General features: G+C 41.3%; 40 protein-coding genes (1 of these 40 running past the window's edge). 27 read left to right on the forward strand and 13 right to left on the reverse strand.

The window, feature by feature from the left end; translation table 11 throughout:
- The 3 genes from BUA16_RS00010 to BUA16_RS00020 all read right to left on the reverse strand — a co-directional run.
- A partial coding sequence (locus tag BUA16_RS00010; RefSeq protein WP_394333063.1) for a beta strand repeat-containing protein occupies nt 1-8,352 on the reverse strand: 8,352 nt, incomplete at its 3' end.
- Nucleotides 8,353-8,991: 639 nt separating this feature from the next.
- Nucleotides 8,992-11,073 carry a PorP/SprF family type IX secretion system membrane protein gene (locus BUA16_RS00015; protein WP_072762595.1) on the reverse strand — a complete coding sequence of 694 codons (2,082 nt, stop codon included), beginning with the start codon at nt 11,071-11,073 and terminating at the stop codon, nt 8,992-8,994.
- A 6-nt stretch (nt 11,074-11,079) separates the two neighbouring features.
- Nucleotides 11,080-13,335 (reverse strand): T9SS type B sorting domain-containing protein, encoded by a 2,256-nt coding sequence (locus BUA16_RS00020; protein WP_072762596.1) that lies wholly within the window; start codon nt 13,333-13,335, stop codon nt 11,080-11,082.
- A 279-nt stretch (nt 13,336-13,614) separates the two neighbouring features.
- Here BUA16_RS00020 and BUA16_RS00025 point away from each other — a divergent pair, with 279 nt between their 5' ends.
- The 4 genes from BUA16_RS00025 (at nt 13,615) to BUA16_RS00040 (ending at nt 16,617) form a co-directional block, all read left to right on the forward strand.
- Complete coding sequence (locus BUA16_RS00025; RefSeq protein ID WP_072762597.1) at nt 13,615-15,300, forward strand: glutamine--tRNA ligase/YqeY domain fusion protein; 1,686 nt, start codon at nt 13,615-13,617, stop codon at nt 15,298-15,300.
- 406 nt (nt 15,301-15,706) lie between these two features.
- Nucleotides 15,707-16,036 (forward strand): YtxH domain-containing protein, encoded by a 330-nt coding sequence (locus tag BUA16_RS00030; protein WP_072762598.1) that lies wholly within the window; start codon nt 15,707-15,709, stop codon nt 16,034-16,036.
- A gap of 11 nt (nt 16,037-16,047) precedes the next feature.
- On the forward strand, nt 16,048-16,395 hold the full coding sequence (locus BUA16_RS00035) for a hypothetical protein (protein ID WP_072762599.1): 348 nt from the start codon (nt 16,048-16,050) through the stop codon (nt 16,393-16,395).
- Nucleotides 16,396-16,398: 3 nt separating this feature from the next.
- Nucleotides 16,399-16,617 (forward strand): DUF6327 family protein, encoded by a 219-nt coding sequence (locus BUA16_RS00040; protein ID WP_072762600.1) that lies wholly within the window; start codon nt 16,399-16,401, stop codon nt 16,615-16,617.
- Nucleotides 16,618-17,508: 891 nt separating this feature from the next.
- Here BUA16_RS00040 and BUA16_RS00045 read toward each other — a convergent pair.
- Both BUA16_RS00045 and gltX read right to left on the reverse strand, forming a co-directional pair.
- A complete protein-coding gene (locus tag BUA16_RS00045) occupies nt 17,509-18,441 on the reverse strand; it encodes an SPFH domain-containing protein (RefSeq protein WP_072762601.1) in 933 nt (310 codons plus the stop codon).
- A 167-nt stretch (nt 18,442-18,608) separates the two neighbouring features.
- Nucleotides 18,609-20,120, reverse strand: a complete 1,512-nt coding sequence (gene gltX / locus BUA16_RS00050; protein WP_072762602.1) for a glutamate--tRNA ligase — start codon at nt 20,118-20,120, stop codon at nt 18,609-18,611.
- Nucleotides 20,121-20,378: 258 nt separating this feature from the next.
- Between gltX and BUA16_RS00055 the strand changes: the two genes are divergently transcribed.
- The 6 genes from BUA16_RS00055 to BUA16_RS00080 all read left to right on the forward strand — a co-directional run bounded on the left by BUA16_RS00055 (nt 20,379) and on the right by BUA16_RS00080 (nt 28,594).
- Complete coding sequence (locus tag BUA16_RS00055; RefSeq protein WP_072762603.1) at nt 20,379-23,801, forward strand: hypothetical protein; 3,423 nt, start codon at nt 20,379-20,381, stop codon at nt 23,799-23,801.
- A complete protein-coding gene (ybeY, locus tag BUA16_RS00060; RefSeq protein WP_072762604.1) occupies nt 23,794-24,213 on the forward strand; it encodes an rRNA maturation RNase YbeY in 420 nt (139 codons plus the stop codon). Before BUA16_RS00055 ends, ybeY begins: the two co-directional genes overlap by 8 nt.
- A gap of 5 nt (nt 24,214-24,218) precedes the next feature.
- Nucleotides 24,219-26,087, forward strand: a complete 1,869-nt coding sequence (mnmG, locus tag BUA16_RS00065) for a tRNA uridine-5-carboxymethylaminomethyl(34) synthesis enzyme MnmG (protein WP_072762605.1) — start codon at nt 24,219-24,221, stop codon at nt 26,085-26,087.
- Between the two features lie 470 nt (nt 26,088-26,557).
- A complete protein-coding gene (locus BUA16_RS00070) occupies nt 26,558-26,986 on the forward strand; it encodes a hypothetical protein (protein WP_143150417.1) in 429 nt (142 codons plus the stop codon).
- Nucleotides 26,964-27,791, forward strand: a complete 828-nt coding sequence (locus tag BUA16_RS00075; RefSeq protein WP_072762607.1) for a class I SAM-dependent methyltransferase — start codon at nt 26,964-26,966, stop codon at nt 27,789-27,791. Before BUA16_RS00070 ends, BUA16_RS00075 begins: the two co-directional genes overlap by 23 nt.
- Nucleotides 27,792-28,087: 296 nt before the next feature.
- On the forward strand, nt 28,088-28,594 hold the full coding sequence (locus tag BUA16_RS00080; RefSeq protein ID WP_072762824.1) for an OmpH/Skp family outer membrane protein: 507 nt from the start codon (nt 28,088-28,090) through the stop codon (nt 28,592-28,594).
- Between the two features lie 805 nt (nt 28,595-29,399).
- Here BUA16_RS00080 and BUA16_RS00090 read toward each other — a convergent pair.
- Nucleotides 29,400-29,798: a DoxX family protein gene (locus tag BUA16_RS00090; RefSeq protein ID WP_072762609.1), complete on the reverse strand. Its 399-nt coding sequence runs from the start codon at nt 29,796-29,798 to the stop codon at nt 29,400-29,402.
- A gap of 30 nt (nt 29,799-29,828) precedes the next feature.
- The gene (gene holB, locus BUA16_RS00095) at nt 29,829-30,980 is read right to left on the reverse strand and encodes a DNA polymerase III subunit delta' (RefSeq protein WP_072762610.1); all 1,152 of its coding nucleotides are present in this window, start codon (nt 30,978-30,980) and stop codon (nt 29,829-29,831) included.
- Between the two features lie 267 nt (nt 30,981-31,247).
- On the opposite strand from holB, the gene BUA16_RS00100 reads away from it, so the two are divergent.
- The 3 genes from BUA16_RS00100 to BUA16_RS00110 all read left to right on the forward strand — a co-directional run bounded on the left by BUA16_RS00100 (nt 31,248) and on the right by BUA16_RS00110 (nt 35,185).
- Nucleotides 31,248-32,438: a phosphoglycerate kinase gene (locus BUA16_RS00100; protein ID WP_072762611.1), complete on the forward strand. Its 1,191-nt coding sequence runs from the start codon at nt 31,248-31,250 to the stop codon at nt 32,436-32,438.
- A 125-nt stretch (nt 32,439-32,563) separates the two neighbouring features.
- Nucleotides 32,564-34,177 carry a LysM peptidoglycan-binding domain-containing protein gene (locus tag BUA16_RS00105; protein ID WP_072762825.1) on the forward strand — a complete coding sequence of 538 codons (1,614 nt, stop codon included), beginning with the start codon at nt 32,564-32,566 and terminating at the stop codon, nt 34,175-34,177.
- A 12-nt stretch (nt 34,178-34,189) separates the two neighbouring features.
- The gene (locus tag BUA16_RS00110; RefSeq protein ID WP_072762612.1) at nt 34,190-35,185 is read left to right on the forward strand and encodes a DUF4837 family protein; all 996 of its coding nucleotides are present in this window, start codon (nt 34,190-34,192) and stop codon (nt 35,183-35,185) included.
- A gap of 257 nt (nt 35,186-35,442) precedes the next feature.
- Here the strand turns inward: BUA16_RS00110 and BUA16_RS18540 are convergent, their stop codons facing one another.
- The 5 genes from BUA16_RS18540 to BUA16_RS00135 form a co-directional block, all read right to left on the reverse strand.
- On the reverse strand, nt 35,443-35,610 hold the full coding sequence (locus BUA16_RS18540; RefSeq protein WP_178338822.1) for a DUF6747 family protein: 168 nt from the start codon (nt 35,608-35,610) through the stop codon (nt 35,443-35,445).
- Between the two features lie 251 nt (nt 35,611-35,861).
- Entirely contained in the window at nt 35,862-37,457 is a 1,596-nt protein-coding gene (gene nadB / locus BUA16_RS00115) for an L-aspartate oxidase (protein WP_072762613.1), read from the reverse strand.
- Between the two features lie 4 nt (nt 37,458-37,461).
- Nucleotides 37,462-38,388: a quinolinate synthase NadA gene (gene nadA, locus BUA16_RS00120; RefSeq protein ID WP_072762614.1), complete on the reverse strand. Its 927-nt coding sequence runs from the start codon at nt 38,386-38,388 to the stop codon at nt 37,462-37,464.
- A gap of 689 nt (nt 38,389-39,077) precedes the next feature.
- On the reverse strand, nt 39,078-41,951 hold the full coding sequence (locus BUA16_RS00125) for an OmpA family protein (RefSeq protein ID WP_245795488.1): 2,874 nt from the start codon (nt 41,949-41,951) through the stop codon (nt 39,078-39,080).
- Nucleotides 41,952-42,702: 751 nt separating this feature from the next.
- Nucleotides 42,703-42,912, reverse strand: coding sequence for a helix-turn-helix domain-containing protein (locus tag BUA16_RS00135; RefSeq protein ID WP_072762615.1), 210 nt, complete (start codon nt 42,910-42,912; stop codon nt 42,703-42,705).
- A gap of 315 nt (nt 42,913-43,227) precedes the next feature.
- On the opposite strand from BUA16_RS00135, the gene BUA16_RS18545 reads away from it, so the two are divergent.
- Nucleotides 43,228-43,386, forward strand: a complete 159-nt coding sequence (locus BUA16_RS18545) for a hypothetical protein (RefSeq protein WP_178338823.1) — start codon at nt 43,228-43,230, stop codon at nt 43,384-43,386.
- A gap of 183 nt (nt 43,387-43,569) precedes the next feature.
- Here the strand turns inward: BUA16_RS18545 and tatA are convergent, their stop codons facing one another.
- The gene (gene tatA, locus BUA16_RS00150) at nt 43,570-43,767 is read right to left on the reverse strand and encodes a twin-arginine translocase TatA/TatE family subunit (protein ID WP_072762618.1); all 198 of its coding nucleotides are present in this window, start codon (nt 43,765-43,767) and stop codon (nt 43,570-43,572) included.
- A 201-nt stretch (nt 43,768-43,968) separates the two neighbouring features.
- Here tatA and BUA16_RS00155 point away from each other — a divergent pair, with 201 nt between their 5' ends.
- The 13 genes from BUA16_RS00155 to BUA16_RS00215 form a co-directional block, all read left to right on the forward strand.
- On the forward strand, nt 43,969-44,838 hold the full coding sequence (locus BUA16_RS00155) for a M23 family metallopeptidase (RefSeq protein ID WP_072762619.1): 870 nt from the start codon (nt 43,969-43,971) through the stop codon (nt 44,836-44,838).
- A gap of 6 nt (nt 44,839-44,844) precedes the next feature.
- The gene (locus BUA16_RS00160) at nt 44,845-46,350 is read left to right on the forward strand and encodes a GH3 family acyl-acid amido synthetase (protein ID WP_072762620.1); all 1,506 of its coding nucleotides are present in this window, start codon (nt 44,845-44,847) and stop codon (nt 46,348-46,350) included.
- 109 nt (nt 46,351-46,459) lie between these two features.
- Nucleotides 46,460-48,145, forward strand: a complete 1,686-nt coding sequence (locus BUA16_RS00165) for a DUF6909 family protein (protein WP_072762621.1) — start codon at nt 46,460-46,462, stop codon at nt 48,143-48,145.
- Between the two features lie 3 nt (nt 48,146-48,148).
- Nucleotides 48,149-49,204, forward strand: a complete 1,056-nt coding sequence (locus BUA16_RS00170; RefSeq protein WP_072762622.1) for a hypothetical protein — start codon at nt 48,149-48,151, stop codon at nt 49,202-49,204.
- A gap of 3 nt (nt 49,205-49,207) precedes the next feature.
- The gene (rfbB, locus tag BUA16_RS00175; RefSeq protein ID WP_072762623.1) at nt 49,208-50,251 is read left to right on the forward strand and encodes a dTDP-glucose 4,6-dehydratase; all 1,044 of its coding nucleotides are present in this window, start codon (nt 49,208-49,210) and stop codon (nt 50,249-50,251) included.
- A 10-nt stretch (nt 50,252-50,261) separates the two neighbouring features.
- Complete coding sequence (rfbA, locus tag BUA16_RS00180) at nt 50,262-51,128, forward strand: glucose-1-phosphate thymidylyltransferase RfbA (protein WP_072762624.1); 867 nt, start codon at nt 50,262-50,264, stop codon at nt 51,126-51,128.
- Nucleotides 51,128-51,673, forward strand: a complete 546-nt coding sequence (gene rfbC / locus BUA16_RS00185) for a dTDP-4-dehydrorhamnose 3,5-epimerase (RefSeq protein ID WP_072762625.1) — start codon at nt 51,128-51,130, stop codon at nt 51,671-51,673. Before rfbA ends, rfbC begins: the two co-directional genes overlap by 1 nt.
- A gap of 23 nt (nt 51,674-51,696) precedes the next feature.
- Nucleotides 51,697-52,536 (forward strand): dTDP-4-dehydrorhamnose reductase, encoded by an 840-nt coding sequence (gene rfbD / locus BUA16_RS00190; protein WP_245795489.1) that lies wholly within the window; start codon nt 51,697-51,699, stop codon nt 52,534-52,536.
- Nucleotides 52,537-52,598: 62 nt separating this feature from the next.
- Nucleotides 52,599-54,158 (forward strand): aldolase catalytic domain-containing protein, encoded by a 1,560-nt coding sequence (locus BUA16_RS00195; protein ID WP_072762627.1) that lies wholly within the window; start codon nt 52,599-52,601, stop codon nt 54,156-54,158.
- Entirely contained in the window at nt 54,158-54,898 is a 741-nt protein-coding gene (locus BUA16_RS00200; protein WP_072762628.1) for a 3-deoxy-manno-octulosonate cytidylyltransferase, read from the forward strand. Before BUA16_RS00195 ends, BUA16_RS00200 begins: the two co-directional genes overlap by 1 nt.
- Nucleotides 54,898-55,518: an HAD family hydrolase gene (locus tag BUA16_RS00205; RefSeq protein WP_072762629.1), complete on the forward strand. Its 621-nt coding sequence runs from the start codon at nt 54,898-54,900 to the stop codon at nt 55,516-55,518. Before BUA16_RS00200 ends, BUA16_RS00205 begins: the two co-directional genes overlap by 1 nt.
- A gap of 24 nt (nt 55,519-55,542) precedes the next feature.
- A complete protein-coding gene (locus BUA16_RS00210; RefSeq protein WP_178338824.1) occupies nt 55,543-56,958 on the forward strand; it encodes an oligosaccharide flippase family protein in 1,416 nt (471 codons plus the stop codon).
- On the forward strand, nt 56,955-57,671 hold the 5' portion of the coding sequence (locus tag BUA16_RS00215; protein WP_072762630.1) for a hypothetical protein. 261 nt of this gene lie beyond the right edge of the window; the window shows 717 of its 978 coding nt (coding positions 1-717); the start codon lies at nt 56,955-56,957; its stop codon lies beyond the right edge, outside the window. Before BUA16_RS00210 ends, BUA16_RS00215 begins: the two co-directional genes overlap by 4 nt.

The following is a 57,671-nucleotide window of genomic DNA, read 5'->3' on the forward strand; positions in this document are numbered from 1 at the left end:
ACCAGCGGCCAATCCGCTATAGGAAATTTGGTTGCTAAAGGCGCCTCCATTAAAAGCTACCTGGTAAGGAGAAGCTCCAAAATTGGCATCGATTAGGATATCGACCCTTCCATCGTTTCCTCCGTTACAACTTACATCGGCAACGGTTTCCGTGGCTTGCGGGTTACTGATGGGGGCAATGGTAATTTCCGCAGTTTGGGCAATACAGCCTTCGCTATCGGTAATCTGGAATTGGTAGGTGCCAGCTGCAGGGGCGGTATGGGAAAAGGTATTTACACCTGCTCCTAAAGCAGTAGCAGGACCATATCCAGCTCCGTCAATATTGACGCTATAGCTATAGTCGGCATACCCACCACTAATGGCAATGTCTATCTGGGCATCGGTAGGGGCAGAGCATGTAAGTTCTTTGCTCACTGCAGCCGTTGCGCTGAGTTGCGGGGCAATAGTGATGGTATTCGATACGGCAGTACACCCGTAAGAATCTGTTATGGTTACTTGGTGGTTTCCTGGTGTTAGGTTGTTAAATACGTTGCTGTTTTGGTTGGGACCTCCGTTTAAACTGTACACATAAGGGGCAACTCCATTGGCAGGGGTAGCAGTCAGGCTAACTCCTGTCCCCGGAACATAACAAAGGTCTGTGGTTGCAGCTAGGGAAACAGTCGGACTTTGAGGATTTGCGATCGAAAAAGTATTGGAAACTTCGCATCCGTTGGCATCCCTAACGGTAATGGTATAATCTCCGGCCGTATTGATAGGGTTAAAGACATTACTATTTTGATAGGCATACACAACTCCCAAAGAGGCTTCGGACAATTGGTATTGGTAGCCTCCCCATCCGCCAGTAGCTGTAGCAGTTGCCGAAGCATCGGTGGTACAGGTCAATGGGGTTAGGGTATGGCTTACGCTTAAGGCCGCTGGCGGATCTGAAACCGTAGCAGTATTGTTTATGATACAATTGGTAGTATTATCGGTTACCGTTATGGTATAATCTCCTGCGATAAGGCCCGTAAAATCTTGTGTAGTGCCAGATTGGGCAGTTCCGCTTTGAACCACTGTCATGGCGCTATCGGTAAGGGTATATTCATAGGTAGTAGCAAAATCATTGATGGTAAAGCGTAGCTCGCCATCATTGCCACCCATACAGCTTACCTCGCTAATGACCTGTGAACTTACGGTCATAGGAGCTACTGGTGTTATGGTAAAGTTTTCGTCGTAGAAACAGCCTTTGGCATCGGTCACTCTAAAAGTATAGGTATCCGGGGCCAGGTCGGTAAATATATTGTTGTTGCCGTTGGCCACAGCGGCTGGGGCAATAATCTCATAAGTCAAAGCGCCGTTTCCTCCAGAAACCGTTAGGGTCACATCGGAAGTTTGGGTTGGGCAGTTGGGCGCCGTTGCACTAAAACTAATATCGGTCGGCGGGGTCAGGGGGTCAATGGTGATAGGCCTGGTGGCAGTACAATCATTAGCATCCTTAACGGTAAGGGTATAATTCCCGTCCTTAAGTCCAGCAAAAGTGTTGGATGCTCCAAAATTAATACCATCAATACTATAAGTATAGGGAGCGGTTCCTCCAACAAGAGATTGAACCTCAACACTGGCATCCTGGGTACAGGTATACTCTAAGATCTGAACGGCATCAAAACCAATGGCTGCCGGTTCGTTTACGGTCACTGATTTTATAACGGTACATCCCTTGCTGTCCTGTACGGTATAGGAATAGGTCCCAGCGGCCAATCCGCTATAGCTCGTATTGTTGTTAAACCCACCTCCCTCAAAATTTACCTGATAAGGAGCCGCACCAAAACTGGCATCGATTAGGATATCGACCCTTCCATCGTTTCCGCCGTTACAACTTACATCGGCAACGGTTTCTGTGGCTTGTGGAGCACTGATCGGGGCAATGGTAATCTCCGCAGTTTGGGCAATACATCCTTCGCTATCGGTGATCTGGAATCGGTAGGTCCCAGCTGTGGTGGCGGTATGGGAAAAGGTATTTGCACCTGCTCCCAAAGCGGTAGCAGGGCCATATCCGGTACCGTCGACATTTACGCTATAGCTATAGTCGGCATACCCACCATTGATTGCAATATCAATTTGGGCACCGGTAGGGGCAGAGCATGTAAGTTCCTTGCTCACTGTGGCCGTTGCGCTTAGTTGCGGGGCAACGGTAATGGTATTCGATACGGCGGTACACCCGTACGCATCGGTAATGGTTACTTGATGATTTCCTGGGGTTAGATTGTTAAATACGTTGCCGTTTTGGTTGGGACCTCCGTTTAAACTGTACACATAAGGGGCAACACCATTGGAAGCCGTAGCGGTAAGGCTAACACCGGTTCCCGGAACATAACAAAGGTCTGTGGTTGCAGCCAAGGCAACGGTTGGACTCTGAGGATTTGCAATCGAAAAAGTATTGGAAACTTCGCATCCGTTGGCATCTCTAAGGGTAATGGTATAATCCCCAGCAGTACTGATAGGGTTAAAGACATTGCTATTTTGATAAGCATATACAACACCCAAAGAGGCTTCGGACAATTGGTATTGGTAGCCTCCCCATCCGCCAGTCGCAGTAGCAGTTGCCGAAGCATCGGTGGTACAGGTCAATGGGGTGATGGTATGGCTTACGCTTAAGGCTGCTGGCGGATCTGAAACCGTAGCAGTATTGCTTATGATACAATTGGTAGTATTATCGGTTACCGTTATGGTATAATCCCCTGCGATAAGGCCGGTAAAGTCTTGAATAGCGGTGGATTGAGCGGTACCGCTTTGTACCACGGCCATGGCGCTATCGGTAAGGGTATATTCATAGGTAGTCGCAAAATTACCGATAGAAAATCTCAGTTCCCCATCGTTACCCCCCATACAGCTTACTTCACTGATGACCTGTGAACTTACGGTCATGGGAGCTACTGGCGTTATGGTAAAGTTTTCGTCGTAGAAACACCCTTTGGCATCGGTAACCCTAAAAGTATAGGTATCCGGGGCCAGGTCGGTAAATATATTGTTGTTGCCGTTGGCCACAGCGGCTGGGGCAATAATCTCATAGGTCAAAACGCCGCTTCCTCCAGTTACCGTAAGCGTCACATCGGAAGTTTGGGTTGGGCAGTTGGGCGCCGTAGCACTAAAAGTAATATCGGTCGGAGGGGTCAGGGGGTCAATGGTGATTGGTCTAGTAGCGGTACAATCATTGGCATCCTTAACGGTAAGGGTATAGTTCCCGTCCTTAAGTCCAGTAAAGGTATTGGATGCGCCAAAAGTGGTACCGTCAATGCTATAGGTATAAGGGGCGGTACCACCAGCGACACTCTGTGCTTCAACGCTGCCATCTTGGATACAAGTGTACTCTAAAATCTGTACGGCATCAAAACCAATGGCTGCCGGTTCGTTTACGGTCACTGATTTTATAACGGTACATCCCTTGCTGTCCTGTACGGTATAGGAATAGGTACCAGCGGCCAATCCGCTATAGGAAATTTGGTTGCTAAAGGCGCCTCCATTAAAAGCTACCTGATAAGGAGAAGCTCCAAAATTGGCATCGATTATTATATCGACCCTTCCATCGTTTCCGCCATTACAGCTAGTATCGGCAACGGTTTCTGTGGCTTGTGGATTGCTGATGGGGACTATGGTAACCTCCGAAGTTTGGACAACACAGCCTTCGCTATCGGTAATCTGGAATTGGTAAGTACCAGCAGCGGTAACGGTATGGGAAAAGGTATTTACACCTGCTCCTAAAGCAGTAGCAGGACCATATCCGGCTCCGTCAATATTGACCCTATAACTATAATCGGCATAGCCACCATTGATTGCAATGTCTATTTGGGCATTGGTAGGAGCGGAGCATGTAAGTTCCTTGCTCACTGTGGCCGTTGCGCTTAGTTGAGGGGCAACGGTAATGGTATTCGATACGGCAGTACACCCGTACGCATCGGTAATAGTTACTTGGTGGTTTCCTGGGGTTAGGTTGTTAAATACGTTGTTGTTTTGGTTGGGACCTCCGTTTAAACTGTACACATAAGGGGCAACTCCATTGGCAGGGGTAGCGGTAAGGCTAACACCGGTTCCTGCCATATAGCAAAGGTCGGTAGTTGCCGCTAGGGAAACAGTTGGGGTGGTCGGTGCAGTAATGTCAAAAGTATCCGTTATCGTACAGCCACCTGCATCGGTAAGGCTGATGGTATAGGTCCCTGTTTGGGTTAGACCGGTGAATACGTTGCTGGCCTGTGGGCCTAGAATAGTTGTGTCTGGTTCTTCAATCTGATAAACGTACCCTCCCCATCCATCGGTAGGGGTAATAGTTACGGATCCGTCAGAAGAACAGCTTAATGGCCTTGTTGAAAAAGAGAATGCCAGGGGCGCTGTGGGTTCACTAACGGTTAGGGTAGTAGTATCCGTACACAAGGTAGTTTCATCGGTTACGACTATGGTATAATCCCCAGCACTAAGACCTGTAATGTTTATGGCAGAAGTCGTTTGCCCTGTTATAGCGGCTCCACCATTGATACTATATTGATAGGAATTATTAAAATTTGCAACATTAAAATCGAGGGCTCCATTATTACCGCCAAAACAACTAACATTATTTACTAAGCTACCCGAAACAGCGATATAATTGATATCGGTTATGGTGTAGGTTTCAGTATAGGTACAATTATCTATATCGGATACCTCAAAAGTATAGGTGCCCGGAGAGAGGTTGTTAAAAGTCGCGGTAACCCCATCTGAAGAATCTGGGTTTAGTATAGATGGACTTATGATTCTATATATTAAAGCGCCATTGCCCCCTGTAGTACTTACCGAAACCTTAGAGGTAGGAGTAGCACAGGTTATCTGGCTAGCAGCAAAACTCATGTTCAATGGCGGGTCAAGAGGCTCTATAATTAGTTGTGGCAGGGAAACAGGGCAACTAGGGGTGTTAATATCCCTGAAAACAGGGGTATAGTTGCCTTCAGAAAGATTAGAAAATATGGGAGAGGAAACAAAATTTACCCCATCTAAACTATATTCATAAGTGCCAGAACCTCCGGTCGCTCCATCAAATGTTATAATACCATCTTGGATACAGGAGAAATCTTGGGTTATAGATGCCGTAGCATTTAGTTCGGTAGCTGCATTAATAGTAAGATCATATTCATAATCACAACCTTTGTTTCCTTTTTTCAATCTCACAAAAAGGGTATAATCTCCAGGGGCTAGATTAGTAAAGTTGTTTTGTGGTACATACGTAATTCCGTCTAAACTATATAACAAGGTATACCCATTAGAACTGATAACATTAACTCTAATTGTTCCATCATTGTTTTCGAAACAAGTCTCATCTGAAACTATAACATCGTAATCTGCCTCTTCATCCAAGGTTATGGTAACAGGGTTGGAAATAGCCATACAATTGTTCTCGTCCAAGACCACATACTCATAAGTTCCCTGGTCCCCATTTTTCACATCAAAAATGACTGAAGTTTGAAATTCCGAGCCAGGTATTTCGCTAACGTCGTTATATAGGGGGCCTCCTATACCTTTGTCATCAACATAACTCCATATGGCGTAATAATATTTACCACTGCCCCCAGCTCCTTTTACTTGTATGTTTCCTTCTTTACAACTTACGTTTTGGGATACTACTGCAGTGGCTCTTAAATTAGAACTTGCGGTTATGGAAACTGCTTGGAAATAGGAACAACCATCATCCGTGGTGGCAATCACGGTATAATCGCCAACGTTTACCGAATTAAAGGTGTAATTATTGTCATCGGCAGGGCCGTAGGAGTCTATTAAAGTTCCGTTTTGCCTTATTTCATAGTAATATTGAGGATCTACATCGTTTATGGAAATACTGATAGTCCCTTTATCGGTTGGACAAATGGGGTTGGTAGAAGAAACATCAACGGAAAAATCTCGTTGGAAAATATCGATGCTACTGGCTACAAAAATACATGGATTGGTCGCTACATTCTGTTGTCTGATATATACATTGTAGGATCCAGGGGCAGTAATATCAAAAACACCTGAGGTATTGGAAGCGCTCCAATCGTTAGCATCCAAGCTATATTCATAACTTCCCGGAACATTGGTAATGGTAATCTTACCAGGACTGTTACAGATAATGTCTTTTTTTAGTACCTGAGGATTTAGAACATTTTCATAAACCTTAAAAGGAAATCTGTTTGAACAGCCATTTTGATAAGATACTATAAACCTATACTCACCTGGTTCTGTAGCGGTAAAATCTTCTGTGGTAGCTACTGTCACCCATGAACAAGTATTATTGGTATTGGCACAGTTTTCGGAACTTTGGGCCGTACAACTGGCCTCGTCCAATTTTTGCCAAGCAAATGAAACAGCATCGGTAAAAGTAGTTTCAATAAATCGCTCATCATTGACCCCACAAAGAAAAATTTTCGGCAATTTGGAACCGTCATTGGGACAGGTATCCACAACATCGGCATAGGGAATGATCGGATTGGCTACATTATTGGTAAATGGAATAACATTAATCGTTTCATCGAAGCTCAAGCATGGGGCTGGGGCTGTTTTGTGAACGGTATAGGTTCCTACTTGTGTGACTACCAAGCTTTGCTGGGTTCCTACGATATTGCCATTTTCATCTTTCCATTCATAGGTTGTAAAACCGTTTCCAGCGGTTAGGGTGGTATTGGCACCACATAGGTATTGTTCCCTATTGAAATTACAATCGTCTAAATCCACCAAAAAATTGGTAGCTCCTGGAACAGAATACCCACAATTATCAAAATGAGATACACTGGGGTCGTCCGTAATAACATAGTTGTTAAATTCTCCTTGATAGGTAGAATAAGCTGTGTTTTGGATTACATTAGAACAGGCATCACGTAGGCTATAGCAATCTTCAACGACCTTCACTTTTAGTTTAATAGTGTATCTAGGGTCTCCTTTTTCTACGAATACATTTGGAATCGAAAATTTAATTTCATGGGTAGCTGGGTCGTAGGTATAGGTTATGGCCTGGCCGTTAATAGGTGAGGGAAGTACCAGATCACTGGGAACAAAATCTACGTTGGACGGTAAAACATCCCGAATGGAAAAGTTTTGAGCATTATCATTTCCGGAGTTTTGGAACCGCAGCATATAGTACATTTCTTGTCCCAGTACTACATTGGCATTGGCAATATCGTTCCCATTAACATCTTCTACATTTTTAAGCAGATTAATTTCTGGTTCAATAATTTCAATATTAAAGGAATTGAAGAAGGGATAGTACTGATCGCCGTTAGAGGTAAACCTAAAAGTGGCTGCAGTTTCTGAGTTGGGGATGACGGAATTTGCAGGGTTGTCCAATTTAAAGATATCGGTATCGTAGCCTAGGGTATTATTACTGTTTGGATTTCGATTAGTGGTTAAAACACCATTAAGCGTTATGTTACTATTAAAAAAGTTATTACCAGGGTTGGTGGCATTGCTGATTTGTGTATAGCTTGCTTTGCTAGCGGCTTTAATATATAATTCATCCCCAGTAATCCTAAAATCACCTTCAAGGGCAGCGGCACCGATATGGGCATTAACAGGTCCGGCAGGAATTGTATTAAATCCTGAGTAATTAAGCTCTACATTGGAATTATCACTGTTTACCCTGGCAAAACCATCGAAAGTAGTAATAGATTTTCCGGTGAGGGTAGGGTTTTCATACACAAGGACCATTGTCCAACCAGCGGAAGCCCCACCCCCCAATTCACCAGTAACGGCCCTAACATTGGCAATGGTATATTCCCCTTGGGCATCGGCCAAAGGGGTTATTAACCCAGTAATGTCTGCATAACAGGCATAGGGGCTGTTGTCTCTCATGGATGAAATACCGCTGGTATAACCATCGTAAAGGACTTCGTCTGCGGTAATATCGACATAGGTGCCTGCGGGCACCTTTAATTTTACTCGGTTAAAATCTGCTTGCCTATTGGTACCTATACTTTGACCGGCCCTTTCACTAGGGTAGGTAGCAGACCAATAGAGGCCGGCATAAACAATCCTATTACAATCGGCCTGCGGATAGGTGAGGGTAGCACTACTAGAACTAAAGGTCGATGGGTCGTTGTCCACATCAATATATTGCATATCCTTATTATCATTGTAATTATTGGCTCCACCAGTTTCATGATTACCATTGTTATTGGTGCTCAAATTGTTGTAAGCATCATTGGGTTCGGTGGAGTTAGTACCACCATCCCTATTCAGGATATTATTGGCAATAAAGGTTAGATCGCCTTTAAGATTGTTTTGATAACGAACTTCAAAGGAATTATACTCTTGGGAAATACCGGTATAGCTCAAGAGGATTACCGTAGCCAGAATTAAGTTGGAGAATAATTTTAATTTCATTGTACAAGTAGGTTAAGGCTCTTAATTTGGGATATGCGGTTTCAAAAATCTCTAGGGATTCTGAATCTTAGTTATCAGTAACCGAGGTGGAATTCTTTGTGAAAATCCTAGTTTTAGTTACAAACGCTTGACGTTCAATAACAAATATTGACTTTAATACTGAGGACAAGAAGTTATTGTTGTAGCGTGGTTTATTTCTGTTGTGAAATGCATTTTTTGTATGGTGATAGCTTTTTTCTCACAGAAATTTTAGCCTAAAGATGTTAGTTCGAAGGCTGTTTTGAAGTACTATAGAAAGGATATCGTTAATTGTAACTAACTGATAATAAATGTATTAAATATGTTTAATTCGGAAGAGAACCTTTTGTCTATAGTTTTGAACGCTTCATCGGGTTGGAGAAAAAACAGTGGTCCAATTAGTAATTTTAAGCTCGGCAAGTACTTTGTTTTTTCTTCCTATTGTTACAAGTAGGATGATTAAAAAAAGGGAATTCCTTTTTGGGAATCTTTTAAAGTGGCTATAGCCATGGCAATTTTATTTTTCAATGGATATAAAGAGGACAATGATAACAAGTTCGATAGGTTTTTAAGTCTTTTAAATTTAGGTTTTACATTTTGGGGCCCAACAGACATAATTTCTTAAGTGATGCCATTGGGGGTTACCCGCATAATCCACATCTTTTCCGTATAGGTGTCATTGAGTTTAGAGTAATAGGACACCAAAGCATTGTTCCAAGATTCGTGTTTTTTTAAGTAAACATACCGATAGTTATTATCGGGGTTAATAAAATAGCTGGCACTTAGTCCTTGGGCATTGAGTAGTTTTACAAATTTATTGGCATTGTTGGCATTGGCAAATACATTCACGATAATGTAATAACCGGTCCCTACACCATCTATCTTAAACATTTTAGCCTTGGGATCGTTTGCTTTCACCTTGTCTTTTACCACTACGTTTTTCTGTAGTTCATCGGGGCTATAGCGCGATGATTTTTCTTTTATTTTATGAACATTGTTCACATAGGCCTTATCGGTATCGCTGCTATTGTCTACGTTCATAATCCACATATCACCTGTATAGTTGCCATCCATACTAGATTTATGAGCCGCTAAGGCCTCTTGCCAAGTATTATAACGCTCCAGGTATACATACTTGAGAGAATTGCTGGGGTTCTCAAAGTAATCGGCCCTAAGGCCTTCTTGGGCAAGGCTGTTGACAAACTGGTTCAGGTATTTCTCGCCTTTGTATACATTGGCAACTAGGTAATAGCCTTCGCTCACCCCGGGGAGATCCCTGAATTTTTTACTTTTTATCTGATGTTGTTTTGCAATTTTCGTGAATTCGTCCGCTTCGGTTAGGGTATTGTTTTGGGAAGGACGATTTTTTTTGATATCGGCCTTGGCCGGTACTATATCTTTTGGGATCCCGGCGGTAACCATACTGTTTGGTCTTTTATTGGAAGTATTGGTTTTCTTGGCCAATGTTGCGTTTTTGTCTGCAGCATTAAACAAAAATATCTCTTGGGCCTTATTTTCCAAATCGGGACGTTTTCCCTGGGTTTCGTTCCTTACCATCTGCATCACCATTTCGAATCTACGCTCTAGGTCTTTTTGGCGATTTTGCTCTAGGGAATCCTGGCGAAACATCAGTTCTGCCAATATTTCATCATTTTCGGCCAATGCCTTTTTAAGTTTTTCAATTTCCAGATCGCGCAAGCTTGGGGCGTCTTCGGTATGTTTTTCTTCTGCTACCAGTTCATTGTCTTTTTCTTCGAGCATTACCCTATCCTCGGTGAGGGTAGGGGTTATAGAAAAGGCAAAGGATATTTCGTGTGTCAACCCCAGGTTGTCAAAATTATTGGTCATTCCTTTTTCCATGGTATAGCCTATCGATACTCTTCGGTTTAGATTAAACCCTATTCCGGCCGAGGCGCCGTAGAAGCTATCATAACCTCCTTGCAACCATCCCAGTTTTGGCAAATCAAGAATAAGACTTCCTCCCAATACCACCTCTTCTTTTCCCATGGCCCTCACGCTGGCCAAGGGCATTAAACGGGCTTCATGAAGAAGTCCACCCTCATTTTTAAACTGATGGGTATATTGTAAGTGGGCAGAGAAGGTTTTTTCTTTAAACTGCGTATTGGAAATATTTTCGCTAATGTTATAGTCGAATAAATTTTCGGCAAAAACACCAAAATCAAATTGGTTAAAGGAAAGGTTAAACCCAGGTTGAAAACTAAGCAAAGAACCTTCCTGCAAGCCGTTTAAGGCAGGATCGTTCTGGTCCAATGCATTAGCACGCCCCCGGTCGAATCCGCTATTGTAATAGGCTAAATTGGCCCCAAAGGTAAAATTGCTGTTGTCGGATAACTTTATACCATAGGCATAGTTGGCCATTACGCCATAATTGGAAATTAATCCTTCACGCTGGGAAAAAAGACTGAGCCCCAATCCGCTTCTATCATTCATTCTACCACTGTAGCTCAAAAAATAATCCTGATTGTTATCGCTAAATGATACCGATTGGTTTCTGTGCAATAGGTTGATATACGACTTGTCTTCCCGCACCGTTGAAAAAGTAGGGTTAATTAAAAATCGGTTGAATTTTAATAAATTCTGGGAAGGGACATTATATTTTAAGGTAGGGTTTTCTTCTTGGGCATCCAGGGTAGGAAGGGCCAATAGGAAAAGGAATAGTATAAGATAGTTTTTGCTGCGCATGGTGGGTTAACGAATAACGGTTATAGTACCTTGTTTTAAAATTTTCTTGGCTTTTTGAATGGTATAATAGAAGACCATGTTTTGTTTAGGAAAGATGGTAGTGGCTTGTGGCCAGTCATTATTGTATTGAAATTGGTTAAAAACCTCTTCTCCTTTATGGTTATAAATAATAACGTTTATCTCTGGGTCTTTAGTATAGGTGTTAGGGAGAACCCACTGATCGTTATAGCCGTCTCCGTTTGCCGTAACAACATTTGGAATGCTAAATGTATCTTGGTGACTCACGCTAAAGCCCTTGCTTATTTGACAGCCATTAAGGGTGGCCAACAAGGTATAATTCCCTTCTCTACTAAGTTCAATTTCGTCTGTAGTGCTCAACAAGGTTTGGTCTTGGTAGTACCAAGCATAACTATCGGCCCCCCTAGCGGTGATGGTTTTACTGCTCCCTTCCCTAATAACCACTTCATTGTTAGTGATGTTCAGGCTAATAAGGGACTCGTCCATAGGTTTTATGGAGATGTTATTGGAGACCAAAGTACACCCGTTTTCTAAAAGCTCAAGAGAATAGGTTCCCGGGCTATTTACGGTTAAAACGGTACTCGTCTGGTGTAGGTTTTTGCCATCTTTCAACCAGTTAAATGTGGCTCCATTTAGATCGGTTGCTGTGCCGATACTAATTTCGGAACTATCGTTACAAAGTACCGTTGTTGCAGCATTTATGGTAAGGGCTTCATTGGTCATAAGAATTACATCCAGGGTATTGGAAGTGGGATTATAACCGTCTAAGTTTGCCACCAGTGTGTAGTTTCCATTTTCTTCAGAAGTGGTCAGGCTAATATTTTTTCCTGTCTCACTACTTATCGGTATTCCGTCCTTTTCCCATTGATAGGTAAAAGAGTTGACTAAGTCCAAGGTCACATCGGCCCTTGTACCATTTGGCAAAAGCGCGGTAATGGTGTCGACCTCCAAGACAATACTAGTATTATTGCAGTCGGTATATTCTGCGGCGTAGGCAATGCTTAGTTCGAAGGACGTAGGAGGGCTTATAAGAATCTTTTCAGAAATCTTTTCCGAGGTACATGCACCTCCGTTTTGGGTAACCTCCAAATAATATTCGCCAATAGCATTGGCCAAATACGTTTTGTCGGTAGCCCCTGGAATGGCAATATTGTCCTTATACCATTGGTAAGTGGGGGTGTTGGCATCGGTGGTGGCCGATAATAAGCTGGTTTTTCCCGGCAGTAAAACGAGGGGGCCGGTCTTGTCTAGAGCGACCGTAAAATCATTTTCCAAGGTGATATTGATCCCTAAGGAACGTTCCATACAAATGCGATCGCCATCTATTTCGACCGAATATTCCCCTTCAAAGCCTACTGAATTGGCATCCACGGTATAGTTATAGGCATCTACGATGGGGGCGGTTATAGGGAAGCCGTTCTTATACCAGGTATAGGTATAACCTTGGTCTTTAATATTGCTTTCTAGGACTAGGGATTCGCCACTGCACAATATGGTTTTTGGGGGAGGATTAATAGCAATCCCCATACTACTGCCTTTTTTAATCTTTATACTATTGGATAGGGTATTGGCCGATCCGGAACAACTGGTCCCGTAATCAACTTCCACCATATAAATTCCGGGTATGTCTATGCTAATAGCACTGCTTTTTTCACTTAACAACGTGCCGCTGCGATACCATTTATATTGATAATTGCCAGGATGGCTTACGTTGTGTACTGCTAAGGTGATACTATTTCCGCTGCATAGGTCTATACGGCCACCAGCGGGGATAGTACCGTTGGCGTTTTGGCTGATGAGCAGGGAAGATTTAAAATCTATATAATACATCTCAAAGGAATCCGAGGCTGGACTTATTTTAGCCGGACTGGTGCTTCGCACCCTGAATCTATAGGCTTCTCCACGGGTATCTGTAGGCAAGGAAAACTTGATGTCAAAGTTAAAATTCGTATTTTTATCAGAGACCTTTGCCAATTCGGTGGGTGAACCAAAATTGCCGGATGCATCGGAGAGTTCTAATATAAACTGGTTATCGGCGTTTACGGTTGGCAACCAGGTAAAATTTACATAGTATTCGTTAAAATCTGCCGACGCACAGGCGGCCGTCCAAATAGAATTCCCTGCTATAGTAGGATTATCTGCCGGAGTGGGTTTGTTCAATGTTTGCCCAAATAAGGAGGCGGCACCTAAAAAAAGGTAACAGAGAAAAAGGAACGGAAGGCTGTTTTTAAGGCTCGGTGTCATAATATATGGTGGTTTGGGCCACTGTTGGTGAATCGTTTGTAGGGTTGCCTACTGAAAACCATGGGCAGTGGTTTGGGGTCCATGATGGCAGCAAAAAAAACTGTATCCCCGATTTTTTCGCTGTTGCCTAACAAATATGGAGAATGGACAAGGCTTATTAAAGTTTAAGTTGTAAGGCTAAATAAATGTGTTGTGAAAAGGGCTTTCTTGTATGGTATACGCTTTTTATAGTACGCTTTATCTGCATTTTATATACATTTGTGCAACAAAAAAAAGAATATGAGTGAAGGGTCAAAATCGCTGAATTTTATAGAGCATATTGTAGAGGAAGATTTAAGCAATGGTTTTGCAAAAGAGAAGCTTCGTTTTCGTTTTCCACCAGAGCCCAATGGGTATTTACACATTGGTCATGCGAGTTCTATTTGCCTTAATTTTGGATTGGGCTTACGGTATAAAGCTCCGGTAAATCTTCGTTTTGACGATACCAATCCTGCCAAGGAAGAGCAGGAATATGTCGATGCTATCAAAAGAGATGTAGAATGGTTGGGTTTCAAATGGGATACAGAATGTTTTGCATCAGATTATTTTCAACAATTATACGATTGGGCCATTGTGCTTATCAAACAGGGCAAGGCCTATGTAGATAGCCAGTCGTCTGCAGAAATAGCCGCCCAAAAAGGAACCCCTACCGAGGCAGGAAAGCCAAGTCCGTTCAGAGAGCGCTCGGTAGAAGAAAACTTGGAGCTTTTCCAAGCGATGAAGGAAGGGAAATTTAAGGAAGGCGAGCATGTTCTAAGAGCTAAAATAGACATGGCTTCTTCCAATATGCTTATGCGCGATCCTTTGATGTACCGTATCTTACACCGTCCGCATCACAGAACAAATACCGATTGGTGTATTTATCCAATGTACGATTGGGCCCATGGGGAGAGCGATTATGTGGAGCAGGTATCCCATTCTTTCTGTACCTTAGAATTTGCCATGCACAGAGAATTGTACGATTGGTTCTTGGATCAGGTTGTCGACGAAAATAAGGTACGTCCAAAACAGCGCGAATTTGCCAGAAGGAATTTTAGCCATACGGTGGTGAGCAAGCGGAAACTCTTGCAATTGGTAGAACAGGGATTTGTCTCTGGATGGGACGATCCTAGAATGCCTACCATTTCTGGGTTGAGACGAAGAGGGTATACGCCAGAGTCTTTGATCAATTTTGCCAATACCATCGGAATTGCCAAAAGAGAAAACGTGGTCGATGTTTCATTGTTGGAATTTCATGTCAGGGAACATTTAAATAAAATAGCCCCTAGGGTGATGGCGGTCTTAGATCCATTAAAGGTGGTCCTTACCAATTACCCAGAAGGAGAGGAAGAGTGGTTGGAAGCAGAAAATAACCCCGAAGACGAGGCAGCAGGATCTAGACAACTGCCTTTCTCAAGAGAATTATATATAGAAAAGGATGACTTTAAAGAAGAAGCCAACAGGAAATTCTTTAGGTTAAAATTAGGGGGTGAAGTACGACTGAAGAACGGTTATATTATAAAAGCCGAGAGCTGTACAAAAGATGCCGATGGGAATATTACGGAGGTGCAATGTACCTATGACCCAAAAAGTAAAAGTGGGAGTGGTACCGAGGAAAGCCTTAGAAAGGTAAAAGGGACCCTGCATTGGGTTTCTGCCCCTCATGCCGTTTCCGCAGAAGTGCGCTTGTACGATAGACTTTTTATGGATGAAACGCCAGATGGTCATAAAGACCGTGACTTCTTGGAATTTATCAATAAGGATTCCCTGCAGGTGATTAATGCCTTTGTAGAGCCAAGTTTAAAAAATGCAGTCCCTGAAGATCGTTTTCAATTTCAGCGAACCGGATATTTCAATGTGGACAAAGAGTCTACTTCCGAAAAACTTATTTTTAACAGAACGGTTGGCTTAAGGGACAGTTGGGCGAAAATTCAACAAAAAAATTAAGCATAGAATAAGCTTATCGATATCAATATAACCATTGGTATTTTTTATTAAAAACCACCTCTTTACAGCGTATTTGAGGTGGTTTCTTTTTTTGGCAATATATTTATATACTTATTTTGGTTTTCGCGCAATAGAGGGCCTCAAATCGATTTTTAGGCTCAAAAAACGGCTAGAAATAGGTTTTGGGTGTTTTGTGGGCAATGTAGCTGCAGTGTGATAGTATCTCGGCAGTTTATAGAAACATTATATTGAGAAAACAGAAAACCTTACGATTATAAAAGCTCAAGGTCGTTATTCTTGCCCTAAAACGGTTTCTTTATACTTTTAACAAGTATTAACACGTATTTAGCGCTAATTCCCGTATCTTAATGGATGTAAGAACTATTAATCAAAAAAAACACAAATTATGCAGAACAACAGTGGAAATACTTTATTAGCCTTACTAACCGGAGCCGCCATTGGGGCTGGTATTGGAATTCTATACGCTCCCGAAAAGGGGGAGAAAACCCGTAAAAAAATTAGAAAAAAGGCTAAAAAAACCTCAGACGATCTCAGTTCTAGGCTGTCTCACGCCAAAGATGAACTTACCAAAACGGCAAATGCCAAGAAAGTGGACTTTGAACACAAACTAGATGAAACAATCTCCAATATGAGTTATAAGGCCGATGATATTATCAGCGCCTTAGAAACCAAATTAGCCGATTTAAAGAAAAAGAATGCAGATCTTCACAAATAGGAAATAAGATTATGGCCATAGAGGAATTAAAAGAAAATTTATCGGAGGCCGACAAAAACCTTCGTTCCTATGTAGATAATACCGCTGAGTATTACAAGTTAAAGAGCTTTAAATTATTTATGCGGGGAGTAGTGACCATGGCCAAAGTTCTTTTGGTGGGCGGGGTAGCGCTCTTGGCATTGTTTATCGTTTCCTTGGCAGGGGCCTTCGGCATTGGCCAAGCCCTTGAAAATACCTTTTTGGGTTTTTTGTTTGTGGGCTTGTTTTATATGCTGATCGGAATGATGTGTTATTGGTTCCGGCACAAATTGGATAAACCTATCCTAAAAAAGTTTTCTAAATATTATTTTGAGGAATAGAGTATGAGAAAGACTTCTTTTAACTCCTTTGAGGAGATTGATACTGAACTGAAGGTTCTGAAATTGCAAAAGAATATCAATAAAGAATTGATACGGTTTAATGTAAACAAGGCCAAAGCTACTGTCGCTCCCAAAAATCTATTAGGAGGAGTAGGGGGAACGGTACAAAAGGTTGTTCTTTCCTTCGTTATCAATAAGATTCTTAAAAAAATAAGACGGTAATACCAATTGTTATTTTTAATCCTAATAAGAAGGAATTACAAACTCATCCCAGTAGGGTAGTGGTTTCAATTGGCGCTGTTCATAGGTAGTGTTTCCGCGCTAATACACCCTTGGTTTCTTGGGCATTCCCCCTATGGGTCGCTCTTTGCGCTAATACGACTTCAGTTATGCGAATTATCTATGACCGTTAATAACCAGTAAATAGCTGGGGTTGGAAACTGGGTAATATATAAAACCATAGTTTGCTGGCGCTATCGCCACACCCTTGACCGTATAGGAATAGAATACGCTGACAGCCATATATTAGAAACATCCAATGCTCTCCTTACCTTTAGGATAGCAGGCTATCTCCATTGCTAATCGGTTATTGTTCTCTTGTCCATGTCCATGCCTGAAACAAATTACGGCCAGATATTTCTGCATTGTTGGGGTATATAAGGGCAGTGTTGTAATCCTAAACTATTCTGCGAACAGTAATAGCTTTCCTTGTCCTACGCCCTGGTAAATACTGGTTCCAGATTCATGGAAACATTTTTACTTTAATCCAATTGGTACATTTATTTGCGTTAGGGACCGCGGCGGCATCCCCGCAGCAAGGCAAGGGATATAGCCAAGGGCCCGCCCGACGAAGGAGGGAACGCCCAAAATAAAAGTCCAATCGGTATTATGGGTTTGCCTAAGGGTCTGAAAGTTGGTTTGCCATTAATCCTTCCCAATAAAAATTTGGCAAATATGCTTTTATGGCTTAAAAAGTTGGCAGATTTTAAAATGAATGCAGATATAAAGAACTAGAATTCCCTGTGGGGAGTAGCAAAATTTAAGCATCAAAAAAGCCTTTTGATCTTCTGTAAATAGAAAAATCAAAAGGCTTACCAAGAGGTTGTTTAATGCTTACTTTTCGTCTTCGTTCTCGGCATTTTTTAATTTCATGGACTCACCGATCATGTTACTGGCGGTAAAAGAGGCCACCATATTGTTTAACATATCGCTTCCTGCCTGTGGAGAATTTGGCAATAGGATTAAATTGGTGTTGGTCGCTTCGCCTATAGACTGTAGGGTATCGTAATGCTGTGTTACCACGATCAGGGCAGAGGCTTCTTGGGAATTGATACCTACTTTGTTCAGCACTTCTACGGATTCTTCTAAGCCTCGGGCAATTTCCCTACGCTGGTCTGCAATACCCTGTCCTTGTAATCGTTTGCTCTCGGCCTCGGCCTTGGCTTTTTCTACAATTAGAATTCTGGCCGCATCCCCTTCGAATTGGGCGGCGATTTTTTCGCGTTCAGAGGCATTGATACGGTTCATAGCTTCCTTTACCTGGGCATCCGGATCGATATCCGTAACCAGGGTTTTTATGATATCGTAGCCGTAATCGAACATCGCTTGCTGTAGTTCGGTCTTAACGGCAATAGCGATATCGTCCTTCTTTACAAAAACATCATCTAATTTCATTTTGGGAACCTCGGCCCTAACCACATCAAACACGTAGGAGGTGATCTGATCGTGGGGATATTCTAATTGGTAAAAGGCCTCATATACCTTGTCTTTAAGGACAACATACTGTACGGACACCTTCAATTTTACAAAAACATCGTCCAAGGTTTTGGTCTCTACAATAACATCTAACTGCTGAATCTTTAATCCAACCCGGGTCACTACCCGATCTATAATCGGAATTTTGAACTGTAAACCAGATGTTCTAATGCTGTGGAATTTTCCAAAGCGTTCTATAATGGCTGCAGTTTGTTGTTTTACCGTAAATAGGGAAGACAACAGCAAAAGGACCCCTATGAATAATAGCGGTAGTAAATAAAATTGTTCCATAATTGTACATTAGAATTAAGTACTGAATTTACAAAAGACTTTCCTAACAACTAGGAGTTTGGACCTTTATATTTTATTCTATTTGGTACAAAAAAAAACCGGCAGGCCGTAATGTCTATACCGCCTACCGGTTTATATAAAAGTATTAAAGTTTCTTTGGCCTGTTACTACAGGGCAGCGATAGCTTTTTTTATTCTTTCGATACTATCTTCCTTCCCTATCATCGCTATTATATCGAAGATGTGAGGACCTTTCATATCTCCAACAATCACTAATCTAAGTGGCGGCATAACCTTCCCAAAAGATAGTTCCTGTGCCGCGATCCATTCTTTTACAACTGTTTCTACATTCGCAGAACTGAAATCGGTAATGCCTTCCAAGACAACCACCAATTGGCCCATGATGTCAGCTGTATCTTCCTTCCACTGCTTTTTAACGGCTTTTTCGTTGTAGGTAGTTGGTGCCGCATAAAAGTAGTCGCTTAAATCCCATAAATCGCTTATAAAGGCTGCGCGTTCCTTAATTAACGAAATCACCTCGGTCATATACCCCACCGATGTACGGTCGGCTGCTATGGGTAAGTTCTTGGCTTCTAAAATAGGTCTAAAGGCTTTAGCAAGGGAAGTATTGCTTTTCTCTTGCATATAGTGCTGATTATACCATTTGGTCTTATCTGGGTCGAATCGAGCTCCCGATTTGTTTACCCTTTCTATACTAAAGATATCTGTGAGTTCTTCTAGGCTGAAAATTTCCTGTTCCGTACCGGGGTTCCATCCCAATAGGGCCAAAAAGTTAACAACGGCTTCTGGGAAATACCCTTCTTCTCGGTAGCCTTTTGCATCTTTCCAAGAAAGTGGGAATACTGGAAATCCTAGTTTCTCCCCGTCCCTTTTGCTCAATTTACCCTTGCCAACCGGTTTCATAATTAATGGTAAATGGGCAAATTCCGGAGCCTCCCAATCAAAGGCACTATAAAGCAGTTGGTGCAAGGCCATGGATGGTAGCCATTCTTCGCCTCGGATAACGTGGGTAATTTCCATTAGGTGATCGTCGACAATATTGGCTAAGTGATAGGTGGGCATCCCATCGCTTTTAAACAATACTTTGTCGTCCAAAATATTGGTATCAATATGTATACTGCCCCTAATGAGGTCTTTTAAATGTAATTTTTGATCTTGTGGCGATTTAAACCTGATTACGTATGCTGCCCCGGAAGCTAATTTTTCCTGGGTTTCTTCCTGACTTAAAGAAAGGGAGTTGGACAGCTGTAAGCGATTGTGCCAATTATAGATAAAAGTCTTGCCATTGACCTCGTATTCCTTTCTGGTCTCATCTAGCTCTTCTGCGGTGTCAAAGGCGTAATAGGCGTGTCCTTTCTCGATCAATATGTCCGCATATTTTTTATATAAATCCTTGCGTTCACTTTGTCTATAAGGACCAAATCCGGCTTCTTTTCCTGGACCTTCGTCATACGGAATATTACACCAGTTTAGGGCATCTATAATATATTGTTCCGCTCCTTCTACATAGCGATTTTGGTCGGTATCTTCTATTCTAAGGATAAAATCTCCTCCGTGTTTTTTAGCAAAGAGATAATTAAATAGGGCGGTACGAACACCACCGATGTGCAGCGCTCCGGTTGGGCTGGGTGCAAAACGAACACGTACTTTCTTACTCATAGACTTTTATTTTGAACGCAAAGATAATGCAAGCCCGGTAACTCCCAAAGAGGAACCAAGATATACTCGGTAAAGCACAGTTTTTTAAAAGCGCAATGGGAGGGGGTCGGACTAGGAACAAAATGGATTGATTTTTAGTGGAAGCAGGATTTGGATGTTCGCCTTCGCATCTATCAAGCTTGGAATAGTTGCTTTTTAACAGTATTTTGATGTAAATCTTTTTACTATGCAGTAACTTGGTGTAAAATATTTACCGTTTTGACTACATACGATAACATCCTAATAAAGCTAAATGCCTTTACGGCTAAATACTATACCAAAATATTGGTAAAGGGGGCATTGCTTTTTCTTGCCTTTGGAGTCCTTTTTATGTTGGTGATTTTAGGGGTGGAATATTTCTTGTGGCTGAATTCTACCGGCCGACTTCTTTTGCTGCTTATATTCCTTGGGGTAGAAGGTTTTCTGTTGTTTAAACTGGTACTGACCCCCTTATTCTATTTGTTCAAAATTAAAAGAGGGTTAAGCAATAAGGAAGCCTCCCTACTGATAGGAAAACATTTTCCGGGGGTAGATGATAAGTTGTACAATTTATTGGATCTAGCAGAAAATACCGAACAGTCCGAACTATTATTGGCCAGTATAGAACAACGGGCCAACAATTTGGCGACGATTCCTTTTTCCAAGGCCATTGACATAAAAGATAGCTTGAAATACGCAAAATACCTTTTGGTACCGGTTGTTCTTTTGCTATTAGTGTGGGGATCGGGGGATATTTTTTCCTACTTGGACTCCTATAAGCGGGTGGTCAATTACGACATGGCCTATGCGCCTCCGGCCCCTTTTGAGTTTAAGCTGTTGTCCGATAGTCTTGAAGTCTATGAGACCAAAGAGTATATTTTATCCGTTACAACGGTCGGAAACGTAAAACCAGAGAGTGTGTCCCTGGTGATGGGGAATAGGGAAATGGTGTTACAAAAGGAAAATGATGTTTTTAGATATGTGATGACGCCTCCTTTTGGCACTGTAGATTTTTACTTTAAGGCAAACGGTATAAAATCGCAGGAATACCATTTAAAGGTGTTGAAGGTGCCCGCTATAGAAGACTTTAGGATGGTCTTGCAATATCCAAAGTACTTGGAGAAGCGCAACGACACTTTGTGGAGTACGGGAAATGCGACTTTTCCCGAAGGGACCTTGGTAAGGTGGGGAATCCGTGGGGAAAATACCGAGCGGATTGACTTAAGGACGGCGGATAGTACGGTTGCTTTTAGGAAAAACGGAAAGGTATTTAACTATGGTAAAAGAGTCTATTACGATATGGATTACGAGGTGGTCACCTCCAATGAGAACGTTCGGTATTATGAGTCGCTTGGCTTTCGGTTTTCAGTGCTTAAAGATGCTTTTCCTAGGATAAAAGTAAAGGAAGTGCTCGATTCGTTGCAGCCTAATATCAGGTATTATATAGGGGAATCTACCGATGATCATAAAATTAGCAGCCTTAGCTTGATTTGTTATCCAGATGCTAATAAAAATGCCCAACAACGGTTGGATTTGGGTAGGCCCAATAAGAATTACGAGCAGTTTTATTACACTTTTCCGTCTGGATTAAGCTTAAAAGAGGGCCAATTGTACTCTTTTTATTTTGAAGTTAAAGATAATGATCAGCTGCACGGTGGTAAAACTTCTAAAAGTCAGGTATTTAGTATGAGAATACTGGATAGCAGTCAGTTACAGCATAAGGCCTTGGCGGTACGGCAAAACATCATTGATAAAATGGATCATACCTTGGATAAATTTAAGCGACAGGATGCAGCTTTGAAAGAAATGGGCAAGGAGCAAAAAGAAAAAAGTCAGCTTGGTTTTAATGATAAAAATAAGGTGCGCGATTTTTTGCGGAAACAGGAGGAGCAGGAAATTTTAATGCAAAAGTTTAGCAAAGAGTTAAGTGACAACCTGGAGAAAGCAGGGCGCGATGCTAAGCTGAATAAATTGTTGCAGGAGCGTTTGGAACGTCAAGAAATGGAAGCCCATAAAAATGAAAAACTGTTAGAGGAACTAAAGAAAATTGCCGATAAAATATCAAAGGAAGAACTGACGCAACGTTTGGAAGAATTAGGTAAGAAGCAGAAAAACAGGGAACGGAGTTTGGAGCAACTGCTAGAACTGACCAAACGGTATTATATAAGTGAAAAAGCACTACAGATCTCTAAGGAGTTGGAAAAATTGGCGGAGGAACAAAAGGAACTATCCGAAAAAGACCTATCCGAAAAACGAAGGGAGGAAGGACAAAAGAGATTAAACGAAAAGTTCCATGCCCTTGCCAAGGAAATGGAAGAGCTGAAAAAAGACAACCAAAGGCTACAAAAACCGATGCCCTTGGGATTTGATAAAGATAAGGAAGAAGGGGTTAAGGAGGACATGAAGGATGCTTTGGACGAACTAAAAAAATTAGGGGACAAAGCAGCTGAAGCCTCTTCGGATGCCACCAAAAAATCTGCTGACAAAATCACCAAAAAACAACAATCCGCCGCTCAGAAAATGAAAGAAATGAGCAAGGGCTTACAGGAATCTGCCTCTGGAAGCGGAGGCGAAACCCTAGCCGAGGATGCCGAAATGTTACGACAGATCTTGGACAATCTCATTACCTTTTCCTTTAAGCAAGAACTATTGTATAGCGGTTTGGGAGCCTCGGACAGGGAAAGTAGTTTCTTTATGGGCAAACTAAAGGAGCAACAGGAACTACGGGAACTGTTTGTACATGTAGACGATAGTCTTTTTGCCCTGTCCTTAAGGCAGGCGGAAATCGCTGAATTTGTGAACGAACAAATTACCGAAGTGTATTATAATACCGATAGGGCTTTGGAGCGTATGGCCGAGAATCAACTTTTCGAAGGAGGTTCTTTTCAAAAATACGTGTTGAATGCGGCCAATAGTTTGTCCGATTTCTTGGCGAATATGCTAGATAATATGCAGGACAATCTAAAAGCCGGCTCCGGGAAGGGACAGGGCGCCGGAGATATGCAACTGCCCGATATCATAAAAAGTCAGGAAGAATTAAAAGAAAAGATGTCCCAAATGGGGCAGGGGAGCAACCCAAAACCTGGGGACCATGGCACCGATGGAAAGGGTAAATCGGATAAAGAAGGGGAGTCCGGCGAAAAGGGCAACGGCAATAAGGACGGTAATGGAGGTCAAGACAAGGGTCAGAATGGGGAGAAAGGACAGGCTCCAGGAAGTGCGGGCACCCAGGGAATGGGCGATGAAGAATTGGGGGAATTGTATGAAATTTATAAGGAGCAACAGCGGATTCGGGAAGAATTTGAAAAGCAATTACAGGACCTGATCAAAAATGACGACCGCCAATTAGGGGAGAAAATATTAAAGCAGATGGAAGATTTTCAGAACAATCTTTTAGAAAACGGCCTTACCCCAGAAACGATTAACAAAATGGGGCAATTGAATTACGAATTGCTGAAAATGGAAAACGCGGCCCAGCGCCAAGGGCAAAAGAAGGAGCGGGAAAGCAATACCAGCACCGAAAGCTTTCAAAACCCGCTACTTACCAAACCCTCATTCTTAGAGAATTATCGCCAGGAAATAGAAATTTTAAACAGACAAGCATTACCTTTGCAGCAACATTATCAAAATAGGGTAAAGGAATATTTTAAGACAGATGATTGATTTTCATTACGAGTGCGAGTTTAGTCTCCCAAACGGGGAGCAATATGCGGATTGGCTGACGGAAGTAGTGGCTTCCGAGAACAGTTCTTGCGGGCCCCTGGAGTACATTTTTTGCGATGACGAATACCTCTTGAAAATTAATCAGGAGTATTTAGCTCACGACACCTATACCGATATCATCACCTTTCAGTACAGCGAGGGCAGCAGTATCTCCGGGGATATTTTTATCTCCGTAGAAAGGGTGCGGGAGAACGCAAAGGAATACGGGGTCGATTTTGACCAGGAGTTGTTGAGGGTGATGGCCCACGGGGTGCTGCATCTTTTGGGGTATAAGGACAAAAGCGATCGGGAGGCCGCTTTGATGAGAGAAAAAGAAAACGAAAAAATTAAATTGTTCCACGTGGAACATTAGAAATTATGTTTGATACACAGTACGACGTTATAGTAGTTGGTGGCGGACATGCCGGGGCCGAGGCGGCGGCAGCTGCTGCGAATATGGGTTCTAGCACCTTGTTGGTGACCATGAACCTGCAGAATATAGGACAGATGTCCTGTAACCCGGCCATGGGCGGAATTGCCAAGGGGCAGATCGTTCGAGAGATCGATGCCTTGGGGGGGTACAGCGGTATTATTACCGATAAAAGCGCCATTCAGTTTAAAATGCTGAACAAAAGCAAAGGGCCCGCCATGTGGAGTCCACGTGCCCAAAGCGATAGGATGCGCTTTGCAGAAGAATGGAGAATAGCCTTGGAAAACACGCCTAAGGTGGACTTCTACCAGGACATGGTTTCTGGACTGATTATAGAAAACAATAGGGTAGCAGGGGTTGTTACTTCCCTTGGCCTAAAGATAAGATCTAAGTCGGTTGTCCTTACCAATGGCACCTTCTTAAACGGACTTATCCATATTGGCGATAAGCAGTTTGGTGGGGGCAGGGCCGGAGAAAAGGCAGCGACCGGAATCACGGAACAGCTGACATCCTTAGGGTTCGAAAGCGGTAGAATGAAGACGGGGACACCTCCTAGAGTAGATGGACGCTCGCTGGATTATTCGGTGATGATACCACAGCCTGGAGATGTTGTGCCCGAGAAATTCTCCTATATGGATACCAAGGCCCTGACACATCAGCGCGATTGCCATATGTCTCATACCTCTGCCCTGGTGCACGATTTGTTGCGCGAAGGTTTTGATAGGTCGCCTATGTTTAACGGACGAATCAAGAGTCTGGGCCCTAGATACTGTCCCTCTATCGAAGATAAGATCAACCGTTTTGCTGACAAGGACAGCCATCAGCTTTTTGTAGAGCCAGAGGGGTGGGATACCGTGGAGGTTTATGTAAATGGCTTCTCTACTTCCTTGCCCGAGGATGTACAGTTTAAAGCATTGAGGTCTGTTCGTGGATTCGAAAATGTCAAGTTCTTTAGGCCCGGTTACGCCATAGAATACGACTACTTTCCGCCAACGCAATTGAAGCACACCCTGGAGACCAAATCTATAGAGAACCTGTTTTTTGCGGGACAGATTAATGGTACTACTGGATATGAAGAGGCCGCTTCCCAAGGGTTGATGGCAGGTATAAATGCCCACTTAAAGGTACAGGAAAAAGATCCTTTTGTACTTCAGAGAGACGAGGCCTATATCGGGGTTTTGATAGACGATCTTATTACAAAAGGTACCGAAGAGCCGTACAGAATGTTTACTTCTAGGGCAGAATACCGTACCCTTTTGCGTCAGGATAATGCCGATTTAAGATTGACGCCAAAGAGTTTTGAGATCGGATTGGCCACCAAAGAACGCTTGGAGAGAATGGAGGAGAAGGAGGCAAAGTCCGAATCTTTCGTGAATTTCTTTAGGGAAACGAGTTTTAAACCGGACGAAATAAATCCGATTTTAGAGAGTGTGGAGTCTGCCACAGTGAAGCAACCGGACAAATTGTTCAAGGTTTTTTCGAGGCCTAGGGTAACCATGGAGCACATGATGCAGTTAGATTCTGTGTCCTCTTTCGTGACCGAAAACGAACTGAACAGAGAGGTGATGGAGCAGGCAGAAATCCAGGTAAAATACTCAGGATATATCGCCAAGGAAAAGAACAATGCCGACAAGCTTCAGCGCTTGGAGAATATTAAGATCCCGGAGGATTTTGATTACACCAAACTAAAGTCGCTTTCGTACGAAGCACGCGAAAAACTGCAGAGCATACGCCCGGTGAGCATTTCGCAGGCGTCTAGGATAAGCGGAGTATCTCCTAGTGATATCAGTGTTTTGTTGGTCTTTATGGGCCGTTAACAAGGAAGGGGCCGCAAGGCTTTTTACAATGTTCCACGTGGAACATTGTGAGCACAACATACGGTGTTCGGTGTTTTATAAAACCCGATAAAGCCACTTTAATAAGAAGGGTATTTGCTTTTGTAAAGAAGTAAATACCCTTTTTTACGGCTTAATTTTTGTGGTTGTATTCGCCTTGGGAGCGGTGTAAAAAAGGAGGGAGTGGCGGTCTTTTTTAAACGGGAATTCCGCACTAAGGGTATGGGCAGTTTTAATCTAGAACCATGAATGGTGCATGACCGAAAACTGGTGGCCTGCAAGAAGTAAGACATGCAAATTACATATGACGGTTAAATAAATATCTGCAACTATGAAAAGAATACTGCTGGTTTTATGGATGGGGGTGTTTGTGCCTTTCTTGTATTCCTTTGCGGATTGCTCCGAGCATAGAAGACTATAAAATTAGTCAAGGGAAGAAATTTAAACGGGGCTTGCCCAAGCGGCAGTTGTTTTTGTTCCAAGATCCAAAAGAGGCGAATGCCTTTTATAAATATGTCGATACCAAGTTTCGCCTAGAGGGCGAAAACGTCATGGACGATGTTCCTTTTACCATTGCTCAAAATCAATATTTCTTTTCCTTTTACGAAATTCAGATTCCGACCAAGCATATAAATTTATTTCCGTTGCTGTTCGATCATTTCTTTAATGCCGCCCTAAAAATTCAAGAGGGAGTGGAAAGGGACCCGGAAGAAATGGGAAAGGAAAATTATTATATCGGGATAGAAGTCTACAGCGATTTTGAAGAAGATTGCCTCCGTGAAAATTCCCTTTCAAGAACTGTCGTTTTAAAGTATCTTCGTAATCTGAAGAACGAATATTTAGTCACGCATCAGTACCATGAAGTTTTATTTAAGCAGTGAAGATTATACCCTAACGAGGGAGCAGTTTCAATTAATGCACGATCTGGAAAGGGATATGCTGGTGACCGAACCCCAACCAGAAAACCTGGCCAAGTATTACGAGAGCCAGGATTATATTTCCCATACCGATGCCAAGGACAATTGGTTCGAAAAAATGTACCAGGCCGTCAAAGGGTACAACCTAGATCGGAAGCTTGCCCTCATTACTTCCTATGCGGGCGAAAAGAAATCGCTCTTGGATGTGGGGGCGGGGACAGGCGATTTTTTGGCCTTGGCAAAAAAGCACGGTTGGGAGACAGACGGGGTAGAGCCTAGCGATCTGGCAAAGGCGAAAGCCGCAGAAAAAGGATTGACACTCTATAGCGACCTAAAGGCCCTTCCCGAAAAAAAATACGAACTCATCACCCTTTGGCATGTGTTGGAGCATTTGCCCAATTTGGAAGAACAGATTCAAGAATTGGTCGGACTCCTTTCCCAGACCGGTACCTTGGTCATCGCCGTGCCCAATTTTAAATCCTTTGATGCGGCCCACTACAAAAAATTTTGGGCAGCCTATGATGTGCCCAGACACCTTTGGCATTTTTCCAGACACAGCATACGGCACCTTTTTTCTACACAAGGAATGGAAGTGGTAAAAACCAAGCCCATGATATTCGACGCCTTTTATGTTTCCTTGCTTTCGGAAAAATACAAGTCGGGAAAACAAAACCCCATCAAGGCATTTTTGATCGGACTCTGGTCCAATCTGTCCGCTATGCGCACCAAGGAGTATTCTTCCCTTATATACGTCCTAAAAAGGAGCTAAAACGCATTTTAAGCCCTTTTGCGCGATTTTCTTTCGATAAGGGATATGGGAATATTAAAAATTAAAGATACTGCTTAAAACACATGTTTTAAAAGGCCGATTTTCATACCCAAGGCTTATGGAACTATATGGTTGCCATAGGTTTTTGTTATAATAGCTCTCAGCGCTTTTTTGAGGGGGTAGCCTCCTTTTGGAATGCGAAACCAAAAATTTAAAAGGATGAAGGATTGCCAATAATTTTTCCGGTTATTAAAAAACCTTTTCTATTTTTGGTAAAATTTATAAATAAAGTTAAAATGAAAAAAATAGTTTTGGTAATGGCCCTAATCGGTTTCGCATCGTGCCAACAAGAAAAAATAGGTTTTGTAGATAATGTGAAGTTGATGGAATCCTATAAGGAGAAGTTGGATATCGAAGCCAGGTTTAAAACGAAGTCCGAAGCTTTTGGAAAAAAGAGAGATAGTATCTCTCAGGCCTTTCAGTTAGAGGCGCAGGATTTTCAGGGGAGAGCAGAAAAAATGTCTCAGGCCAAAGCACAGGAAGAATACGGAAAGTTGCAACAACGCAGTCAAATGATAGGGCAGCAGTTGCAGCAAGAAGAGCAGCAGTTACAAATGCAGGGCCAGATAGAAATGGATAGTTTGGTGAGCAATGTAAAAAGAGAAATCAAGGCCTTCGGAAAAGCAAACGGATACTCGTTTATTTTGAGCGGTGGCGAAGGTGGCAGTGTATTGTACGGAACGGAGGCCAATGATGTAACCGATGCGGTAGTGAAAATCTTAAACGAAAATTACAAGAAGTAAAACGTACTTTTTTTAGATACTAAAGTCCCGATAACCTGGTTGTCGGGACTTTTTTTTGCGGTGACAGCTGCTGTAAATTGTACGGTTATTTTTTAAGGAGCATTGTCTTTTTGGGCGTTCCCCTATCGGGTCGCGCTTTCCGCTCTATCTTTTTCTGCCGGCCCAGCCGTCCAAAAAAGGATGCCGCTGCAATCGCTAACGCGAAAATTAGTTATGGAGTTATCTTGTTATAAAGTTATCTAGGAATAGTATTAACCGAAACACAAGCTTAGATAATCCGATTGAAGTTATAGAATAAGAATATTAAAAATATAGGTAACAGTTATCCTCTGTATAAATACTTCGGGCCTCCTTCGCTTATCTTTCCATTGGCAGCCGGAGTCATTCCCGCTTGATTTCCGCCTTAGGGACCGCGGCGGCATCCCCGCAGCAGCGCAAGGGATATAGCCAAGGGCCCGGCCCGCTAGGGAAACGCCCAAAGCTTTTGCAATAACCAATGGAAAAATCTCTTCTTTAATCAGTAGACCGATGCTGTTATACATACAATTCTATAGAGCAAATTAACCGGTGATTGTGCCGTAGTATCTTTGGCCTTGTTACAAAGGGAAAGGCCTTTGAAGCTCGCCGTTTTAAAAAAATATACGCATAAAAAAACAGGCTTTATAAAACTACCCTTTTTGGGAATTCAACAAAGCCTGTTTAAAGCTTGTAATAAGGCCTAGAGGAATCTCTATAGCGTTAGGAGGTATATAGTCCTAGGGATCTAAAAATAAACAGGCCTAGTGACCTGCAAAATGTTATTGTATTAGGAGTTCAATAAGAACACTAAAAATATGGCGGGGATAAAATAAACAGCAATGGTTTTGGCGCCTTCATAATCCTTGGCCAAGCGCTGCCCGAACAATAACATCAATAGGGTGAGGCAAGAAATGACCGCCCCTGAAAAAGCCATACTTTTTTCGCCCTGAATGGCGATCTGGAAAAATCCTATGATACAGAGTACACCGGCAAATATTTCGGTAACCAATATAATGGCCAATAATAAGGGGACTATGTCTTTGACCGGGGTCTGTGAAAAATGCCCTTTTAGCCAAGATACATTGCCCCTCCAATCCAAGGTTTTATCAATGGCACTTTGGGCAAAAGTGATAAATAGGAAAAGTAATAAAAGTAATTCCGTAGCGTAGTTGTACAAATATTCCATAAGCTTCAATTAATTTGTTATAGGGTTATATTACACTGCTTTTTTATGTAAGAGACGGGTGAGTTTAATGGAGAGGTCCATTAAAATGATCTTGGAATTCCCGTTGCGCTCAATATGGTACATGGCATCTTCCAATTCCTGAACGATCGGCAGAATATTATTGCCGTGCACAAAGGGGGCGAATTTCTCGATCTGAAAGCCTTCTACATGTATTTGCATATAGGCGAGTGATTCCGTATTGTAATTGATCAATAGGGCTTGGCGCATTACCGAGAGGCAGTAGCTCAAGAATTTCTTTTGGGTTTCCCTACCTGTTTTGGCTACCACTTCGCTCCAGGCAATAAGGTCGTGTATGGCCGCTTTGTTGCCCTTGGCCTTAAAGGCACTTCGCACCCATTGCACAAACCACTTTTCGAATACCTTGTCCTCGGATTCGTTGTTCATAAAATCGAGGGCCTTGTTAAAGTTGCCATTGGCTTCATGGGCAACCCCCAAGGCATCTTGTCTGCTCATCCCTTTTTCGGTCAAGGCTCGGGCAATGTCTTCCTCGGCCAAGGGAGGGAAGTGCAATACCTGGCAGCGCGACCGGATGGTCTGCAAAATCTGTTCCTCCTCTTCGGTAATTAGGATAAAGATGGTTTTGTGGGGAGGCTCTTCTATTAATTTTAATAGCTTGTTGGCCGCACTGACGTTCATTTTATCGGCCATCCAAATAATCATCACCTTATAGCCCCCTTCATAGGATTTTAAGGTCAATTTTTTTACGATGTCGTGGGCCTCATCTACCCCTATCATGCCTTGTTTATTCTCTATTCCTATCAGTTTATACCAATCGAAAAGGTTTCCGTAGGGTTGCTCCCGAACAAACTGTCGCCATTCTTCTAAAAACAGGTCGCTTACGGGGTGACTCTTTACTTTGTCGGAATTGGCAACCGGAAAAACAAAATGCAGGTCGGGATGCGACAGGGCATTGATCTTTACATTGCAGGCTTGGTTGCCAGTATCGTTTTCGCCCCCCGTATTGCCACAGAGAATGTATTGCGCATAACTGATGGCCAATGCCAGGGTGCCGCAACCTTCGGGACCAACAAAAAGTTGGGCATGTGGAATACGGCCGGCATCGGTACTGGAAATCAAATGATTTTTAATATGGGAAAGCCCTAAAATATCCTTAAATAGCATGCCTCAAATATAGCGGTTTTAATAATTATGAAATGAGCAAGACCAAAAAATTGTCGCAACCATGGATTCAACTATGGGAATTACATGCTTGTACTGAGCGCCGCCGAAGTATGACCGTTAAAAAACAATAAACACCCGCATATGAAAAGCAATTTCTTATTTTAGAAGGAAGGTTTACCATAGGAATGTCTAAATAATTGACAAAGTGGCTTTACACCCATCTCATAAATCTTTACATTTGCGTTTCTCTAAAAATCAATATTATATATGAAAACCATCAACGATTTTAATTTTAAAGGTAAGAAGGCATTAATCCGAGTAGATTTCAATGTTCCTTTGGATGCAGATTTTAATGTAACGGACGATAATAGGATTGAAGCTGCCAAGCCTACTATAATTAAAGTATTAGAAGATGGCGGTAGTGCCGTACTTATGAGCCACTTGGGCAGACCAAAAGGTCAGGCAAATGCGGATATGTCCTTAAAACACCTTTGCAATAAGGTATCTGAAGTACTAGGCGTTGAAGTAAAATTCGTAGCTGCATGTGTCGGTGCAGAAGCCGAAAAAGCGGTTGCGGAATTGAAAACCGGGGAAGTACTGTTGTTAGAAAACCTACGGTTCCACGCCGAGGAAGAAAAAGGAGATAAAGCTTTTGCCGAAGAATTGTCAAAATTAGGCGATATTTATGTAAACGATGCCTTTGGAACAGCGCACAGGGCTCATGCTTCTACAACCATCATTGCCCAGTTTTTTGAAGATAAAAAGTGTTTTGGATTCTTGTTGGCCAAAGAAATAGAAGCGATCGAAAAAATTATGCGTACTGGCGAAAAACCGGTGACGGCTATTTTAGGAGGTTCTAAGGTATCTTCAAAAATTACCATTATAGAAAACATATTGGACAAGGTAGACCACCTGATCATCGGTGGGGGAATGACCTATACTTTTATCAAGGCACAAGGAGGAAAAGTAGGAAACTCTATTTGTGAGGACGATAAAATGGAGCTTGCTTTAGATATCCTAAAACAGGCGGAAGCAAAAGGTGTACAGGTACATATTCCTGTAGACGTAATCGCTGCGGACGATTTTAACAACAATGCCAAGACGCAGGTAGTAGATGTAATGGCTATTCCCGATGGTTGGGAAGGTTTGGATGCCGGTCCTAAAACATTGGAAATATTCAAGGAAGTAATCCTAAAATCCAAAACCATTTTATGGAACGGACCAGTAGGTGTTTTTGAAATGGAAAGCTTTGCCAAAGGTACCATTGCTATCGGTGACTATATTGTAGAGGCAACGGAAAACGGTGCTTTCTCATTAGTCGGTGGGGGAGACTCTGTCGCGGCAGTAAAACAATTCGGATTCGAAGACAAGGTGAGCTATGTATCTACCGGTGGTGGTGCTATGTTAGAGAGCCTTGAGGGGAAAGTTCTTCCTGGTATTGCTGCAATTTTAGATTAATTACAGCCTTTTTTAGGGGTGAGTTCATAGGATAGCCAAAAATCGCTGCGCTTTTTTAAAATATATTTTATAATTTGAAAAAAGGAACGGTTTTTGGCTACTCCAATTTTAAAAGTATTAGTGTTATGAGGGGATATAGATATTTGTTGCTGGGTATGATGGCGTTGGGTTTTACAGGGAGCTCGATGGCCCAGGAAATAGATGCCGTTCCAAAGGACAAGCGTAAGATAGCAAAGGTGAAGCCTGTTGAAATTGACACCTTGGAAATGGATATGGAAGGGGGAGAGCTGATGGAGGAAATGGAATCTAAGGAAGAGCTTTCGGACGATCCTATGGTAATTCTAAAGGGGCAAACCTCTTATGACCTAAAAGACCATGCCCGTGCGGCGGCCTACGATAGCCTTTGGATGAAAGAGTTGTACCAGAGTGCTTCTTTATTCGATACCATCTATGAAGATATAAGGAGCATGGAGGTAGATTCTACCTACTACTTAAGCGTGCATACCGATAGCCTAAAGGCCCGTTTAAAGGCACTGAACCAAAAAACACCCTTCAATATCAGTTACAACCCTTCTTTAGAGAACGTAATCAATATGTTCCTGACCCGCAGAAGGGGCCTCATGGAACGCATGCTCAAGGTCAGCCAGTTCTATTTTCCGATGTTCGAACAGGAATTGGACAACCAGGATGTGCCATTGGAACTTAAATATTTGGCCATCGTAGAATCGGCCTTAAACCCCAAGGCCCGCTCTAGGGTAGGGGCAACGGGACTTTGGCAATTTATGTACCCCACCGGTAAAATGTTCGATTTAAATGTGAGCAGTTATGTCGACGAAAGGAGCGACCCTATCAAATCGACCCAAGCCGCCAGTTTGTACCTCAAAAAATTATACGGTGTTTTCGAAGATTGGGATTTGGTCTTAGCGGCCTATAACTCAGGACCCGGAAATGTCAACAAAGCCATCAGAAGATCTGGTGGATACAAAAACTATTGGAACATCAGAAGAAACCTGCCTAGGGAAACCGCAGGGTATGTGCCCGCTTTTTTAGCGACCATGTATATTTTTGAATATGCCGAAGAACACGGATTTACCAGAAATCCGGTTGAGCGCCCTTATTTTGAGACCGATACGATTCACGTAAAAAGCACCATTACCTTCGACCAGATTTCGGATTTGGTCAATGTAAGTGTCGAGGAATTGGAGCTGCTGAACCCGTCTTATAAATTAAAGATCATCCCCTATGTGAAGGGTAAAAACTACGCCCTTCGCTTGCCTGTGGATGCCATGGGAAAATTTGTCACCAATGAGGAGGCCATTTATGCCTTTGTTCAAAATGAACTGAAAGCAAAGGAGAAACCATTGCCTCAAATAGTGCAGGCCGAAGATCAGATACGGTACCGCGTTAAGAGCGGCGATTTCCTGGGAAAAATTGCCGCCCGTTATGGGGTCAGGGTCAGCCAGATAAAAACGTGGAACGGTTTAAGAAGCAATAATCTGAGAATAGGACAGCGATTAACGATCTATCCTAAAACCAATGGAGCGGTGGTAAACAACAGTGGAAAAGCCTCCTCCCCCGCAGGTTATAAGGTGCATACGGTGAGAAATGGAGACTCCCTATGGACCATCTCAAAAAAATATCCTGGAATTTCTATCGATAATTTGCGAAAATGGAACGGTATTAGTGGTAACAACATCAAACCGGGTACAAAACTTAAATTGTGCGATTGTTCCTCGTAATTAAAAACTACTATGAAAATAAAATTTACGCTGTTGTTGTTGGTCTTTGTGACCCTTGTTTCTTGTGATGACAAAGAGAAGAAAAAGTATTTGCCAGAGTCTATCGGGGCCATTAATTCCTTGGCCGTAGTGATGGACAACCAGTTGTGGGAAGGAGAAGTGGGCGATAAGGTGCGAGAGCATTTTGCGGCCCCGGTTTTGGGCCTTTCCTGGGAAGAGCCTCTTTTTACCATCAATCACATGCCCACCAAAGTATTTTCGGGGACCATTATCAACACAAGATCGGTCTTGTATGTCTCCAAGGATACCTTGAATTTGGCCCATATCAAGAGCGACCTTTATGCGAGGCCACAAAAAGTAGGGGTGATCAAAGGAGCTACCGAGGAAGAAATCATGAAAAATTTGGATGCCAAATCCGATGAAATTATCCATGCCTTTAAATCGGTCGAAATCCAAGAGGCCCAAAAACGTTTTTTAAAGTCACTGAACAAGGAAAATGTACTTGAGAAAAAATTTGGGATCAGCCTATCGATTCCCTCTATCTATAAGGTAGGGAAAGAAGAGGACAACTTTGTATGGATAGACAGGCAGATCCAAAAAGGAACTATGAACATCATTGCGTATTCTGTGCCCGGGAATCAGTTTAAAAGCGATTCTAGCTTGGTAAAGGATATCGTAAGGATGCGCGATTCTATTGGTAAATTATATATTCCCGGACCCGATGTTCCTGGGAAAACCACTTATATGATGACCGAAAAAGCCTTTGCCCCCTATGTTTTTCCTGCCGAGATCGGCGGAAGAAAAGCAGCCGAGGTAAAAGGAATATGGGAAATTAACGGCTATCCTATGGCCGGACCTTTCTTGACCTATATCGTGAACGATAAAAAGAACGACCGCAAGATCGTGATAGAAGGATTTACCTTTGCCCCGGCTACCGAGAAAAGGGATTTTATGTTCGAACTCGAAGCTATTCTAAGGACACTGCGCTTTACCGATGACAAATCATAGGTATCCTCAACAATAAAATTATGCTGTATGGCGCCCACTGGGCGCCATACTTGTTTTAAGGCCTATTTACGACGGCATTGTGCAGAAGGAATAAAATTCCCTTCCACGAAATAAAAAGTGGATTAAAAGGTCCCGAAAAGGTCTGGATAGGCTATAGGGAGTCGGTAGAATGAATATTTGGGGACAGGGCACAAGAAAACACCCGCCAAGTACTAAAACAAGGCGCTTATGGGGCCATTAACGTACTTTCCGATTTTTTAAAAGGAGAATCCGGTAAAGACCCTGAACAAGAAAGCGTAGATAACAAGGGCGATTAAACAGAAACAAAAAATGGAAAAGGCCTTGAAATATTGTTTGAGGATAATATGTCCCAGATTTTTAAAGGCTTCCAAATAAATTTCTTTCATGAGTAAAACTTTTTTCATATTGCTGCGTTTTAATGGGTTATAACTTTAATGTATTGAATATTTAAAGGGCAGAAAAATAAATTGGACGATGGGAGTATAAGGTCGGCAAATAGGAAAGGGGGTTGGCCGTTGGCCTTGTTTTATGTGGGGCCTTGCCAAGGCAGTATTTATATGTGGGGAAGAGATTCTTGTGTAGGCTTTCAATACTTAGCGGAGTTACTGCGGCCAAATTTTAGCGACTTTCCTTTGTAGTTTTTGACCGCTGAACCTTATAGACACAACAATGGCTCTGTACCTCTTATTTCTTCAGTGTTATCAATTAAATCCACCTTATAATAGCCGCCTTTATTGGTCGTCCGTTTTAAGGACTGGCCAATGATCAAATGTGCCAAGTTCACCATATTTCGCAATTCGCAAAGAGGCGGACTCATTTTAGAGTGCTTGTAAAGGGAGGTTACTTCTTGGTATATAAGCGCTAATTGTTCCTCGGCTTTCTGCAATTGTTCTTGGCTTCTTACGATCCCGACGGAAGTCCGCATCAAGGCCTGTAGTGCCTTTAGTTGTTGCTCAATGGCATTTTGGTCCTGGGGATAAGAAACGCCATTGTCCTTCCAGGGCGGTACGGCAACAGGGGAGGGCTGCAGTGGGTTCGCCTTGTGATAGACAAAACTATTATGGGCGTATACCAAGGCTTCCAAGATAGAGTTCGATGCCAACCTGTTGGCGCCGTGCAAGCCGGTCCTTGTGCATTCCCCACAGGCAAATAAATTGCGGATAGAGGTCCGCCCGTGCCTGTCCACCTTAATTCCGCCACAGAGGTAATGTGCCGCCGGTACTACCGGGATCATATCTTTTTCAAGGGCATACCCGGCATCTAAGCACCTCTTATAAATATTGGGAAAATGCTTTTTAAAGGCTGTCATTTCTAAATGGGTACAGTCTAGAAAAACGTGGGTGTCCCCAGATTTTCTTAATTCATTATCGATGCTTTGTGCTACGATATCCCTAGAGGCCAGTTCTGCTTTTGGGTGATATTTTGGCATAAACCTATCGCCTTTCCCATTGCGCAAAAAGGCACCAAATCCCCTTACGGCTTCCGAAATAAGGAAAGCCGGACCTTCTTTGCCCTCGTATAGGGCCGTGGGGTGAAACTGAATAAATTCCATGTCTTCAATATCCGCTTTGGCTCTGTAGGCCATGGCTATCCCATCGCCTGTGGCCACCAATGGGTTGGTGGTATGCCCATATAGCCGCCCCATTCCTCCGGTAGCCAATAGGGTACTCGATGCTTTTATGGGAAATACCTCGCCACTTTTCTCGTCCATCACATAGGCGCCATAGCAGCTAGTAGGGGAGGAAGCTGTGGTACTGAAATGGTGTCCGGTAATCAGATCGACGGTGAAATGATAGGGTAGGAGCGTTATGTTTGGCAAGGCGGCGATTCTTTTCAGTAGGGCTCTTTCTATTTCAAAACCGGTGATATCCTTATGATGGACTACTCTGTATTCCGAATGTCCGCCTTCTTTCCCCAAATTGAGCTTGCCCGATGTGTCGCAATCAAAATTGGCGCCCCAACGCATCAGTTCCGCCAATCGCAATGGCCCTTCTTTTACGACCATAGCAACGATTTCGGGGTCGCATAGGCCATCTCCGGCGGTTAAGGTGTCCTGAATATGGTTCTCATAAGAATCTTCCTTTAAATCCGATACTACGGCTACTCCGCCTTGGGCGTATTTGGTATTCGATTCGCCTTTTGCTGCCTTGGTCACTATGGTCACCTTTTTATGGGGGAATTCCGTGGCCATTTTAATGGCAAAGGTGAGTCCGGCTACCCCGGAACCAATGACAAGAGTATGGGTTTCCATAAGCTTATTTTGAGTGTTCCAGCATTCTTTGAATAGGCAGTAGGGCAGGGGCCAATAGGGCTTCTGGCAGCTGTATTTCCGGGGCTCCGTGGCGCAGGCTATCGTAAATTTTCTCCAGGGTATTAACTTTCATAAAGGCACATTCGCTACAGGCACAGCTGTTGTCTTCCTTGGCAGGCGCCGGAATCAGTACGGTATTTGGTACTGCCTCTTGCATCTTGTGCAAGATTCCCGCCTCCGTGGCCACTATATAGTCGTGTCCGGGCTGTTTTTTGACGTATTCGATCATTTGGGCCGTAGACCCAATAAAATTGGCAATGCCTAATAGGTGATCCTCCGATTCTGGGTGGACAATTATTTTGGCCTTGGGGTATTTCCGGTACAGCGTCAATAATTTATCTATGGAAAAGGCTTGGTGCACCTCACAGGCACCATCCCAAAGCAAAAGGTCGCGCCCCGTTTTTTTGGCGACGTATTTGCCCAGGTTTCTGTCCGGGGCAAAAATAATGGGCCGGTCTTTTGGTACAGCTGCTACGATCTGTACCGCATTGGAAGAGGTGCAGACCACATCGCTCATCGCCTTTATTTCTGCCGAACAATTGATATAGGTAACCACATAATGATCGGGATGTTGTTCTTTGAATTTTTTGAAAGAGGCGGGGGGACAAGAATCTGCCAAGGAACAGCCGGCTTTTAGGTCGGGCAAAAGAACGGTTTTTGCGGGATTCAGGATTTTTGCGGTTTCTGCCATAAAATGGACCCCAGCAAAGACAATAATGTCGGCATCGGTATCGGCGGCTTTCTGGGAAAGCCCCAAGCTGTCGCCCACATAGTCGGCGATTTCCTGAATTTCTGGACGTTGGTAATAATGGGCCAGAATAATGGCGTTCTTTTCTTGTTTTAATCGAATGATGTTGTTCTTGAGATCCATACCCCTTAAAGAATTTTTGAGAGGCGAAAAATAGTCGCATTACAGGGCAAAAAAAATGACAAAAGTCATATTAAAGGATAAAAAAGTCCTTTAATATGACTTAGGAAAGAATGTTAATTGGTGGGGCTATGGTGCACTATATATTTTCAATTTATTTGACTTGTTTAAAACGTTGGTCAAATTTCAAAGGGTTTTTAGACACTACGGTAATTCTTCTAGAATCAGCGTGCTTTGGGGTTATTAGATAATTAAATTCAGGCATTACAATGCTGTCCATGCCTGAATAGTATTGACAACTAAATTCCACCCTTCACCATAACTTGATAACAAGATAACTTCATAACTGATTTTCATTGTTTACTGCTTATTGTACATTGATATGGCCCCTCGCTGTAAATGCAAATCGTTGCATTTTCCGTGCGGTCCTCTCTTTTTTCTTTTTTCTTTTCTCTATTGCTAATTGCTAATTGCTAATTGTTCACTGAAATCTGCGTTAGCGATTGCAGCGGCATCCTTTTTTAGGCGGCCCAGCCGGCTGAAAAAGATACAGCGGAAAGCGCGACCCGTTAGGGGAACGCCCTTAAGACCATCATATTAAATAGCGGTACTACTGTTAAAAACAAAGCCAGTGAGAACAAATCGTCCCCACTGGCTATTATATTTTGCTATTAGCGATCGTTTTTTGCGCGCTACATCTTTACGATAATGAATTCCGAACGCCTGTTAAGTTCGTGTTTGGCCCTACTACAGGGGACGCTATCGCTACATTCGTTTATAGGCTGTTCTTCGCCATATCCTTTTGCGCTGGCAATACGGTTCTTGGCAATACCCTGGGAAATTAGATAGTCTCGCGTAGCTTTGGCTCGCTGGTCCGACAGGTATTTGTTGTACACATCACTACCTCTAGAATCGGTATGGGAGGCTATCTTAATGACCATCTCTTCGTATTCGGTCATTACTTCTACCAACTTATCGAGTTCCTTAGCGGCGTCCTGGCGTATATAAGATTTGTCAAAATCGAAGTAAATAATATCGGTCTTTAATTTTTTCTCTCCACCTTCCATCACGATCATTTCCTTTAATTTCTTCATGGTGAGGTTGACGTTTACGACATCGTTTTTAAGGGTTTGCGTGTCTATCGTCTGATCGAAAAATTCGGTTTTTGAGGTTTTTATGGCGTATTTGGTTTGGGAATCTAGGGCCTCAAAAATAAAATACCCATCGGTATCTGTCATTGTTTCTGTTATTTTATCGCTGTTTTCATCGTACAGTTCTACCCTTGCATTGGGCAAGGCTTCTCCGGTGATAAATTCCGTTACATGCCCGGCAATGGCATTTTCAAACACCTCTTCTACCGCAAAATTGTTAAAGGAATATATATCGTCATCGCCCTTGCCTCCGGCCCTGTTAGAGGCGAAATATCCTTTTTGATCGGCCTCGTCTATGATATAGGAAAAGTCGTCTTTATTGCTGTTAATAGGGCGCCCCACATTTTTTACAGGACCAAATCCGTCCCCATCGGTCAAATCGGTCTCAAAAACATCCAATCCGCCCAGCCCCATATGGCCGTTAGAGGAAAAGTACAGTTTGTTTTGGGTGACAAAAGGGAACATTTCTTTTTTAGGGGTGTTTATTCCCGGCCCCAGATTTTTAGGAGAAGAATAGGTGTCGTTTTCCAATACATCTACCACAAAAATGTCGGTATCACCCAAAGTTCCTGGCATATCGGAGACAAAATATAGTTTTTTCCCATCTGGACTAACCGCTGGGTGCCCAGTAGAATAATCATCACTATTAAAAGGCATTTCATTGGCTTCTGTCCATTCGCCCCCAATCTTTTTAGAGGTATAGATCTTTAGGTGGTTGACACCGTTTTTATCCCTTCCCAGTTTTTTGCCATAATTGTTCCTGGTAAAGTACATGGTCTTGTAGTCCGGTGAAAAACTTACGGCAGCCTCGTGGTATTTGGTGTTTATTTTATTCGAAAATTTATGGCCGTTTATTAGGTCTTCGGTGTCCTCATTTACCCTAGAAACATAGAGGTCTAGGTAAGGCTGGTTGTTCCATTTATAGGTTCTGGTACTGAAAAAGGAAGAATCCTTGGCAGAGGCAAAAACAACCTCCTTGTCTTGGTAAAACATGGGGGAGAAATCTGAGTATTCCGTATTGATACTCAGGTTGTTAATGCGTACATTGTTTTCGTTATTCAATATAATGTCCATTTCGTTTTCTTCGGCTAAAAGCTCCGCTTCGGTATTGGCAAGTTGTGAGTTATTTTCTTCTAACTGTCTGTTATATTGGCGCATCATGCGTTTTGCTCGGCCGTATTTCCCCACCCCTTTTAGGGTATGGGCGTATTTAAAGAGTTCCTCTGGCGCAAGACTGTCCTTGTAATGTAGGTACAGTTCGTGGTACCAGTGATAGGCTCTTTCCATATTGGTATTAAAATAATGGGCATCGGCAGCTTTCCTAAGAATAGCTGCTTGGTAGTATTTCTTACCTTTTTTAAGCTCTTTTTCATAAATCTCCGCGGCTTCTGCATACCACAGTTTATCAAAGTATAGGTTGGCTCTTTTTACGAGTTTACTGGTGGTGGACTTGCTCGTGGCCTGAATATTTTCCGCGCTATTGTCCGCTAATGGGGGGGTGTTATCTTCCTCTAATTCCTCTAAAAAAGTTGCGGCCATGGTCAGTGGCACGGGCTCCGGACGGTTAATTTCGGTTATAGGGGCTATGGTAGTCCTAAGGGTTGAAAAATCTTTGGCGGTTAGGGCAGGGGCCAGATTGGCATCCGATGCCATATCGGTGTTTTCCGCAGAAAACAATCGGGTTTTATCAGCGGCTATTTCATCGTCGAAGAGCGTTATGGCCTGTATTGCTGTTGGCAGGGCAGTAGTAGCGACGGTAGGAGCGGGAATTGACCCCGAATCACCGATAGCGGTAGTTTCCGCAGTGGTTATGGTTGCTTTTTCAGCAGCTAATGCTTCGTCGAAGAGCGGCATGGAAGGCATAGGTTTTGGAAGCCTTGTTGCAGCAATGGCTGGGGAAGATAGCAGCGCGGTTGTTGGCCGTGCCGTTTCCACACTTTCGTCATTGATCACCTGTAAAAGCCATAGATACCCCTTGTAACGTCCATTGAACTTGGAGTTATAATCGGCCATGGCTTCTTCTAAAACCGTATAATGGTTTAGATACACATAATTATATTGGGTGTCAAAGGCATTGACAATTCCAGATAAAAATCCTTTTTTTAACTGTTCCTGATGTAATTCTTGCGCTTTTTCGTCAGATTCGTACACTTTGGAGATCAAATAAAAACCTTCGGCAACAGATTTTGGCAAATAAAACGTCCTGCTGGTAATATTTTTTTCCGAGGTGATTTTTGCAAAGGTCTTTTCGTCCATAGGGCTATTAGAAGGCTCCTCCTTGTGTAGGGGCTGCTCTATCGGAAGTTGTAAATCTAATAAGTCTTTGGTTTGGGTCGAGGCCAGTTCCATAGACGCTTCTTGGGCCATGCCATAGAAACAGAGCAGCAGAAAACAGGCGGTTAAGGATTTTTTCATGGTGTTATGGTTTGGAAAATTCAGGGGTTAGGATGTTTTTTACAGCAGCTTTTATTATTAAATTCCAATAAAGAGCCTGCCTAACTTCCGGATATTGAAACAATAGAAAGCAATCTTGCAGGCGATATGTAGGGCTAATCGGCATATGGTACCCACATTATATAGCATGGGATACTCAAAATTAAGAGCAAAGAAAGAAACCCAATTATTATTGTTGCGTAGGGTGGTTTTTCCGTGGTATAAGGCGTGTTGTTTGTGGATAGGGCCTAGAGAAATTGGCGAAAAAGAGTCCTTTTGAAGGTCAAAAGCTACGTTTGTATCTTAAAATGGAAGGCTTTTTACTAGAAATCCCTTTGGTGGGTCCGGGAGATTTTAGGGCTATATATAGGCGTCGTAATTTTGTAGGGAGCTACTAGGATGGCAATACTATAGCCGTTCATGTTTAGGTGGGCGTTCCCCTATCGGGTCGCGCTTTCCGCTGTATCTTTTTTAGCCGGCACAGCCGCCCAAAAAAGGATGCCGCTGCAATCCCTAACGCGAGAATACAGTGAACAATAACCAATTAGCAATAAACAATGCTTAAATGCGGGCAATACTAATAAGGAAGTACATGATATCAGTTATGAAATTATCTTGTTATCAAGTTATGTTGTTTGGAAGTTTTCAGTGAGCAATTGAAATACATATTCCCCCTCATTGGTTTCGGTAATAATACCGGCCAAGTGGTCTTTATAAAATACCCTTCCCTTCCTCATTCATTTAGATCGTTAGAGTTAACGGCAGCTAATTCATGACCAAACATTTTAAGGACCAAGTTAACCTTGTCCATATTTAGATTGGTTTTTCCTTGTTCGATTTTACGTACCACAGTTAATGCTACTCCTGCACGTTCGGCGAATTCTTCCTGGGTTAGATTAACTTCTTTTCTTCGTTCTTTGACAAACTTCGCTAAAGGTTTCATTATATGCTTTTAAATATAATAATAGTTAAATATAATGAATTATATGTATTTACGTATAATATAGGTATAAAATATTTAACTATATGCAATTACATATAGTTTAAAGGAAAAATAATCTATTGAGGTTAACCTCCATTCCTGGCACAAATTGAACCGAGATATGGAGGAATAACTTTTTGCTTTTTTAAGGTTTAAAAATGTGGTATCCCTCGGAGCGTCTGCGCCGAGGCGTAAGGGGTCTAAGGGGCCAGCTGGCGCGTTGGCCTTGGCAGCAGTCATTTTAAACAAATAATTCAGCCTAAGAGACCCTATTTAATGAATAGAAAAAAAGTAATCAGTAATCAGCAGCTCCCCTTTGGTTGCGGTACTACCAGTGAATATGACTTTCTGCCAAATGCGGAGGCAATTAAGGATCGTCATTTAATTAGCTTGGTAAGGCTTTTTGGTTTCCTGAAAGCGGACGCTGAGGCGTAACATTGCCTCCTAGGGATTGCAGGAGCTTTAGGGGAGATGAAAAAAGGGAAGGCAGGCGTGCAGAAAATTCCCTTAAATAAAGGCAATAAAAAATCCGCCGCCATAAGAGTGCGGCCTGTAAAAATAAATAAGTCAAAAAAAAACATCCGTAAAACGGATGTTTTTATATGTTTAGAAAAGGATTTACTCCTTTTTGTCTTCTACTTTTTTAGGGTCTAAATTCTCGTCATCCTTAGACGCGTCTTTAAACTCCTTAATGCCACTTCCTAAGCCACGCATTAATTCTGGGATCTTCTTCCCTCCAAACAATAATAAAACAACCACCACAATAAGGATAATCTGAGGGGCGCCAATAACAAAAAATGTATTTAATGTGATCATAATAGAATGATTTAAGAGCAACAAAGGTACTAAAAAAGTTATTAGTACCTTGTTAATTTTAATGCCAAAAAAAATATATAATTCTGCTAATTTTAAACCATCTTAATCGTAGCTAGGCCTTTAGGGACCGTCAACGTTAAGAATTTCAAAAAATATATAGAAAGGAATTATTATGGAATACTAAGCTTATATTTGTTGATTATGGCTAAAAAAGGAAAAAAAAGAAAGGAAATAAAGCAGAAGCTGTTGCACAAATACCGCTTGGTAATACTAAACGAAAATACCTTTGAGGAAAAAATATCGTTTAAACTGAGCAGGTTGAATGTTTTTGTGACCGGTTCTCTTTTTATAGTGGGCTTAATAGGGCTTACCACCTTGTTGATAGCCTTTACCCCCTTGCGCGAATATATTCCGGGCTACTCCTCTACAAAACTCAAAAGGCAGGCTATAGAACTCACCTATAAAACAGATTCCTTGGTGACGGCCCTAAATTATACCAATAAGTATTTAGGGAGCATTCGCCAAGTACTGCGGGGCGATATAGAATATAGCGAAGTAGATAGGGATTCCTTGTTTGAGCAGTATAAGCTAGACCCCTCTTCGGTAGATTTAACGCCTATTAAAGAAGATTCCATCTTACGCTCCGAAGTGGAAATGGAAGACAAATACAGTTTGTTCGAAAGAAACTTAAACTTGCCGGGAATGGTGTTGTTTTCACCGCTTAGCGGTACTATTTCCCAAGGATACCACCCAGAAACCAAGCATTTTGCGGTCGATGTGGTAGCCCCTAAGGACAGCCCTATAAAAGCAGTGGCCAATGGGACCGTTATTTTTGCGGAATGGACGGCAGAAACCGGATATGTCATTATCTTAGAACACGCTAACGGACTCATTAGTGTATACAAACACAATGGATCCCTAAATAAGAGTCAGGGAGATATGGTGCGCGCCGGAGAGGTAGTGGCTTCTGTAGGGAATACGGGAGAACTGACCACCGGACCACACCTTCATTTTGAACTCTGGAGCAACGGTAGTGCCGTGAATCCATTAGATTTTATAGATTTTAAATAAGCATACATGAGCTTAAAGTCCTTTGCAGCTAAAATTTTTGCCAAGAATATTGCCCGTAAAACCCAAAAATGGGTGCAAGACCCCATCGCTACCCAAGACAAGGTATTTGCCGCACTGGTAGCCGCGGCCAAAGACACCAACTTTGGAAAAGATCACGGTTTTTCGGAAATAACAAGTCACGCCGATTTTGTAAAACAAGTGCCCATTAGAGATTATGAGGCGCTTAAAGGCTATGTAGAAAAAGTTATTGCCGGGGAAAAAGATATCCTATGGCCAGGGAAACCTGCCTATTTTGCCAAAACATCGGGCACTACTTCCGGAGCCAAGTACATTCCTATTACCCACGAATCTATAAAGTACCAAATAGAGGCTTCCCGAAATGCCATCCTGAACTATATTCACGAAACCGGACAGGCCGATTTTGTCGATGGAAAAATGATATTCCTACAAGGGAGTCCGGAAATGCAGGAAAAAAACGGAATCAAATTGGGAAGGTTATCGGGGATATCGGCCCATTATGTGCCCAATTATCTGCAAAAAAACCGCCTGCCCTCTTGGGAAACCAACTGTATAGAAGATTGGGATACCAAGGTCAATGAAATAGTAAAGGAGACCAAGGACCAAAACATGACCGTTATAGCGGGAATTCCTTCTTGGGTACAGATGTATTTTGAAAAATTACAGGCCGCGACCGATAAAAAAGTAGGGGAGCTTTTTAAGGACTTTCAGCTTTTTATCTATGGTGGGGTCAACTACGAACCGTATAGGGCAAAATTCGAAAACCTAATCGGCAGACGGGTCGATAGTATAGAACTGTTTCCCGCAAGCGAAGGTTTCTTTGCCTATCAGAACTCCCAAAAAGAAAAAGGGATGCTTTTGTTGCTCAATTCGGGCATCTTTTACGAGTTTATAAAGGCCGATGAGTTTTTTAGCGACAATCCGGAGCGGCTTACTATTAAAGACGTGGAGCTAGGAGTCAATTATGTGATGATTATTTCTACCAATGCCGGCTTATGGGCCTATAACCTGGGAGACACTGTGCAGTTCACTTCCTTAAAGCCCTATAAAATAATAGTTTCCGGAAGGATAAAGCATTTTATTTCTGCCTTTGGCGAACACGTTATCGGGAAAGAAGTAGAAGAGGCGATGCAACAGGCAATAGTTGCTACCGACGCCCGTATCAACGAATTTACGGTCGCCCCACAGATAACGCCCGAAGGCCAGGAACTGCCCTACCACGAATGGTTGGTAGAATTTGAAAAATTGCCCTCCGATATGGCGAAATTCAGCGGCCTTTTAGACGCTGCCATGCAACAACAAAACAGTTATTATCACGATCTGTTGACAGGGAAAATTTTGCAGCCCCTAAAAGTAACCCCAATAAAAAAGGACGGTTTTCAGGCCTATATGCAATCGATCGGGAAGTTGGGCGGACAAAATAAGGTGCAGCGCCTCTCTAACGACCGAAAGCTGGCAGAAGCGCTTTTAAAGATCAATGACCAGGAGCAATAATAGATGTAAGAAACACGCGTGTAAGGTATTTCCTTAAAAAATACCTATAATTGGCGGAGTAAAGGCCGTAAACAATAATATAAATTGTAGTTTTGCAACTTGTATCACTATGAATAATTCAATCAATACCACCAGAGCACAAGATTCTACCAACGCCATAGAGCGGTTGTATATCACTATGCGCCACCTTTTTAATAGGGGGTTCTATAAGCCGTCCGGGGTTTCCGGGGCAGCCTTGCGACAATCCTTATTGCAACTACGGCCAGAGATATACGGGTCTATTGCCGAGGATAAGGCCGAATTAAACGGACTGATATATGTTTTAGAACGCCTGCCCGAGGGTATTGAACAATGTAGGTTTATCAACCTTACTTCAGACGAGGGCTATGCTACCTCACAGTTTAAGCCCATTATACCTCCAAAGAGACGAAGGAACTGTTACCGTATCGATGACGAGCAGATGAACATTGAGATCACCAGGGGACGGTCCGACATTTATGATATCCTGACCCACCTTACCTTTTTGTTTATCGAATCGGAAAAAATAAGCGCTAGAGCCCTTATAGAAGATACCGACAGAACCATCCGGGACTGGGTAAAACTAGAGCAGGCCGTACAAAAAGACAAGCTTACCCAATTAGAACGGGAAGTGGCCTTGATACACGCGGCCAATATTTTGGGACGCCCCTTTGTAGAGGTGATGGAGGTGCACCAAATCCTGGCCACAAAAACCAATCCGGAACGCTTTTTAAAAATCATCTATTGGCTTGGGAAATTGGCCATTGAAGAAATTACCACCGGCGACAAAAGAGCCATTACCTTTAGTCCTATGTTGCGCGAACGCCTGGGACACCATATCCATGGGGAACGGTGGGCCAATACCATCAAAGAGGTACTAGGACAGAAAGGCCTATTGCAGCGTCCTATCCATATTATAAGTGCCAATATGCACTCGGTAATGAATTCCCTCTTTGCTAAAAAAGCCTTGAGCAAGGAATTTAAGGAAAAAGAGTCATTAGAAATCTATGAAACGTTGAGTCTGCCTAAAAATGACCTTTTGAGGAATAAGGTTATTGCCTTGGCCAAGAAAAATGGGATGCTGGCCATAGACGATGTTTCCGGGACCAATATAGACGTCCAGATTTTTGATTTGGCCAAACTAGGGCCAGACGCTTGCTGCTTTAACTTGCCCAAAGACCTGCCAGAAGCGCAAAAACCATTGTTATTTGTCATGGATTACGCCTTTGGAGAACAGGCCTATGAAACCATAGACGAATTATTAAAACCCTATGTCAATAAAAAAGGGGAAGAGGTCTTTTTAAATGTGTCCTCTATTTCCATTATGGGGAAGGCCGGTATTTTAGAAGGAGGCAAGGGCGATATCATGATCCCCAATGCCCATATTTTTGAAGGTACCGCCGATAATTACCCTTTTGAAAATGAATTGTCCAAGGAAGATTTTGAAGGCAATGGCCTAAAGGTCCTTCAGGGAACCATGGTCACCGTTTTAGGAACCTCGCTCCAGAACAAGGATGTCCTACAGTTTTTCCACGAATCTACCTGGAATGTCATAGGGCTCGAAATGGAAGGGGTACACTATCAAAAGGCCATTCAATCGGCCTCCAAGATCCGGAAAAGCATACGCCCAGACGTACAAGTGCGCTATGCCTATTACGCCTCGGATAATCCGTTGGAAACAGGAAGTACCCTGGCCTCGGGCGGACTAGGGACCACAGGAGTAAAACCCACGTATTTAATTACCGATAAAATTTTAACACAAATATTCAATTCATAGTATATGGCAGAACAACAACCCTCTAAAACCAATGCAAATTCAGAGGAAATAGATTTGGGACAATTGTTCCAAATGATAGGAAATGTATTCAATAGATTTTTTCGCTTTATTGGGAATATCTTTAAGGGGATCTTTGGTGCCCTAGTAGTTTTTTTGTTGTTTATACAGCAGCACTTTTTAAAATTTGTCATCGCCGGTATTCTAGGGCTGGCCTTAGGGGTGTATTTAGACATTAAAAAGGAGCCGGTATACACTTCCTCCATGGTAGTAGAACCTAACTTTAACAGTGCGCAGCAGCTGTACAACAACATTAATTTTTATAATGAACTGGCAGAAGCCAAAGATTCTGTCGCCTTGGCCGAGGCCTTGGATATTACGGTGAAAGAGGCAAAGTCTTTAAAGAAATTTAAGGTAGATTCCTATGTAGACGAGAACCAAAAGGTAAAACTTTTCGATGCCTTTGTACGTAGTTTGGATTCTACTACCAAATCTACCATGGATATGGAGAAGTACCTAAAAAACTTCAACGCCATGGATGCCCGTTTTCATACCATTTCGGTGATTGCCAGCAACAATACCATTGCCAAAAAGTTACAGCCTTTTATCATCAACTCTATCTCTAGGAACGAGTACTTTCAATTGCAACAAAGTATCAACGACCAAAACCTTAGCCTACAAGACAGCCTGTACAAAAAACAGTTGATGGAGGTAGATTCCTTACAGTCCTTGTACAAACGCATCATGGTCAAAGAAGCCGAAAAACCAATGCAGGGAACCAATATTTCTTTGGGCGATAATGGTAATAACCAGAACAAGGAAATGGCCTTGATCAACAAGGTAGAAGAATTAAAAAATAGCCTGGTACTGTTGAACCAGGAAAAGGCCAACAAATCGGGGATCATCAACGTTATCTCGGCCTTCCCAAGAAGGGGGGTAGAAGACAATGTACTGTGGAAAAGTGCTAAGTTTGTAGTGCCAATAGGTTTTATAGGGCTACTGTTCTTACTATTATCGGCCTTGTCTTTAAACACCTATTTAAAAAACTATAAAAAGGAGTAGACTATGCATATTTTGATTACAGGTGGGGCCGGATTTATAGGATCCCATGTTGTTCGTAGATTGGTAAATAACTATCCAGAATATCAGATTTATAATTTGGATGCCCTGACCTATGCGGGAAATTTAGAAAACCTAAAAGACATTGAGGAGGCTCCAAATTATACGTTTATAAAAGGAGATATTACAGATGCCGAGTTTATAGATAGCTTGTTTAAAAAACATAAATTTAACGGAGTTATACATTTGGCAGCAGAAAGCCATGTAGATCGTTCCATAACAGACCCTTTAGCTTTTGTGAAAACCAATATTTTAGGGACGGTAAACCTCCTAAATGCGGCAAAGGAAACTTGGAAAGGCGATATGGAAGGGAAACGTTTTTACCATGTTAGTACCGATGAAGTATATGGTTCCTTGGGAGAGACGGGATTGTTTACCGAAACTACCGCCTATGACCCTAATTCACCTTATTCGGCTTCTAAAGCCAGCTCAGACCATTTTGTTAGGGCTTATGGAGAAACTTATGGCTTACCGTTTGTGATCAGTAATTGTTCTAATAATTACGGACCTAACCATTTTCCCGAGAAACTTATCCCCCTATTCATAAACAATATTATTCAAAATCAACCCTTACCGGTATATGGAGATGGTAATTATACCCGCGATTGGTTATATGTGTTAGACCATGCCAAGGCCATAGATTTAGTCTATCATGAAGGTCAGAATGCTGAAACCTACAATATAGGAGGCTTTAACGAATGGAAAAATATCGATTTGGTGAAGTTGCTATGTAGCTTAATGGACGTTAAACTAGGTAGGAAAGAAGGACAAAGTGAAACTTTGATTACTTATGTAAAAGACAGACCTGGCCACGATTTACGCTATGCTATTGATGCCTCTAAAATAAACCAAGAACTAGGATGGGAGCCATCGGTAACCTTTGAGGAGGGACTAGAAAAAACAATACGTTGGTATTTAGAAAATGAAGATTGGCTTGCCAATGTTACTTCAGGAGCTTATCAAGCCTATTATAAAAAACAATACCAGTAAAATATAAACTATGAAAGGAATAATTTTAGCTGGAGGATCTGGTACTAGGTTGCATCCGCTTACTTTAAGTGTAAGTAAACAATTGATGCCCATTTACGATAAACCCATGATCTATTATCCGTTATCTACCTTAATGTATTCGGGTATTAGGGAGATATTGATAATTTCCACTCCCAAGGACCTTCCGTTATTTAAGGAACTATTAGGAGACGGCACCACATACGGTTGTTCTTTTGAATATGCAGTTCAAGAAGCACCTAATGGTCTAGCTGAAGCTTTTATCATTGGGGAAGAATTTATAGGAAAAGACAAGGTAGCCCTGATTTTAGGAGACAATATTTTTTATGGGGCTGGATTGGCAAAATTATTACAGGCCAATAACGATCCGGATGGGGGAATTATTTATGCCTATCGTGTCCATGATCCAGAACGCTATGGAGTAGTAGAATTTAATGAGGAAGGAAAAGCAATTAGTATAGAGGAAAAGCCCGAACACCCAAAATCTAATTACGCCGTTCCAGGCATCTATTTTTACGATAATGAGGTGGTGGAGATCGCCAAAAATATAGCCCCAAGTCATAGAGGCGAATTGGAAATTACAGATGTTAATAAGGTTTATTTAGAACGAAATAAATTAAATGTGAGCATTCTGGATAGGGGAACGGCCTGGTTAGACACTGGTACCTTTGCCTCCTTAATGCAGGCCTCACAGTTTGTAGAGGTCATAGAGGAACGCCAAGGCCTTAAAATAGGGGCTATTGAGGGCGCAGCCTATGAGATGGGCTATATTAGTAAGGAGCAGTTTAAAGCGCTGGCAGAGCCCCTTATGAAGAGCGGGTATGGAAAAAATTTATTGGGAATACTGAATAAAAATTAATGAAAGTTACAGAGACTAGACTTAAAGGCTGTTTTGTTATAGAACCAGCAGTTTTTAAGGATGATAGAGGATATTTTTTTGAAAGTTTTAATGCCAACAACTTTAATGAAACTATAGGAGAAAGTATAAACTTTGTTCAGGACAATCAATCCTATTCATCTAAAGGAGTGGTGAGGGCCATACATTATCAAAGAGGCGAATTCGCCCAAGCTAAATTGGTACGTGTTCTAAGTGGACGGGTTTTGGATGTTGCGGTAGACCTAAGACAGGATTCGCCCACTTTCGGACAGCATGTTGCCATAGAATTGTCGGCCGAGAATAAAAAACAACTCTTTATACCAAAAGGATTTGGACATGGTTTTTCTGTTTTAAGTGAAACTGCCGAATTCTTTTATAAATGTGATAATTTTTATAATAAAGCTTCCGAAGGAGGTATTATCTACAATGATCCAAGTTTGGATATAGATTGGCAAGTACCAATTGATGAAATTAAAGTTTCAGATAAGGATTTGGAACTCCCTGTTTTAGATAATGCATTGTTATAATGGGAGAAAAAAACACTAAAAGTTTGAAAATAATTATCACCGGAGCCAATGGGCAGTTAGGAAGATGTTTACAAGATGTTGCGGAAAGGTATCCGGACTATGAATTTAAATTTAAATCCTCCAAGGAGCTAGATATAACCTCCAAAGAGCAAATAAATAGTCTGTTTGCCCACGAAAAGTTCGATTATTGTATTAATTGTGCAGCATATACCGCTGTCGATAAGGCCGAAACAGATCAGGAAAATGCATTTCTAGTGAATGCAGAAGCCGTTAAGTATTTGTCAGAGGCCTGCAAGACAGAAAACACTACGTTAATACACATCTCTACCGATTTTGTCTTTGACGGTTCAAAGACAACACCCTATACAGAGGAAGATGTTCCTAACCCTATAAACGTTTATGGAGCATCTAAATTAAAAGGAGAACAATATGTTCAGAATATTTTAGAACACTATTTTATCATACGTACCTCTTGGGTGTATTCAGAATACGGACATAATTTTGTAAAAACTATGTTGCGTTTGGGAGCAGAAAAGGAAGAGCTTAGTGTGGTCAATGACCAAATAGGAGCACCGACCTATGCTGGAGATTTAGCAGAAGTCATTATGAAAGTCATAAGTTCAAAAGCAACCAATTATGGACTGTATCATTATAGCAATGAAGGAGCTATCAGTTGGTACGATTTTGCCAAGGCTATTTTCGAGATTAAAGGAATGAATATAGAAGTAAATCCAATTCCATCAGAAGCATATCCAACGCCGGCGAAGAGACCAATTAATAGTGAATTATTTAAGCATAAAATTGAAAAAATATTTCCTAAAAATATAAAATTCTGGATGGATAGCTTACATAAATGTATATGAAATAATTTCTTACGAGTAATTAATTAGAAATATAGGGTTGGCTTTCAATAAAAAATTAAAATATGAAAAGTAATATAACTGAAAGGGTTAAAATATTAGATTGTACATTAAGGGATGGCGGATATTATACCAATTGGGATTTTGATAAAGAATTAGTAGAGGAGTATTGTAAAGCCATGGAAGAGCTTCCCATTGAATATGTGGAGGTGGGATATAGAAGTATTCCTTTAAAGGGATATTTGGGAGAGTATTTCTATTGTCCAGACTATGTAATGAAAGCTCTGAAGGAGGCTATGCCAACAAAGAAATTGGTTATAATTCTGGATGAGAAAAATATACGTCCAGAGCATTTGGAAGATTTGTTAAGTCCATGTTTACCTTATATTACCATGGTAAGGATGGCTATTGATCCAAAGAATTTTAAGAGGGCCATCATACTTGCTAAGGCAGTAAAGGCAATGGGATTTGAGGTTGCTTTTAATGTAATGTATATGTCTAGTTGGAAGGAAGATGATTCTTTTTTAGACTTACTTAAAGGCCTAGATAATACTATAGATTATTTCTATATGGTAGACTCCTTTGGGGGGGTAATGCCTAAAGATGTTAAAGAAATTATAGCCTTAGTAAAATCCAAGACTAATGTTCCTTTGGGCTTTCATGGGCATAATAATTTGGAAATGGCCCTGATTAATACCTTAACGGCTATTGAAGAAGGCTGTATCATGGTTGATGGCACAATTACCGGAATGGGTAGAGGAGCTGGAAACCTAAGGACAGAATTGTTACTAACTTATCTGAATAGTAAAAACACCCTAAAGATTAAATTTACTTTGTTAAGTGGGGTCGTAGCCTCTTTTGAAAATTTAAAAAAGCACTATAATTGGGGAACCAATCTACCCTATATGTTTTCAGGCGCCTTTTCTTTACCGCAAAAACAAGTAATGGAATGGGTTGGCATGAATCGATATCCTATAGGAAATATTCTTAATGCTTTAAACAACCAAAAAGAATCGGTAGAGGACAATATTAAATTACCAGTACTACAGCGTGAGAAGTCCTTTAAGAGCGCATTAATTCTTGGAGGTGGTAAATCAGCTAATAATCATAGCCTAGCCATTAAAAAGCTAGCAGAAGGGAATGAGGAGATATGTATTATTCACGCAGGAGCACGAAACGTCTCCACTTATTTAGAAGTAACTAATAAGCAATTTTACGCATTAGCAGGTTTTGAAAGTGAAAAGTTGTTAAATACAATCGGCGACGTCTCAAAATTGGAACAGACTTGTGTATATCCACCATTTCCTAGAAATATGGGAACTATAATACCCGATGCTATTAAAGAGATGTCAGTAGAGTTGGAGGCTATAAATTTTACAAAAGCTTCTATAGATTCTCCTTTGGCATTAGGTTTTCAAATTGCATTAGATTTGGGAGTGAAAAATGTCTTTTTGGCTGGTTTTGATGGTTATGATACTACAATTGACCAAACGCAATTTGTCTTAGCTCAAGAAAATCAAAATATACTGAACGACGCCTTGCAAATAAAAGATTTAGAAGTTGTTGCCATAACACCTACAAAATATAAGAAAGTTAATACAATATCAATTTACAGTATAATATAATGAAAATAGTAGGAGTTATACCAGCCCGGTTTAAGTCATCAAGGTTTCCAGGAAAACCATTAATTGATATTGTTGGGGTTCCAATGATTATAAGGGTTGCGAGAATTGTTGAGAAAGCACTGGGAAAAGAAAATACTTATATCGCCACAGATGATGTCAGAATTAAAGATGTAGCTGAATCGTATGGTTTTAAAGTTGTTATGACTTCAGGTAATTGTCTAACGGGCACAGATAGGGTATACGAATTTTCTCAACAAATAGAAGCGGATATTTATGTTAATGTACAGGGCGACGAACCATTGTTGAATTATTTGGATATTTTGAATGTTGCAAAGGCAAAAGAACAAAGTTTTGACTATGTAACAAACGGTATGTGTGAAATATCAGAAAATGAGGATGCAAATAACATTAATATACCTAAGGTTCTCGTTAATAAAGACAATAAATTGATTTATATGTCGAGGTTACCTATTCCAGGAATTAAAGATGTTAATGCTAAAGACACTCCGAAATATTTAAAGCAGGTTTGTATTTATGGTTTTAGTAAAAATGATTTGGAATTATTTGGTAGTACTTCAGAGAAGGCTATTTATGAGGGATTTGAAGATATAGAAATTTTACGGTTTTTTGATTTAGGAATTCCTGTATTGATGGTTGAAACATCAGGCAGTTCCTTGGCTGTGGATGTTCCGGAAGATGTTAAAAAAGTAGAGCAAGAAATTCTAAAACAAAAGAAATAATGTTAAAAAATATATTATGGGATTTTGATGGAGTCATATTGGATTCCATGGAGGTTAGAGATTTTGGATTTAAGGAAATATTTAAAGGATTTAAAGCTTCTGATGTTAAGACTTTATTGGAATATCACCGTCTAAATGGAGGGTTGTCTAGGTATGTAAAAATCAGGTATTTTTTTGAATCTATTTTGAATCAAAGTATTACCGATACAGAAGTATTGGAGTACGCTACTAGATTCTCGGATATAATGAGAGAGGAATTGATTAATCCAAAAAATTTGATTGAAGATTCAGTTCATTTCATAAAAAAAAATCATACCAATTTTAATTTTCATATTGTCTCTGGATCGGATCAGGAAGAGTTACGGTTTTTATGTAAAGAATTAGGTCTTTCGGATTATTTTATATCTATTCATGGCTCTCCAACCCCTAAAAACACCTTGGTGAAGGAATTGTTAGTAAAGTATGATTATAATATCACTGAATCCTGCTTAATAGGCGATTCAATAAACGATTATGAAGCCGCTAGGATCAATGATATTTCTTTTTACGGATATAACTCTATTTCTTTAAAAGAAAGTGGAAATAAGTATATAAAATCCTTTGATACTTTTTCTATATAATAAGTCCGTTTAATCTGAATTAGCGTGTTGATAAAAAAAATTATTAATCATTCATTTGTATATGCAGTTCTCCCTAAGCTACCTATTTTATTGGGGTTTCTAATTTTGCCGTTAATAACACCTTTTTTATCAGATATTGATTACGGAGTTTATGGCATAGTTTTATCTATAGTAACAGGAATAACAGTAATTAAAACACTTGGTTTAGATGTTATACTAATGAATTCTTATATACATCATTGTCATAGTAGCAGATATAAAATAGTTTGGAATGAAATTCAAGGCTTTATATTTGTTTGGTCGTTTGTTTTAGGTTTATTGGTTACGATATTGCTCTACTTTATTTTACCCGCTGAGGCAGATACAAACAAATATTTGATAATTCTGCTGACGGCAATTCCAATTATGCTTTATTCCTCCCTTCAAGTGGTTTCCTTAAAGTATTATCAATTGGCAGAAAAACCGATGGCAATAGGTGTTAGATCATTAATTTTCGGAGTACTTACTATTTTCCTTAATTACTACTTTATAGTTAATCAAAAAATTGGCTATATGGGTTGGGTTTGGAGTATGTTTATTGCAGAAACTCTAACATTTTTGTCATTTATTTATCCTTTATGGATAAAAAATAGGTTATACCCTAATTTTTTCTTTAGAAGGAAAACGATGAAAAAGCATTTGAAAATAGGCCTACCTCTTGTGCCCCATACTAGTGCTTTTTTTTTATTGGATTTTTCAGATCGGTTGGTCATGCTAAAAATGGGTGTAAGTACGGCAAATATCGGTCTGTATGATTTTGCATATAAATTTGCTGGGTATGCCAGGGTTTTTTCTGAAAGTATACACCAAGCCTCAACACCTTTACTTATAAAATCATTTAAGGATAATCCAAAAAGCCACATATTAAGGGATATTATCTTTTTAGAAAACTACATTGTTGCTTTTGTGTCCTTTACCATTGCAATTTGGTTAAAAGAAATATTTTCCATTATGGTAAATAATGAGGAGCTAAGTTTAACCTATAATATGGGTATAATATTAACCATGGCGTATGTTTATAAACCTATGTATACTGCTATGGCAACAGTCTTCTATTATTACGAGAAAACTAAAGAATTTTGGAAAATTTCCTTTACGGCGGGTGTGGTAAACATTGTTTTAAACATTATTTTTATTCCGATCTACGGTTTTAAAGCTGCCGTTTATACTACTTTTTTGGCATTTCTATTTATAGGATATGCTGGTTTTTACGTAACTCAATTCAAGAAACTATATTCACCTAATTTTAACCCCTTATTGTGGGTAGGTTACACTGTTTTGTTATTAAGTAGTTCATACTTTTTTAGAGATGCAGAATTCATTACTAAATTAGTATTAACCATCATTGTTCTCATTTTTACAACCGTAAAGATTATTCCTTTAATAAAGACACTAAAATGAAAGATTTAATTTTTAAATATTTAGGTTTCATATATTCTATATACTTAAAGTATAAAAAGCCTGCTATCTTTAAAACAGAAAAGGGTAAGGAATTCCTTCAGATGTATGCCGAATCCGAAGTGAAATTATTATTTTTTAGGGCTTTAGCTTTGTTAAAGGGATTTAAATTAATCGATGATTATTCTGATAAGAAAAAGAAATCTGATACAGTGTTTATTTTTGGTAGTGGTGAATCGATTAATGAACTGACCGAAAAGGAATGGAATATAATAAAGAAGCATAATTTAATTGGCTTAAATTATTCCTTTGTACACCCAATTGTTCCTGATTATTTTCTTATGGAGATGATTCCCTTTAAAGAAATGCAGGATTATTTTTGTGAATATACAAAGGATAAATATGCTAAAGTTGATATGTTTTTTCAATTTAAACATATACTTAAAAGTGGTTTTGATTTAAATAAATATGAGTTTAAAAATAAAGCCTTTGTACACATACCACACCTCCTTCCAACTATTTATCCGGAAATTTTAGAATATTATTTTAATGATTTAATTAAATCTAAAGGTTTATCGTTGGCACACCTTGTACATCATAATAGCCATGTTGGGTGTGCTGTTATGTTCGCACAAGCACTTGGCTATAAAAGGATAGTTCTTTTAGGTATTGATTTAAATGGTGGGGATTATTTTACAGACTCAGAACAAATTTCA

Origin of the sequence: Arenibacter nanhaiticus (assembly GCF_900141935.1) — a bacterium.
GTDB classification, from domain to species: Bacteria; Bacteroidota; Bacteroidia; order Flavobacteriales; family Flavobacteriaceae; genus Arenibacter; species Arenibacter nanhaiticus.

Coding starts and splice junctions, on each gene's coding strand:
- BUA16_RS00165 (WP_072762621.1), top strand. CDS start 46,460: ATGAATAATTCAATCAATACCACCAGAGCACAAGATTCTACCAACGCC.
- BUA16_RS00125 (WP_245795488.1), bottom strand. CDS start 41,951: ATGAAAAAATCCTTAACCGCCTGTTTTCTGCTGCTCTGTTTCTATGGC.
- BUA16_RS00160 (WP_072762620.1), top strand. CDS start 44,845: ATGAGCTTAAAGTCCTTTGCAGCTAAAATTTTTGCCAAGAATATTGCC.
- BUA16_RS00135 (WP_072762615.1), bottom strand. CDS start 42,912: ATGAAACCTTTAGCGAAGTTTGTCAAAGAACGAAGAAAAGAAGTTAAT.
- BUA16_RS00110 (WP_072762612.1), top strand. CDS start 34,190: ATGAAAATAAAATTTACGCTGTTGTTGTTGGTCTTTGTGACCCTTGTT.
- BUA16_RS00100 (WP_072762611.1), top strand. CDS start 31,248: ATGAAAACCATCAACGATTTTAATTTTAAAGGTAAGAAGGCATTAATC.
- BUA16_RS00045 (WP_072762601.1), bottom strand. CDS start 18,441: ATGGAACAATTTTATTTACTACCGCTATTATTCATAGGGGTCCTTTTG.
- mnmG (WP_072762605.1), top strand. CDS start 24,219: ATGTTTGATACACAGTACGACGTTATAGTAGTTGGTGGCGGACATGCC.
- nadA (WP_072762614.1), bottom strand. CDS start 38,388: ATGGATCTCAAGAACAACATCATTCGATTAAAACAAGAAAAGAACGCC.
- BUA16_RS00025 (WP_072762597.1), top strand. CDS start 13,615: ATGAGTGAAGGGTCAAAATCGCTGAATTTTATAGAGCATATTGTAGAG.
- BUA16_RS00035 (WP_072762599.1), top strand. CDS start 16,048: ATGGCCATAGAGGAATTAAAAGAAAATTTATCGGAGGCCGACAAAAAC.
- BUA16_RS00170 (WP_072762622.1), top strand. CDS start 48,149: ATGGCAGAACAACAACCCTCTAAAACCAATGCAAATTCAGAGGAAATA.
- BUA16_RS00015 (WP_072762595.1), bottom strand. CDS start 11,073: ATGCGCAGCAAAAACTATCTTATACTATTCCTTTTCCTATTGGCCCTT.
- ybeY (WP_072762604.1), top strand. CDS start 23,794: ATGATTGATTTTCATTACGAGTGCGAGTTTAGTCTCCCAAACGGGGAG.
- BUA16_RS00195 (WP_072762627.1), top strand. CDS start 52,599: ATGAAAAGTAATATAACTGAAAGGGTTAAAATATTAGATTGTACATTA.
- gltX (WP_072762602.1), bottom strand. CDS start 20,120: ATGAGTAAGAAAGTACGTGTTCGTTTTGCACCCAGCCCAACCGGAGCG.
- BUA16_RS18545 (WP_178338823.1), top strand. CDS start 43,228: ATGAATAGAAAAAAAGTAATCAGTAATCAGCAGCTCCCCTTTGGTTGC.
- BUA16_RS00080 (WP_072762824.1), top strand. CDS start 28,088: ATGAAAAAAATAGTTTTGGTAATGGCCCTAATCGGTTTCGCATCGTGC.
- BUA16_RS00030 (WP_072762598.1), top strand. CDS start 15,707: ATGCAGAACAACAGTGGAAATACTTTATTAGCCTTACTAACCGGAGCC.
- BUA16_RS18540 (WP_178338822.1), bottom strand. CDS start 35,610: ATGAAAAAAGTTTTACTCATGAAAGAAATTTATTTGGAAGCCTTTAAA.
- nadB (WP_072762613.1), bottom strand. CDS start 37,457: ATGGAAACCCATACTCTTGTCATTGGTTCCGGGGTAGCCGGACTCACC.
- BUA16_RS00155 (WP_072762619.1), top strand. CDS start 43,969: ATGGCTAAAAAAGGAAAAAAAAGAAAGGAAATAAAGCAGAAGCTGTTG.
- BUA16_RS00040 (WP_072762600.1), top strand. CDS start 16,399: ATGAGAAAGACTTCTTTTAACTCCTTTGAGGAGATTGATACTGAACTG.
- rfbC (WP_072762625.1), top strand. CDS start 51,128: ATGAAAGTTACAGAGACTAGACTTAAAGGCTGTTTTGTTATAGAACCA.
- BUA16_RS00090 (WP_072762609.1), bottom strand. CDS start 29,798: ATGGAATATTTGTACAACTACGCTACGGAATTACTTTTATTACTTTTC.
- rfbA (WP_072762624.1), top strand. CDS start 50,262: ATGAAAGGAATAATTTTAGCTGGAGGATCTGGTACTAGGTTGCATCCG.
- holB (WP_072762610.1), bottom strand. CDS start 30,980: ATGCTATTTAAGGATATTTTAGGGCTTTCCCATATTAAAAATCATTTG.
- rfbB (WP_072762623.1), top strand. CDS start 49,208: ATGCATATTTTGATTACAGGTGGGGCCGGATTTATAGGATCCCATGTT.
- tatA (WP_072762618.1), bottom strand. CDS start 43,767: ATGATCACATTAAATACATTTTTTGTTATTGGCGCCCCTCAGATTATC.
- BUA16_RS00205 (WP_072762629.1), top strand. CDS start 54,898: ATGTTAAAAAATATATTATGGGATTTTGATGGAGTCATATTGGATTCC.
- BUA16_RS00075 (WP_072762607.1), top strand. CDS start 26,964: ATGAAGTTTTATTTAAGCAGTGAAGATTATACCCTAACGAGGGAGCAG.
- BUA16_RS00200 (WP_072762628.1), top strand. CDS start 54,158: ATGAAAATAGTAGGAGTTATACCAGCCCGGTTTAAGTCATCAAGGTTT.
- BUA16_RS00105 (WP_072762825.1), top strand. CDS start 32,564: ATGAGGGGATATAGATATTTGTTGCTGGGTATGATGGCGTTGGGTTTT.
- BUA16_RS00020 (WP_072762596.1), bottom strand. CDS start 13,335: ATGACACCGAGCCTTAAAAACAGCCTTCCGTTCCTTTTTCTCTGTTAC.